Genomic DNA, 57,671 nt, shown 5'->3' with positions numbered 1-57,671 from the left:
AACCATGCTTGGTGATACAGCAGTAGCTGTTAACCCTGAAGATGAACGTTATACTGATTTAATTGGTAAGACAGTTATTCTACCACTTATTAATCGTGAGATTCCTGTTATAGCTGATAGCTATGTCGATAAAGAATTCGGTACAGGGGTTGTAAAGATTACACCTGCTCATGACCCTAACGATTTTGAAGTAGGGCAGCGTCATAACCTAGAAGAAATCTGTGTTATGAATGATGATGGTACAATGAATCATTTAGCAGGAAAATACAAAGATATGGTTCGTTACGAAGCCCGTAAGGCAATGGTAGCTGATATGGAGGAATTAGGTCTACTTGTTAAGATTGAAGACCATACACATAATGTAGGTACACATGATCGTTGTAAATGTGTGGTAGAACCAATGGTGAAGCAACAATGGTTCGTTAAGATGGAAGAGCTAGCGAAACCAGCTATCGACGCATATAAGAATGGAGACTTAAGCTTTGTTCCAGATCGTTTTGCTAAGACTTATTTACATTGGCTAGAAAATATCCGTGACTGGTGTATTTCACGTCAGCTCTGGTGGGGACACCGTATCCCAGCTTATTATTGTCAAGATTGTGGAGAGATGATTATTGCCAAATCTGCTCCAGAGGCATGTGCAAAGTGTAACAGCAATAATGTTGTTCAGGACCCAGACTGTTTAGATACTTGGTTTAGTTCAGCTTTATGGCCTTTCTCAACTTTAGGCTGGCCAAACCAAACAGAGGAGTTTAAATACTTCTATCCAACAAGCGTACTTGTTACAGGATACGATATTATTTTCTTCTGGGTAGTTAGAATGGTATTCTCAGGGTTAGAGCATACAGGTACACTCCCATTTAAAGATGTTTTCATGCATGGTATTGTTAGGGATTCACAAGGTCGTAAAATGAGTAAGAGCTTAGGTAATGGTATTGATCCATTAGAGGTTATTGACCAATACGGAGCCGATCCATTAAGATTAACCCTTGTTACAGGTAATGCTCCTGGTAACGATATGCGTTTCTATGATGAACGTGTAGAAGCTAGCCGTAACTTTGGAAATAAGATCTGGAATGCTTCAAGGTTTATATTAATGAACTTAGAGGAAGATATTCCAAAGGAGATGGACTTAAATAATTTAACAAAAGCTGATAAATGGATTCTATCAAAGCTTAATCTTTTAACAAAAGAAGTTACTGACAACATGGACAAATATGAACTAGGTATTGCAGTTCAAAAACTATATGACTTCTTCTGGGAAGAATTTTGTGACTGGTATATTGAAATGGTTAAACCTCGTCTTTATAATGAAGAAGATGAAACCAGAATGGCGGCATTATGGACACTTAAAACAGTATTAATCAATGCATTAAAATTATTGCATCCTTATATGCCATTTATTACAGAAGAGATCTTCTCATTTGTACAGGAGGAAGAGGAAACTATTATGTTGGCAAGTTGGCCAGTATACAAAGATGAGTGGAGCTTTACATCAGAAGAAGAAGAAATTGAACTTATGAAAGGTGCTATCAGATCTATTCGTAATATCAGAGCTGAAATGAATGTACCACCAAAGAAAAAGGCTAAGGTGTTTGTTGTATCTGATGAAGCTGCCATCCGTAATACCTTTGAAAAAGGTAAGGTATTCTTTGCTACATTAGCTTCAGCCAGTGAGGTTATTGTTCAACAAGGTAAAGAGGGTATTGATGATGATGCTGTATCTACTGTGATTCCAAAGGCTTCTATTTACATGCCATTTGCTGAATTAGTAGATATTGAAAAAGAAATTGATCGTTTAGCAAAAGAAAAAGATAAATTACAATCAGAAATTGATCGTGTAGAGAAGAAACTTGGCAATGAAGGATTCGTTGCTAAAGCTCCAGAGAAAGTTGTTCAAGCAGAAAAAGAGAAAAAGCTAAAATATGAAGCCATGTTAGCTCAAGTTGAAGAACGTTTAAGTAATTTGAAGAAGTAAGGCTATGTGGACTAGGAAAGTATAGAGAGTGTATTAGTACTCTTCTTTCCTAGTTCAATTTAGAGTTTAAGAAATTGGAGTTAAACATAATGGGTCAAGTGTATACTTTCTATATGGTAGTGACATTAGTTAATATCGAAAAAGTAAAATAAAAGTTGGTGATGTTATGAATTATCAAGAGCTGATTGATTATTTAAATCATATTCCAAGATTTACAGAGGTTAAAGAAGACTTATCTCTGATGGAGAATCTGATGAAAAGATTAGGCAATCCACAAGATCAATTAAGATGTATCCATGTGGCTGGTACAAATGGAAAAGGGTCTGTTTGCGCTATGACCACATCAATTCTATTAGAGGAAGGATATACCGTTGGCACATTCACATCGCCTCATCTCATTCATTTCAATGAGCGAATGAAGATTTGCAATGAAGCCATTACTGATGAAGAATTCTCCAGGATTGGAACAAAGGTTAAAGAAGCCATTGAAGAGATGATTGAAGCAGGTTTGCAACATCCCACTTTTTTTGAAGTAATAACAGCGTGTGCCTTCTATTATTTTGCATTAAAGAAAGTTGATTATGCAGTTATAGAAGTTGGGCTAGGGGGGCGTTTAGATGCCACTAATATTATAAAAGAACCAATAGTAACTGTTATTACACCTATTAGTTTAGATCATACAAGTATTTTAGGGGACAACCTTGAAGATATTACTGGTGAAAAAGCAGGTATTATCAAAAAAAATTGCCCAGTGGTCTTGTTTTCTGTAAAAGATTCGGTGTATAATAAAGTAAATGAAGTTTCTAAGGAAAAAAATGCTAGATTATTTGCCATAGATTCTTCTATTACCATGTCTATTCATGAAAAAAGTCTAAAAAGACAAATTTTTTCTATTCAAACACCGTATTATAGCTTTAGGAACATTCAAACAAGTCTTATAGGCGATTATCAAGTGATAAATTCCGCCACTGTACTTTTAATTATAGATGTCCTTAGACATAAAGAGATAAATATTAAGGACAGTTCAATTTATAGAGGATTTGAAAAAGTTGTATGGCCTGGTAGGATGGAAGTTGTTACCAGGGGTAATCGAATTTATATACTCGATGGAGCACATAATGTTGATGGCATGACGAATTTTATGGAATCCATATCCAATCAAACAAAACTCCCCCCAATATGTATAGTAGGCTTCAATAAAGACAAAGACTATCCATTATTATTAGATTTAATGATGAAGTCAAAGGTCTTTAAGAAAATAATATTTACACCTATTTGTTCACCGAGAACGTTATTACCTGAAGATTTATATGAACATTATAAAGAGAACATAGCCATTAAAAATAGTCTAAAAGAGGCTCATGAGGAAGCCTTAAATGATGGCAAAGAGGGGAACATCATTTGTTGTATCGGATCGTTATACTTAGTTGGAGAAATGAAAGATTATTTAGATAGGGAAGGAAGTGGCTAAGTGATTGATTTTCATAAAGAATTAAAGAAATTTAAACCGTGCCTTGAAGTTGAAAAAATCTCCGAAAAGGATATAAACTCTGATGAAATTCAGGATTTAGTTGACATTTTACGTATGATGAATAAAGAGCAGCAAGGTGGTCATTAATGATGAAGTGTCCGCTATGCGAAAAAGAATTAGTAAACGACTATTGTCCAGAGTGTCAGATCAATAGTGAGATTTTAAAGAAAATATATATTACTTCGAGGCGTTTATATAATAAAGCTTTAATGAAAGCGAATGAAAGAGATATAACAACAGCTATTCAGCTACTAAAAAGAAGTTTAGAATTTGATAAGAGATTTATTGATGCTAGAAATTTATTAGGCTTACTTTATTATAGAATAGGTGAAGTAGGAGAGGCTACTCGTCAATGGCAGATAAGTTTTCAATTCTTTCCTGATGAAAATGAAAATAGAGCTTATCAATACATGAAGAAGCTTTATGCCAGTAGTCATAAACGGAAGTATGAGCAGCTAAAGGCTACTTTAAGTATGTATAATAATGCTCTGAAGCATATTGAGCAAAAAAGCGAAGATTTAGCGATTATTAAACTTCGTAAGGCAGTTCATATCAATCCATCCTACATCGCTGCTAATAACTTACTTGCTTATTGCTATTTAAAGACCAAGCAACAGAATAAAGCATTGCAGTGTATCAACAATGTTTTAGCTCTTGACAGCCGTAACCCAATTGCTGTTTATTATAAAGAAGTCATTCAACCCGGTGATGAAGCTGAGGAAGAGATTACGACAGCTTATAATACTAAAAGTAATGTAGCTAATCAGTTTGAACAGTCTTCGGTCTTAAATCGAAGGAAAGAAAGAGGCATTGCTTCATTAAGCCAAATTGTAATCTTTATTCTTGGTATATTAATTGGTATATTGGCAATTATTTTCTTATTTACGCCAGAGCAAGTTAATAATTTAGAAGAAGAACTTTCTAGAGTTGAAGAGCAGTATCAGAGAAAGATTCAAGATAAAGATGAGACTATTGATAATTTAAATGAGCAAATCGACGCATTAGACCGTAATGTAGCAACTTTAAAAGAAGAATTAGGTACTTACGATCTTACAGAGGATCAGGTGAGTACGACAAATGCATTAATCGACGGTGCCATGTTATACATGGAAGAAAACATTGATGAAACTGCTGATTTATTATTAACAATTGATACAAGCTTATTAAGCGATGAGGGTAAATTACTGTATAATTATCTTAAAGATAAAACATTCACCGAAGCAGGTCAAAATGCATTTAATATTGGTGATGGACTATATCGTAATGGATCTTATGCAGATGCTATACCAGCCTATGAAAGATCTTTAATCTATTCTGATACAGCATGGTATGCTGAAGAAAGTTATTATCGAATTGCTAGGTGTTATAAAGAATTAGGGCAATTTGAAGAATCAAAAAAAGCCTTTGAGCTTTATTTTACTAAATATACTGCTAGTAATGGTGTATTTTATGAGTATGCTAAAAACCATTATGCGTCAATGGAATAATATGAAAAGTAACGTAGAAACCTCTTTTTTCCACTTTAATATAGGAGAAAAGAGGTTTTTTTAAAAAAAACTATTTACAAATACTGTATTTTATATAATAATATGTATATGGGTAAATATAAAGGTAAGTAAATTCTGGTATATTGCCAGTTTCCTAGACTATAAAAATAAAGGAGGAAGCAAATTGAGTATACAGTGCAAAATAGATCATAAAAATTTAGTAATTTATATTGACGGTGACATTGACCATCATGAAACTGAAATGATTCGAGATAGAATAGACGGGTATATTCGAAGTGGACAAGCCAAAAACCTGATTTTTGATTTTGCCAATGTGAGCTTCATGGATAGTTCAGGTATTGGATTACTGATGGGGCGTTATCGCAACATAAAAGATATAGGTGGGAAAGTCATGTTAAGTAATATTTCCCCACAATTAAACCGCGTATTAAAGATCTCAGGTGTATATAGCCTAATGGATCAATTTGAAAGCATTGAAGATGCAATTAAAGCCATATAAGGGGGAAGTATTATGACTGAAAAAAATAGTATGCAAATACAGTTTGATAGCAAATCACAAAATGTAAGCTTTGCTCGAGTAGCTGTAGCATCCTTTATATCACAACTGGATCCAACATTGCAGGAGTTATCAGATATTAAGACAGCTGTATCGGAAGCAGTGACCAATGCTATTATCCATGGGTACGATAATCAACCTGGTACCGTTCATATTGCATGTAGCATTGAAGATGATTTAATCAGTATCCTTATAGAAGACCAGGGTATTGGTATAGAGGATATTGATAAGGCCAAGGAACCACTATATACATCGAAGCCAGAGTTGGAAAGATCAGGTATGGGATTTACCTTCATGGATACCTTTATGGACAAGTTATTAGTTGATTCAGAGTTGGGTAAGGGCACCAAGATACATATGAAAAAAAGATTAAAACGTTAAAGTAGGTGGGGAAATGGATAGAACCATTGAATTAATCAGAGAAGCCCAACAAGGTAATATTGGTGCAAGAAATCAAATAGTAGAGGAGAATATTGGTTTAGTTTGGAGCATTGTGAAACGTTTTAGTGGACGAGGCTATGAATTAGATGATCTCTTTCAAATAGGAAGTATTGGCCTAATAAAGGCAGTAGATAAATTTGATTTTTCTTATAATGTAAAATTCTCAACTTATGCTGTTCCTATGATTATGGGTGAGATTAAAAGGTTCATTCGTGATGATGGGATGATCAAAGTAAGCCGGTCATTAAAAGAAATGGCCTCAAAGATTTTAAGAGAAAAAGAAAATCTTATAAAAGAGTTAGGAAGAGAGCCAACTTTAATGGAAATCTCCGATGCCGTTGGTTTTTCGAAAGAAGAGATCATTATGGCTTTGGAGTCAAATTCTGAAGTAGAATCTCTTTATACAACCATCCATCAAAGTGATGGTAATCCTATTTATTTAATTGATAAGCTTAATGTAGATAAAAATAATGAAGATCATATGATCGATGTGATATCCATTAAAAATTTTATAAATAAATTAGAACCAAAAGAGCAAAAGATAATTCAGCTACGGTATTACAACGATAAAACACAATCGGAAATTGCAGCAGAAATTGGAATTTCACAAGTTCAGGTTTCTCGGATTGAAAAAAAAATATTAACGAAAATGCGCGAGATGCTAGGATAATAGCATGTTTTAGCCATGAATAAATGCTTATTGTTGAGCATTTTTTCTTTTGTCCAAATACGTTAATTTACTCCAAGATTGCCTTGGAGTTTTTTTACTGGCATATAACTTAATGCCAAGGAAAAAATATTAATGAATAAAAAATAAGTGCATATAACAATAACTTATCAATTAAAACTCATAAAAAAATGTGCACTTACAAATATTATATATTGTTTTTCTACATCCAAATCCTAAGTCAGTATGTAATGTGTACCATGAATATTTAAAGGTAAAATGGTGACAGTATCTATTATCTTTAAGTTGGAGGAACTCACTACAAGTAGGATAAAGTTGAAACCATATTAAGAAAAGGTTTGATGATTATGAAAAAAAGAATTCTAGTTTTATTTATTATTTTAATAATTGGAGTAGGTAGTTTTAGTGTTTATTATTACCTATCAGAGAAAAATAATGAACCGACTCGAGGTACCTTTGTAATGGAAGAAAATTTAGATAATGGTGATGTGAATGAGCTCTATGATTTATATAAAAGCACAGAAGAAAGTTCATTTATATAATACGAACAAGGTGACGGTGGGGGATATTGGAGAATTATACGGTGATCCTGTTATTGTTAATAAATTAAAGACTCTAAAAGTTTGTTCAGTGAAACAGACCCAGAAGAAGCATAAATTCGTAATTAGTTTACTTGAGGTCATTAAAGTAATTGATACCAACACCAAAGGGATCACCGTTTCCAATATGGGTGAGAAGGATATCCTTATCGACTATGGACCGTCCAAACCCAAACCCAATAAACTATTCACCTTATTTAAGGTTAGTGTCATTTGTCTCACACTATTGTGTGGCTCAGCTATGGCGATTATGACTTTTCATACAGATGCTTCTGTGCCTAATGTGTTTTCTAATATTAATGAGATTTTTACTGGAGAATATGTAGAAAGACCCTTATGGATTATAATTCCTTATTCTATAGGTCTTTTAACAGGGGTTACCGTATTCTTTAATCACTTCTCGTCAAAAAAATTGACAGAAGACCCTACACCAATACAAGTCGAAATGGATAAATATGATTCTGAAATAAGTGATTGTCTGATCAAAATAATTAGTTCAGAACAGAGTAATGAGAGTGATGAAGAATGATATTAACAATATTAAAATATGCTGCGATGATTTTTATTGGGTTTAGTTCAGGAGTTGCAATTGCTGGTGGGGTTTTTGCATTTATCACTATCATTGGTATCATACCAAGACTAGTTCAAAAAACGGATACAAGAAAGTATATTGTACTCTATGAAAACTGTATTGTATTAGGCGGATTTTTAGCCACATTAACTTTTGTATTTGACGTTTATCTACCCCTTGGGATAGTAGCAGAACTTATATTTGGTGCATTTGCAGGAATATTTATTGGAGGATTAGCGGTTTGTTTAGCGGAGACCTTAGATGTCCTGCCTATCGTATCGAGAAGAGCAAAATTAAAGATAGGCTTGCAATACTTTATTTTAAGTATTTCATTAGGAAAAACTATTGGGTCTCTCATATATTTCTTATACCCAGGATTCATTCAATTTAAGTAGAGGAGGCATTTTAAAGTGGTTGGAAAAGATCAACAAAAAGCAAAAGATTATCAAACCCGAGTAGAACAAGTATCCCCTAAACATAATTCATGGGTCAATTGTTTCAGAGCTTTTTTAGTTGGAGGTACTATCTGCTGTATAGGGCAGTTTATAACAGATGGACTAATTAATTATGGTTTTGAGAAAGGTGAAGCGGCTACAATAACAAGTATAGTACTCGTATTTTTTGGGGCATTATTTACAGGGTTAGATATTTATGATAACATAGCTAAATTTGCTGGAGCTGGTACAGTTGTACCAATAACAGGATTTGCTAATTCTATTGTAGCTTCTGCTATTGAGTTTAAAAAGGAAGGCTACGTTTTTGGAGTAGGTTCAAAAATGTTTACTATCGCTGGACCTGTTATTGTATACGGTGTTATATCATCGGTAGCTGTAGGATTAATATACTTATTTATGATTTAACCCGAATTATTCATGATAAACCTTGAGGATATGTGTTGATCTTGGATTTATAAGTGTTCTTACAAGTTTAAGATTGCACCTGGAGGGTTCATCTTGAACTTGTAAGGATGCTTAGAGGGTCAAATGCTGTGCATAGCATTAATGAATTATTGTGAATAATTTGGGTTTAAGATAATTTAATTATCTACATCTAGAGTTAACTATATAAGGCGGTGTTAATATGGACCAATATATTGGGAAACAGAGTATCAAATTTACGAATCCTCCCTCTATTTTGGGAGCAGGTTCTATAGTAGGTCCTAAAGAAGGAAAAGGACCTTTAAGAGATTATTTTGATCAAGTACTTCAAGATGACCTTTGGGGTGAAGATACTTGGGAAAAAGCAGAAACGAAATTAGTTAAAGAGAGCATGAAACTGGCACTGAAACATGCTAATAAAACTATTGAAGATATACGTTATATATTTGCCGGTGATCTTCTTAATCAATTGGTGGCTACAACTTTTGCCATTAGGGAATTTAATACCCCTTTTTTTGGTTTATATGGGGCGTGTTCAACCATGGGCGAGTCGATTCAACTTGCCTCAATGGCTATCTCAGGTGGATTTGCTGATTATACATTGGCAGCAACCTCTAGTCATTTTTGTGGTGCAGAAAAGCAATTTCGTTTTCCTTTAGAGTATGGTAGTCAACGCCCGTTGACAGCGACATGGACAGTAACAGGGAGTGGGGCAGTAGTCTTAGGAAAACAGGGACAGGGACCTTTTGTAACAGCAATAACAACCGGCAAAATAGTGGATCTAGGAATAACAGATCCAATGAATATGGGAGCAGCAATGGCACCAGCTGCGGCAGATACTCTAGTCCAACATTTCAAGGACCTAGGAACTTCTCCAGACGACTATGATCTTATCATAACAGGGGATTTAGGTTCTATCGGGAATCAATTGATGAAAGAACTCGTAGAAAAAGAAGGGTACTATCTTCACCAAGGTTTCACAGACTGTGGCATAGAGATTTTTGATGCTAATACACAAGATACACATGCAGGTGGTAGTGGTTGTGGATGCTCTGCTGTTACATTGACTGGATATTTATTACAGGAGATGAAGAATGATAAGTATAAAAGTATACTGTTTATACCAACAGGAGCGCTATTAAGCACATTGAGTACACAGCAAGGTGAAAGTATACCTGGAATAGCTCATGCTGTTGTTATTCAAAAATATAAGGGGTGATGCTAATGATGTATATAAAGGCATTTGTTGTAGGTGGTATCATTTGTATTATTGGTCAACTTCTCATGGATAAAACAAAATTAATGCCAGGACGTATTATGGTCCTCTTTGTGAGTTCAGGTGCTATTCTGACACTCTTTGGGCTTTACGGTCCACTTGTTGATTTTGCTGGAGCTGGAGCTACAGTTCCTATTGTAGGTTTTGGTTATGCCTTAGGCAAGGGTGCTATGGAAGCTGTGCAATTAAGTGGTTTCATAGGTGCTTTTACTGGTGGTTTAAAAGCTACAGCAGGTGGTTTAACTGCAGCCATATTATTTGGATATTTAGCATCCATTATCTTTAATCCAAAAGCTAAAGAATAAAATATAAAGCCCCCTCAATCTTATCTGAAGGTTGAAGGGGCTTAATCTATTTAGTTGGATGGAAGATCAAAAAAATCATCTAATGAATCATTGTTGTTATTGTCATCAACTGGATTATCATTTGCATTGTTTTCATTAGTGTCATCATCATCATTACCAGGTGTAAAAATGGTATCATCGTCATCATCACCATTGAGTAGATCAAGTAGGTCAAACTCAGAATCTTCTTCTTCAGTTTCCATCCCCGGACCATGGACATTACAATATTCACCTTCCAGACTTGATGGGAATTCATACTGAACATCTACAATGCGGCTAAGTGTTTTTTCATCTAATTCATCATAGTTAAGACGCATATCTTCTGGTCTTTTAATATATATCCTGGTTTTAATGGATTCTTCAGGACAATAGCCTTCTCTTGCAAATAAATCCGAGTCTTCGCAGATTTGAGCATCAACGTGTACTTCGCAATACTCTGAAGGTGCTGCTCCGGCCACAAAATATTCCCAACGTGCTCGACTGCCTCTAGGATCTTGCTGGCAGAGTTCAGTAGCCAGTTTACCAGATTCAGTACATACAAAAGCTTGTGTGATACCAGGTGGTTGATCAAATTCCTTATAGGGCAATTCTTTATCGATATGGATGTCCTCCATAACGGATTGCCATAATTCAAGATGATAACTGTTGTCATCGATGGTCATTTCCCGATCAAAACCTGTCCAAACACCAGCTACGTAATAGGGAGTATAGGCTACAAGCCATAGATCTTTAGAATTTTGTGCAGTACCTGTCTTACCAGCAATGGGCATGGATCTTTCATCAAAGTCTGCTCTACTACCAGTACCATGATTGATCACATCTACCATCATATCCGTTAGTAAGAAAGCTGTGGTATCTTTGATGACAGTATGGGTCTCTGGTACATTTTGCAAAATTATGTTACCATTTTGATCAACTACCTTTGTATAGAGAATAGGTTCTGTATAAACACCACTATTGGCAATTGTACCATATGAAGCAGTAAGTTCTAAGTTTGTTACACCATTGGTTAAACCTCCAAGAGGTAATGAATACCCTTTATCTGCATCAACTAATGTTGTAAAGCCAAAGTTCTCTAAATAATCAAAGGCTGTAGGAATTCCAATATCATAAACAGTCTTAACTGCTAGGATATTCATGGATTGTGTAATACCCAAACGAACTGTTGATAAACCCCAATACCAGTCTGTGCGACCTGAATGAGCATACCAGTTATTCGGTGTATAGGGTTTTGGATAAGCTTCTTTAATTGTAAAAGGAACATCATCAATGACTGTAGCAGGTGTATACCCAGCAGTATCAAGAGCTGGTGCATAGGCTGCTAATGGCTTGAAAGTAGAGCCCGGTGAACGGGTTGTATCTGTAGCTCGGTTTAAGGTTCGATTACCTTTTTTCTCACCCCGTCCTCCAACTAAGGACTTAACTTCACCTGTTCTGTAATCCATTATCACCATTGAAGCTTGAGGTTGAGGCACTAAGGTTTTATTTTCAGCAATAATGTCATCACCATCTACCAGTTTCTCATCTTTAAAGGCTTCAATATAAGCATTAGCTTCGTCTTCAGTCTTAAATAGGCTAATACCCCAGTTTTCTTTAGGATTCGTATACACAGGGTTGTACATGTGTTCAACTTCACCATCAGCATGTGTAACAGATAAGCGATAATCAAGTAAAAGGGCAAATTCCTCTGATGGAAAGAGTTCTTCATTGAGCATAGCTTCTTCAGTTATTTTTTGCATATTTGAATCTTGAGTTGTATAGATGGTTAATCCACCTCTATAAATACTGTTATAAGCTTGATCTTCTGAATAACCAGCTTCCTGAAAATCAGCTAATACATCTTCAATGACAGCATCAACAAAGTAAGAATTAAAAGTTGCATTTTCTTGGTTTTCAAGATCTATTTGTTTAATATTTTCATAAACATTTTCCTTTTGGGCAGTTGCATACTCATCGGCTGTTATATAATTTTGCTCATACATTTTGTCTAATATACGACTGGCTCTTTCAGTATTGGCTTCCGGATTATCAAGTGGGTCAAATAATGTTGGACTATTTGCAGTTGCTGCTATAACAGCACTCTCAGCAACGGTCAAATCCCCTACATTCTTACCAAAATATATCTCAGCAGCTGATTGTACACCATACGCTCCATTAGCTAGGTTAATAGTATTCAAGTAACTTTCCAAGATTGTATTTTTAGCTTCTTCTTTACCATACTTATCGGATAAATCTTTTTCTAAAGTCAAAGCAAGATATTGCTCTTGAATTTTTCTTACCCAAGTTTGGTCAAAAGTAAGTACATTATACTTGATTAATTGCTGTGTGATGGTACTACCACCTTCGCTAATAGAACGAGTTTGAAGATTGACAACAGCAGCTCTCATGATGGCTCTTAGATCAATACCGCTATGGGTATAAAATCGTTCATCTTCAATAGCGATAAAAGCATACTCCAGTTTATCTGGGATATCTTCAATGTCAACCCATATTCTATTAGCTTCGGCACCACTGAGGCGTGTGATTTCATTACCACTATCATCATAAATAATTGTAGCAAACCCCTCTGGTGTAATCTTATTGGCGCTGATAGGTGGTGTTGATTTAACAATACCTGTCACCAAACCTAAGGCAGCTCCAGATCCTGCGAAAAAAATAACTAGTATCATAATGAATAGTATTCTAAAAAAACGACGCAATCCGCTTTTATGCTTAGTCTTTTTTTTCTTAGACTTATATTTTTTATCATTATTATTTGAGTCATTGGAATACTTCATATCATACCTCCTTTGTATTGACTAAACGACACTATATGTAAAATCAAGGCGTATAGACATAGGAATATATATTTAAAGTTTGGGTAATTTGTTAATAAATCATTCCTCAATTTTCTTAAAAAAACAAAACTTAAAGAAATTTTATGAACTTTCTCTTTGATGAGGATGAAATAAAAAGTGAATGGGGTGATTATATCATCACCCCATTAGATATTCAGTCTTATTTAAACCCAAATTATTCACAATAAATCGAGTTAATTATATATTAATCATCGTCTTCGTTATCTTTATCATTATCTTTGTCCTGCTTATCCTTTTCTGCTCTACGGAAGAGGTCAAGTAAGTCAAAGTCAAGAACTTCTTCAGTTTCCATGCCTGGACCATGAACATTACAATACTCACCTTCCATACTTGGTGGTATTTCATATTGAACATCTACAATGTGTGCTAATGTTTCTTCATCTAATTCCTCATAGTTCAAGCGCATATCTTCTGGTCGTTGAATAAAAATCTTATTTTCAATTGTATCATCTGGACAATAACCTTCTCTTACAAATAAGCCAGAGTCTTCACAAATTTGCGCTTCTACGTGAACGGTACAATATTCAGTGGGTTCTGTTCCTGCAACAAAGTATTCCCAACGTGCAGTACTTCCACGTGGATCTTTTTCACAAAGGCCCGTAGCTAGTTGGCCGGATTCTGTACAGATATAAGCAGTTGTAATACCTGAAGGTCGGCTAAATTGCTGAGTTTCCAGCTCTTTATCCATATGAACCTTTTCCATAACAGCTTGCCATAAGTCGAGATGGTAATAGTTGTTATTTAGGATAGGCATCTCACGATCGTAACCTGTCCATATACCTGCTACATAATAAGGTGTATAGCCAACAAACCATAAGTCTTTTGATTCTTGTGCTGTACCAGTTTTACCGGAAATAGGCATAGATATTTGTTCAAAAGCTGCTCTACCACCTGTTCCTACTTTAATAACGTCCTCCATCATATTTGTTAATAAGAAAGCAGTAGTATCTTTCATAACAGTATGAGTTTCAGGTTGGTTTTCTAATATAATATTGCCACTTTGATCAACGACTTTAGTATACAAAATAGGTTCTGTATAAACACCACCATTGGCAATGGCACCGTAGGCAGCAGTTATCTCAAAGTTGGTTACACCATTGGTTAAACCTCCAAGAGGTAAGGAATAACCCTTATCAGCTTCTACTAGAGTAGTAAAACCAAAATTTTGTAAATAGTCAAAGGCTGTTGGTAAACCAATATCATAAACCGTCTTGACAGCTAGAATATTCATGGATTGTGTAATACCTAAACGCACTGTTGATAAGCCCCAATACCAATCATCTCTTCTGGATGTAGCATACCAGTTATTAGGTGTATAAGGTTTTGGATAAGCTTCCTCTACTGTAAATGGAACATCATCGATAATGGTAGCTGGTGTATAGCCAGCAGTATCCAAAGCAGGAGCATAAGCCGCTAATGGCTTGAAAGTAGAACCTGGTGAACGTGTAGAATCTATAGCTCTGTTCCAAGTTCGATTACCGATTTTCTCACCTCTACCACCAACAAGTGCTTTTATTTCACCAGTCCGGTAATCCATAATTACCATAGAAGCTTGTGGCTGAGGTGTAAGGGTTATACTTTCTCCAATGATTTTACCTGTCTCAGTCATCTTTTCTGATTTAAATGTTTCGATATAAGCATAGGCTTCTTCTTCTGTCTTGAACAGAGTTACTCCTTTATTATCATCTGGATCTTTATAAACAGGAATAAAGGTATGTTCTACGTCACCATTTTCATGTTGAATAGATAAACGATAGTCCAGTTGTACCCAAAAATCCTCTTCAGGAAAAAGTTCTTCATTGAGCATAGCTGTTTCCATGGTATTTTGAATGTCTTGATCTTGGGTCGTATAAATTTCTAAACCGTGGCGATAAATCATATCTGTTGCTGTAGATTCAGAATACCCTAAATCAACTAAATCACCAATCACTTGTTCGATAACAGCATCTATATAGTAGGAATTAAAGGAATTTTTACCTTCACTTTCATCTGTAATAATTTGAATGCTCTTATAGACTTCTTCAGCTTTTGCAATTTGATAATCTGAATTCGTTATGTACCCTTGTTCAAACATTTTTTCTACAATAATTTCTTGTCTATCTTGATTGTTCTCTGGGTTTCTAGCTGGGTCATACTTAGTTGGATTAGGTGCAATGGCTGCAAGTACAGCGCACTCGGCTGCAGTTAGCTCGCTAACGTCTTTACCAAAGTAAGTTTTAGCAGCAGCCTGTACCCCAAAAGCTCCATGACCTAAATTTAATGTGTTTAGATAATTTTCAAGGATAATGTCCTTAGCTTCTTCTTTACCATATTTCTGTTCAAGTTCTTTTTCAAGCATGAGTGATAAATACTGCTCTTGTATTTTACGTACCAGAGTCTTTTCAGATGTAAGAATATTATTCTTAATCAGCTGCTGTGTCATGGTACTTCCACCCTCGCTAAAGGATTTACTTTGTAAATTGACAACAACAGCACGCATGATAGCTTGAATATCAATACCATTATGTTCATAGAAGCGTTCATCTTCCATAGCCACAAAAGCGTGCTCAAGATTATCAGGAATATCTTCAATATCGACCCACTCACGATTAGCTTCAGCACCGCTTAGGCGAGCGATTTCCGTTGTATTATCATCATAAATAATAGTTGCATAGCCTTCAGGTGTGATTTGATTAACGTCGATAGGTGGTGTTGACTTTATAATGCCAGAGAAAATTCCTACCCCTGCACCTACACCAGCAAACAATAGAATTAATAGCGCAATAAAGATAATTCTTAAGAAAACTAATCCTATTTTATTCTTAGTTCTCTTTTTATTTGATTTATATTCTTTTTCTTTCTTTTTATTGGAATCCTTGGAAAAATTCATATCCTGCCTCCTTCATATAAATTCTATTATATCACATATATGAAGTCAAGACGTTTAGATCATTAGAAAGTATTCAGTGTGATGGATGTCTACTTATTTAATATATTTTTTACTTCCTCAAAGGACTTAAAAATAAGGGGTAGTCAACCTTAACCAAATATTACTATCGCTTTTTTATACTGGAGTATTTTTAATAGTATTTAATAGTTCTGTAATCTCAATGTAAAAATCCAGCAAATTACTTTGGGCAACAGTAACATTTTCATCTTTCATACGCATAAAGTATATATAAGGGGGTATCAGTTTTGCTAAGATATAATAGACGCAACATTAAGGGAAGAAAACCTAAAAGTAAAAGAAAATTCAATGTCATGTCTATCCTTATTCTGTTCGCTGTTGTTCTGATTCTTTACTATTTCTATTATCAATTCGAAGCGAGTATTATGCCTTCTGTTTTATCAATGGCAGAATTTAAGGCTAAGAGTATTGCTACGGCTGCTATAAATGATGCAATAAGTGAAACTATAGAAGAATACGGAATTGAGTCCAGAGATTTAGTTACATACATAGGTGATGATCAAAATAATATTACATCGGCACAGATGAATACCATACTGATCAATGCGTTAACGGCAGATGTTATTGAGAAAATAGATGAAAATTTGGTAGAGGTTCAGGTCTATCATTTAAAGGTACCATTAGGTAATTTAACAGGCTCGGATCTTTTAGCTAACTATGGACCTATTATAGAAGTGATGATTATGCCAATAGGTACAGCTACAATTGATTATGATAGAGAATTTCGTGCTGCAGGTATCAATCAACTTAATCATAGAGTATGGCTAGATATTAATACAGAAATACAGATCGTCGTTCCAATGGCGACAGAGAATATATTTATCAATCAAAAATTTGTTCTTGTGGATGAAATATTCCAAGGCGAAGTACCACCCAATTATGTTAATGTACCAGAGTCTAATGTATTAGATGTAGCTCCAAATGGATTTACAGTTCCTTAATGATTACCCAAAAGAGTTCTTAGGTCATTGATCTAAGAACTTTTTAAACATAAATTGACCTTATTTAATGAATATGATAAATTATTTATGTTATAATATAACAAGTCGACAGGTAAACTATATAATGATTAACATGTTACTTAATCATTGAAGAGTACTTGCATAATACTCAGCCAGTTTATGCAGAGATAAATATTTTGAAGGAGGAATATATTATGGCAACGCCACATATTGAAGCTAAAAAAGGTGAAATCGCAAAAACAGTATTAATGCCAGGAGATCCATTACGTGCAAAATTTATTGCTGAAACATTCTTAGAGAATGTAAAACAATTCAATCAAGTAAGAGGTATGCTTGGTTTTACGGGTACTTATAAAGGCCGTGAAATTTCTGTAATGGGCCATGGTATGGGTCAACCATCTGTTGGTATCTATTCTTATGAGTTATTCAAATTCTATGATGTAGAGAACATTGTTCGTATCGGTTCATGCGGTGCGTATTCCGAAGACTTAGACTTATACGATGTTATCATTGTTGAAGATGCTTACAGTGAGTCATCTTTTGCCAAAGTGCAATGTAATGAAGAGAGAGATGTGTTAGAGCCTTCTCAAGAATTAACTAGCCGTTTAGAGGGTATAGCGAATGATTTAAATATTCCATATAAAAAAGGTCGCATCCATTCAAGTGATGTATTTTATAGTGAAGACTTTAAGAGATTTGAACGACTTCGTGATGAAAAAGATTGTATTGCAGTTGAAATGGAATCTTTCGCGTTATTTAACAATGCAAATGTATTAGGTAAAAATGCTGCATGTGTACTAACAGTATCTGATCACTTAGTAACACATGAAGAAACAAGCTCATCAGAAAGACAAACAGCTTTTACTAAGATGATGGAAATCGCTTTAGAGTTAGCTGAATAAATAGAGTAATAATGAAGAGATCCTCAAGTAGGGTCTTTTTCTTTTGTTTGTAGTCCACAACTCATCATAATAAAAGCATAATCTGCGCGTTTTATAGCCATATTCCTTAGAATGTGCACGGAAATACCCTTGTGCCTATTCTATAATGTACATATCTTGATATTATAAATAGGGAGGCAAAATGATGAAGACTTATGCTTTTGTTGGTTTAGGTGGTCGTTCTCGATTTTTTTACAATTCTTTAGTTAAAGATTATAGTGATACAAGCAAAGTAGTAGCTTTTTGTGATGTTAATCAAACACGTATGAATGTTGCAAATGAAGCCATGAAAGAACTTGGTGGTGAAGCAGTACCAACATATCGACAGTATGAATTTGATAAAATGATAGAAGAAGTAAAACCAGATATAGTTGTAGTAACAAGTGTTGACCGTACCCATCATAAATATATTATTCGCGCAATGGAATTAGGCTGTGATGTTATCACTGAAAAGCCTATGACAGTAGATGAAGAAAAATGCCAAGAAATCATCGATACTCAAAAACGTACTGGAAAAAATGTAAGGGTTTCATTTAACTACCGTTATGCACCTTATAACTCAAAAATTCGTGAATTGATCATGAATGGTGCAATTGGTAAAGTAAACTCTGTGCATTTTGAATGGCTGTTAAATACAAGCCATGGTGCCGATTATTTCCGTAGATGGCATAGAGATAAACGTAACAGTGGTGGATTATTAGTACATAAATCAACTCACCATTTTGACTTGGTTAATTTCTGGATTGGATCTCAACCAGATACAGTATTTGCCTTTGGTGATCTTATGTTCTATGGAAGAGAAAATGCAGAAAATAGAGGAGTGCAAGGTTTCTATTACCGTGCACAAGGATCTGAAGCAGCTAAGAACGATCCATTTGCACTTCATTTAGAAAAGAGTGAAAGTCATAAGAAGCTTTACCTAGAAGCTGAAAAAGAAGATGGTTATTTAAGAGACCAAAGTGTCTTTGGCGACGGTATTAACATCGAAGATACAATGGGTGTTATCGTACGTTATAAGAATAAGGCTATCTTAACATACTCACTCAATGCTTATATGCCTTGGGAAGGTTTCAGAGTTATGTTCAATGGTGATAAAGGTCGTATTGAAATGTGCGTTTACGAAAAGGTATATGTTAATGGTGAAGGGGATTCAGCTCAAGAAGGTGCGGTCAAAGGTAAAGAAATCATTGTTTACCCAATGTTTGGTGAACCTTACAAAGTAGATGTTGAAGAAGCTGAAGGTGGCCATGGCGGTGGTGATCCTATCTTACTTAAAGATATCTTCAGTGATGAACCTTCAAATGACCCATTAGAGCGTGCAGCAACTCATGTAGATGGTGCCATGTCTATTCTTACAGGAATAGCAGCTAATAAAGCCATTGCTACTGGTATGCCAGTTAAAGTGGATACATTAGTAAATTTCTAAGTGTATACAAAAATTTTGAGACCCCAATTTTGGGGTCTTTTTCTACATCGCTAATTATTTTTTTTATATTGGGTAGGGGTAAAGCCTGTAATCCTTCTAAAAACTTTTGAAAAGTACTGAGAGTCGGCATAGCCTATGGTATGAGCTAACTCATTTAACTTGATATCGGGCTGTTTGGATAGAACTCTTTTAGCTTGCTCAATTCTCATGTTATTAATGTATTGATTAAAAGTTTGACCGGTATGTTTTTTAATAAATTGTCCTAAATAATTGGTATTCATAAAAAAAGTATCTGCAATGGAATTAAGGGATATGGATTTATTGTAATTAGCCTTGATATAATCAATGATTTTATCATAATTCTCATGGCTACTGGATTGAATATTACTGCATAAATCTTTAGTTAATGTTGTGAAGTAGTGATTGAGGTCATCTAAACAACCAAATTTCAAGAAGAAATACCTCCCAAAAACTTCTTCAGGTAGTATGCTTCTATTGAGGTTATTTGAAAGTAGTGTGTTATGAATGATATTGACGATAGAAGTCATGGTCAATTTAAAAATAGATGAATTGACATGATGGGTATGTAAGTGCTGAAAAATGCTATTTAAAGACTCAAGAGCTTGCTCTTCTACGCCAAGTTCAAGTGCTAATTTATAATTATTCAATTCATCATCAGATAAACCTTTAGATTCCAACGGTGTGTAATAATAGATATTGTTTACAGGTTTTAGGTCGAGGAAACGGTAGTAAAGAGCCCTCATACACTCTTTAAAACAAGGTTTTAAATTGGCCACCTTATTTTCTCCAAAGGAACAGCTATAGTAGATCTTTGTATAGTTTAACTCTTTCATAATATTTGTTCCTTGAAGTGCTAGTTGATTAATCAGGGTTTTATCCCTATTTTCTGTGGTAATAATTACAATGAAAATGTTTTCATTCAACAGCACAGGTATCATGTTGAGTGGATGATGCCGAAGTAAATATTTATAAATCGTGTATAGTACATTCATATTTAGTTCAGGTTGAAGTGTATTAAATGCTAGCATAATCAGTTCTTTATCAGTATATCGATAATTAAATGTATCAAGAAAATTACTGTTATTCTTAAGGGTGTCATTATTATTAAGGAAGGAAATCATATGTGCGTTAAATTTTGCAAAATCATTTAATTCCTTCGAATTTTCTAAATGCATCTTTTGCTGTTCTTGCTCTTGTAAATGAATGATATTGTTTTTTGATGTCTGAAGAGCAGTTAAAAGCTCTTGATTATTTATGGGTTTTAAAATATAAGTGACAACTTTATATAAGATGGCTTTTTTAGTATATTTAAAATCATCGAAACTACTTATGATAATGTACTGTAAGCAAGGAAATTGCTTTCTTGTCTTCTCAATTAGAGCTAACCCATCGATTTTGGGCATCTTAATATCCGTGATAACAATATCACACTCTATGGAACAAATCATATCATAAGCTTCTTTGCCGTCACAAGCTTCTCCCACAACCTCCATATCTATCTGATCCCATTTAACACGAGTTCGTATACTTTTTCTAATGATGACATTATCATCTACAATGAGAACTTTGTACATTACAGTTACACCTCCTAGGTAGTTTCATAGGACTTATCAGCTATTGGAATAGTTAGAGTAATTTTTGTTCCTTCATTCATGCTACTTTGAATAGCTAAACAGCTGTCGATTTTATAATATAAGCAAAGTCTTGCATTGACATTACGTATACCAATATGTTCCTTACGGTTAATAAAGCATTGAAAATTGTTCATATCATTGATTAGAGCATCCTTCAATTCATTCAGTCTTACAGGCGGTATACCCATACCGTTATCGATTATTTCAATACATAGTTTAGTCTCATGCATCCTACCAATAATTTGAATAAAGTTATCATCAGCTGGTAAATCTCCAAACCCATGGTTAATTGAATTCTCAATCAGAGGCTGTAAAGTTAGCTTGGGTATTTTATAGTTTAGAATGTTTTCATCAATATGAAAGAAAATGTTTAATGTATGATTGTATCGTATTTGTTGTAAATAAAGGTAGTCTTTGAAGTAATTTATTTCTTGTTCAAGAGTTAAAACATCAGGTGCACGAAGATTATATCTAAATAGATTACCCAGTTTTTGCGCCATTTCACTAGTATCGTTAGCATTTTCTATGATGGCTTGCCCGCTGATTAGTTCAAGTGTATTAAACAAAAAATGAGGATTGATTTTTTGTTGTAAAGCAATTAATTGTGATTCAATTTTTAAAAGGTTATTTTTTTGATTCGTATCAATGAGATGATTTATTTCTTCCATCATACTTTTAAAAGTATAGGATAATTCATCGATCTCATAGATGTTGGTGTTAGCCAATTGTTTTTGATTGAAGTAACCATCTCTTGTACTTTTCATGGTTGTTATTAAGTCATTTATCGGTTGAATGATTTTTTTTGATGTATTATTAGAGATGAAGGTATGTAATAAAATGATAATTAAGATAATAGGAAGAAAAATAAAAGCCAATTCTGTGAAAGGTCCCAACTGCTCATCTAAGGAAATAATCGATAGGATCTTCCAATCAGTATAGCTGGAATGCCATTTACTGACCAAGAATTTTTCTTTACCAACAGTTATCTTTTCCTCTTTTACAAAGTATGGATTTTGATGGATGATCTTTTTGATCATGTTCTCATTCAGGCTTTCAGAATGAAATATAAGTTCATCATTTTCATCTAAGATGATTATGGGATAAGTAGGAGATATCTTATTTGTATATAAATCCTCAATCATTTCATAATCAATATCTAAAATCAGAAATCCAATGGTCTGATCTTCAGTATAGTTTTTGATGCTCAAAATATAGGAGATGATTGCATTATCAGCCGTATTTTCAACATAATAAGGCTTTTGGGTGTTAGAGATAACTTTTTGATCAATATTAAGAGTCATGAACTCCTTATACCAACTCTGAGATTTAATATCAATGCTATTAACGATAGGTTCATAGGAGTCAATACTTAAAATACCATTCAAATTGCAAAAGGATAAATCGTAATCATGTCCCATATCTGATATATAGTTTAAATAATTTTTGGTATGAGGACTGATCTTAAATTCTTCTACATTTTCAAATTGATTAGAGAAAACCAGAGAGCTTCTAATTTCTTGATTGGAAGTAACATAGTGGAGATTTTCTTTTAAGTTAATAAAAAAATCTTCTGTTTCATTATTGATATAGTAAAGATTATCGTAATTAAATTTAGAGGTCTGACTAATCAAAGTTTGCACGGCTAGGGTACCTAATATAAAGATAAAAACAAACATGGCTAAGATCAATAACAAAAAATGAGTAGTAAGAATTTGTGTATAAATATGAATAGGTTCCTTTTCAAAATCCCTTTTTATATGATTAAGTAACGGAAGTTGAGATTTTATGTTTAACATATTAAACTCCTTAACACAGAATAAGATATTAAATTTTTACACAAAAAAGCTGTGATTTTTATATGTTATTTATTGAAAATTTATACTAATATAATAGTTGAAAGGGCAGTTCATAAACAAATTATAACAACATTCCAAATTTTGTGCAATATAGTACTCGAAAAAATGATCTATTTATAGCAATTCATGCTATATTATAGATAGATTAATAATTATTCTAAATATTATTTAGAAGATTAAGAGGGGGTAACAATTATTATGAGAAGACCATTAGTTCTTTTGACAGCGATTATATTAGTGATTTCTTTAGTTGCTGGTTGTAGTCAAACGGATAAACCATCAGAAAGTTCTAGTACCGGAACTGGAACTAAAACTGAAACAAGTCAAGAAGCTCAGGTTGAATCTGAGATTGTAACAATTAAGGCTGAAACTAGAGGTGCTGAATTGACAAGGGTAGATAACCTTGCAAAAGCTGCTGAAAAACTCAATGAAGAATTAAAGGCAGAAGGAAAGAATATTGAAGTAGTTGTTGAAACTAGCTCTTTTGATGGTAGTTTAGATGATTATCGTAAACGATTTATTTTAGCATATCAGTCACAAAAAGAACCTGATATCTATACAACTGGACATGAAGAAATAGGTTGGTTAGCAGCTTCTGAATACATATTACCACTAGATGACCTGAAAGACTCTGAAGCTTATTCGGATGTTTATGAAGTTCTATGGGAAGCTACAAAGTGGAATGGTCATATATGGGGAGCATTACAAGACACAGAAGCAAGACCTATCTTCTTTAATGTAAAAGTTTTAAAAGAATTAGGTTGGAGTGAAGATGAAATTAAAGGATTACCTGATCAAGTTATCAAAGGTGAATTCACAGTTGATGATATGTCAGCAGTAGCAAAAGAAGCTCAGGATAAAGGATTAGTTGAGTGGGGTATTTTACATCGTCCAACTAATGGTCCAGAATTCCATATGATGGCTATGAATTTTGGTGCTCAATTATATGATGAAAAAGAAGATAAAATTGTTTTCGATAAACCGGCTATTTTAAAGACACTTCAATACTTAAAAGACTTAACTGTTGATTCAAAGCTTACACCTGATACAATTACTTCAATGGAGTGGGGTAATGTTCATCAGATTATGATCGATGGAAAAGCTTTATTCTGGTATGGTGGTATTTGGAACATATTTAATTATGTACAACAAGGCGCTGATTATGATGAGATGATGGAACAATTTGATTTTATGTTGGTACCTTCTACAGAAAAAGGTGGTAAACCAATGACTCTATCACATCCATTAATTTATACAGTATCATCACAAACAGAGCATCCAGATCTAGTTATGCGTTTATTGGAATTAGTAGCTGCCCCAGAATATCAGGTAAAACATTCTGTTGATACTTGTCATCTACCAATCAACAAGAGTGGTGCAGCAGATGCGGAATTTGCTAATGATGCCTACTTATCATCTGTAACTTATATGTTAGACTACACAACTTTCATTCCTAATAATGAAAACTTCAATAAGTATGCAGATGCTTATTATAAAGCTATTCAAGGTATTGAAATTGGTGAGTTAACACCAGAAGAAGGTATAGCATTTATGGAAACAGAATTATCAAGTACATTAAAAGACGATATTATCATTCGAGACTAAAGTCTCAATACATCAATCTATTTGGCAGCCTCCTGCCAGATAGATTGATGAAGTTAAAGGAGGGCATTATGAAAAAGAGACGAAATATTCTGCCTTATTTATTATTGACCCCATTTCTATTGCTGGTTATCTTATTTTTTTTAATGCCAGTTATTGTAACGGCCATCATGGCATTTACAGATATGAATTTTTCCATGAAATGGAATTTCGTTGGGTTTACTAACTTTAAAAGAATTGTTGAAGATCCTAACTTTAATCAGTTGATATGGAATACAGTCAAGTATGTTTTAGGTACTTTATGCATTAATGTATTGTTTGCATTATTTCTTGCTATTCTTACATCTTACTTTATTCAAAACGAAAGAACCAGTACGACATATCGAGCTATTTGGATGTTACCACGAATTTCACCACCTATTATTTATATTGTATTATGGATGTGGCTTTTAGACCCTAGTGAGATGGGGATTCTTAATTCGCTTAGAGCTATGTTTGGAGCTGAGCCTTATTTTTGGGTAGGAAATCACGCGATGACCATTGTTATTTTAGTTAATGGTTTGGTGGGAGCTTCTTATGGCATGACTATCTTCTCAGCTGCTATTAAATCTATACCAGTAAGTTTATTCAGAGCAGCAAAAGTGGATGGCGCATCAGATCATTCTGTTATTTTTGATATCATACTTCCTGCTATTAAATGGCCTATTATGTTCGTTAGTATATGGCAGCTTTTATCCTTATTAACATCCTATGAGTATATATTATTATTAACAGATGGGGGACCAATGATTGAAAGTGAAGTATGGGCTTTACATGCCTATCATAAAGCATTTGCCAACTTAGAATTTGGTTATGGTGCAGCGTTAGCCCTTATATTAGTAATGGTAGCACTTGTTTGTACTTTAATCATGCTTAGATTATTTGGATTTGATAAAATGCTTAAATCCTCACGAATAGATTAATGGGAAAGGGGTGACAAGTACATGAAACAGACGAATACCATCAATACAAGTAGAGGAAAATTAATAACTACTTATATCATTATGTCTCTTATGACATTACCCATTGTTTTTATGTATGTATGGCTAATTGCTAATTCAGTAATGGGTGTAGATGCTGATGGGAATGCAGCCTTTACATTGAGTAATTGGCAATTCTTATGGTCTGAAATTAATATTCAAGGAAGGGTTATTCCGCCAATTTGGTCGGCGTTTTTTAATTCTATTACCTTTGCTTTTGGAATCATGTTTTTAGAGATTATTATCAGTTCATTAGCTGGATATACCTTATCCAGAATGGTTTTTAAAGGGAGAAAATTAATACTCCGTTCCATTATCTTGCTGCATGCTTTTCCTAGTGTATCCTTATTAATTGCAGTGTTTTATGTATTATCCTATGTTGGACTAATTGATACGTTATTGGGAGTTATCTTAGTAAAAACAGCATTACAGATACCTATGTCAACTTATATTATAAAGGGCTTTTTTGATGAAGTTCCTTGGGATGTAGAGTGGTCAGCATTAGTAGACGGATGTAGTCGATGGAAGGCGTTATGGCAAGTGGTTATTCCACATGTCAAGCAAGGGATTGCTGCTATTAGTATTTTTTCACTATTAGCTGGTTGGTCAGAATTTATATTATTGTATACATTCCTCTTTAGTGATAATCGAATATTACTTTCGACCTATATCAAAAAGATTATGGGTGAAGACGGTATTATCAGCTATGGGTTAATATCAGCAGTAGGCGTATTTTATATGCTTCCAATTCTGATCTTCTTCTTTGTAACACAAAAGAACTTAATGAAAATTAACGTTGGGGGTGGAAAGGGCGTATGAGTATTCATTTAAGTAATATATCAAAGCGATTCGAAAATGGGGTTTTAGCATTAGATGGAATCAATTTAGAAATTGAGCAAGGTGAGTTTATTGCGCTCCTAGGTCCAAGTGGTTGTGGGAAATCTACTACATTAATGATGTTAGCAGGGTTATATATTCCAACAACAGGTGATATAAAGTTTAACGAAAAGGTTGTTAATACATTAGAACCTAAGGATAGAAATATCGGTATGGTTTTCCAAAGTTATGCCCTTTATCCACATATGTCTGTGAAAGATAATATAGCGTTTCCATTAAAGCAACAAAAAGTACCAAAGAAAGAAAGGTATAGACGAGCAGAGGAAATAGCTAAGATTGTAAAAATTGAATCCCTACTGAACAGAAAACCTAACCAATTATCTGGTGGGCAGCAGCAGAGGGTAGCTATGGCTAGGGCCATCGTTAAAAATCCAGATGTCTTGCTCCTTGACGAACCTATGTCTAACTTGGATACACGATTAAAGATAGAAGTCAGAGAAGAAATAAGGAGAATACAAAAAAAATTAAACTTAACAGCTATCATCGTTACCCATGATCAAGAGGAAGCCATGGCTACAGCTGATAGAATTGCTCTCCTTGACAATGGTAGAATACAGCAATTTGGTACGCCAGATGAACTCTTCAATAACCCTAAAAACATGTTTGTAGCTCATTTTATGGGTAATCCACCGATGAACTTCTTGGAAGGGAAATTAGTTAAAGAAGTAGATAAAAATTGGCTCATGTCTGATACCTTTAAGTTTGAACTTCCAAAAGAAATAGTCATTAATGAAGAGCATATTGGAAAAGATGTAACCTTAGGAGTTAGACCTTATCAACTCAATATTGTCAATGATGATGAGAATGGTGTTTTTGCAGATGTTGTTTTTGTTGAATACTTAGGGCGTGAAGTACTCATACAAACTAAAGTAGGTGATACAATCATCAGAGTATTAACAACACCAGGTGGAATCAATGAATCACAGAAGAGAATAAAAATTGCGCCTCAAGCTTCTGGTATCCAACTGTTCTTAGATAAATCTGGTGAAAATATTTTATACAAACAATAAGATAAGTCAATTTATTCAAGTTAAGAAATGCCGCCTCTTTGGGGCGGTTTTTTATAAATAGTTATTTTAGTTACTGGATTAAGGAGGAGGGTATTTAATGATAAGAGAAATCCTCAGAGAAGAGATGCCTAAGAAATTTAACGAACTGCTAAGGAATAAAAAAGTTATTGAAATGGAAGACCAGGAGTTTTGTCAACTTTCTTTAGCTTTTTATGAGTTACTATTAAAACTTGAGCCTAACAACACGCAATATATTTCTAGAATAGGTGAAACATATCATCTGATGACTCAACTAACCAAAGCTGCAGAGTATTACAAAAGAGTTATTGAATTAGAGCCGCCTCAGAAATTAAGTAAGAAAGAAACAAAATATGTTCTTAGATTTGCACCTGTATTTTATGCCATAAGGAATGAACCTTTCGAATTAATGGATGTGATCGCTATACATCATCCAACCAAGCCTCTAATAGCTTATCATGTATTTTGGGAAGATGACTATGATTTTCCAGATGACTTTGAACCTTCTGATCATGAAGAGGTATGGGTTGAATATGATCCTGAGTCGGAAAGAGTTACAGGGTTAGCCACGTGGTTTCATGGTTTTGTACATCGAACAAAGGACTCTGTAGAATTAGCAAATAAAAATGATGGAAAGCCAGAGATTTTAGTTGAATGGGGAAAGCACGGTTCCATGTTGAGAGGGTGGGAAGAAGCAATAGATCCTATAACCAATATATCTGTAAAGGATGTTTTGATTAAACACTATAATTCATTATGTCATGGTGGAAGACAATCTACCCATCCTCTTAAGCAATCTTGGCCTAAGAGGTTTGAGGGGACATTTGAGGACTATATCGACTTTTATAAGATGATTGATATTAGTGAGTTATTACATAAAAAACAAATGATGATCAAGTCAAACTATTCTAGTGCGGTCATACAACAATATTTTTTACCCTACAATTTTCATCCTAAGTATGATTGGCCATTTTGAGAATTTCAAATGAGTTGTTAATGGAAAGAGGGCAGCTTCGGCTGTCCTCTTGTGATGTTACTTGAAGAGCAATCTATCACTTTTTCTTGTATATGCTATAATAGGACTAAGTAGGTGATTATATGTCGGATTTGAAGTATATACTTTTTGATTGTATGGAAACTATAATAGATATGGACCCACTTCCAAAGCAAGAAGATTACGCTGGATGGGGATATGTTGATAGTGGTTATGAAAAAAGGTTTGGTAGTTTTAATTATTTTTACGGGGCTTATCGACAAAGTAAGGAGAAATTTGCAGAACAGTTGAAAGAATATGAAGAATATGATTCATTGAATAGCTATCTGTATGCTGTGGGTAAGTGTTTACCTTGTCTAGATGTATTGGAAACTGAAAAAATTGCCGGGGAAATGTATCGAAACTTTTGGAAGAAGTATAGCTCATTTTGTTATATTTCATCAAAGAAGAAAGAACTAATCAGACGGTTAAGTGACAGGTATACTTTAGGCATTATCTCCAATTTTAAAGTACCTGATGGTATTGAAGAATTATTAGAGCGTTGTGAGGTGAAGCAATATTTTACTCATGTAACAACATCCATCCTCTCAGGCTATCGAAAACCTCATCATAAAATATACGAAGATGCTTTAAAGGCTACAGGATTACCAATAGAGCAAATACTATATATTGGTGACGATGAAATTTGTGATTATCAAGGTGCAAGAGAATTTGGGTTTGATGCATATTTATATAATGAGGAGTCTATTAAAATGCTGGAAGACTTATTGAAATAAGTTATCAATGTGGCTTTAATTTCTGTTTGAATTATGTTATAATGAGGAAAATTTAATAGCATGCGGGTAATAAATCTTTTATAAAACAATGATGTATGAGGTGATAGAATGAAATTCACAAAAATGCAGGGTTGCGGTAATGACTACATATATGTTAACTGCTTCGATGAAAAAGTTGAAAGTCCAAATGAATTAGCTGCTAGAATTAGTGATCGTCATTTTGGCGTAGGTTCAGATGGATTAGTACTAATTTTACCATCTGATCAAGCTGATTTCAAAATGCGTATGTTTAATTCAGACGGTAGTGAATCCGAAATGTGTGGTAATGCTATTCGCTGTGTTGGTAAGTATGTATACGACAATAAGATGACTGAAAAAAAAGAAGTGAACATTGATACCCTAGCTGGGATAAAGATCTTAGAACTTACTGTTGAAGAAGATCAAGTAACCTTAGTTAAAGTAGATATGGGTGAACCTATACTTGAACCTCAAGAGGTTCCTGTTAATAGTGATAAAAATCCTGTAATTAGGGAAACAATAAAAGCAGATGAGTATGTCTATGATTTTACATGTGTTTCAATGGGCAATCCTCATGCTGTAACATATATTGATGATGTTGAACATTTTGATTTACACACTATTGGTCCCAAATTTGAAGTTCATGAGAAGTTTCCTAGAAAAACAAATGTTGAATTTGTTGAAGTCATCGACCGCCAAACCCTTAAAATGCGTGTTTGGGAAAGAGGCGCTGGTGAAACATTAGCATGTGGCACAGGTGCTTGTGGTGTTCTTGTAGCTTCAGTACTCAATGATATCAGTGACAGAAAAGCTACTATTAAGTTAATTGGTGGGGATTTGATTATCGAATGGGATGAAGCGACCAACCATGTGTTTATGACAGGACCAGCAGTAACAGTATTTGAAGGAACTTATCTGGGGTAATTTTGTAATCAACAGAAAATGATTAAGAATTTACCTTATCTACAATAAATAATAAAGACTTGTTATTAGAGTTTTAAAAATGAACAGGAGGACTTAATATGGGCGAAAGCTACATACAAAATCTTATTGCTGAAAGAATTGGTGGCAACCAATTTGGTAAAAGTACAGTTATTTATAAGTTTGAAAAGATTAAGCGTGCTAAAAGAGCAGCTATGGAAGCACATCCAGACATGGAGATAATCGACATGGGTGTAGGTGAACCAGATGCAATGGCTGATCCAGGTGTTATTGAAACACTTGCTAAAGAAGCGGCAGTTTGGGAGAACAGAAACTATGCTGATAATGGTATTGATACCTTCAAAGATGCTGCAGTTCGATATTTAGACCGGGTTTATGGTGTTAAGGGATTGAACATGAGTATGGTTAATCACTCCATCGGTTCAAAACCAGCGCTAGCAATGATGGCTCAAGCTTTTATCAATCCAGGGGATATTACGTTAATGACTGTTCCAGGTTATGGTGTCATGGGAACAATGACAAGATGGCTAGGTGGCGAAACATATAATATGCCATTAACAGCAGAAAATAATTTCTTACCTGATTTAGATGCAATTCCTGAGGATGTTGCAAAACGAGCAAAATTATTATATATCAACTATCCAAACAATCCAACTGGAGCAACTGCTACTGAAGAGTTTTTTAAAAAAGCAATTAAGTTTGCAAAAGAAAATGATATTGTTGTTGTTCAAGATGCAGCATATGCAGCATTAACATTTGATGGTTATAAGCCTCTAAGTTTCTTAAGCATAGAAGGTGCTATGGAAGTTGGGGTAGAGATCCACTCTATTTCTAAAGCTTTCAATATGACAGGATGGCGTATGGCTTTTGTTGCTGGTAATGAACTTGTAGTTCAAGCATTTGCCGCAGTTAAAGATAATAATGATTCAGGTCAGTTCAAAGCCATTCAAAAAGCTTGTGCTTATGCTTTAGAGCATCCAGAAATTACAGAAGAAACAGTTAAGAAGTATTCAAGAAGACATGATATGCTTGTTGATGTTCTTATAAGACTTGGATTTAAAGCTAAAAAGCCAAAAGGTTCATTCTACCTTTATGTGCCTATCCCCAAAGGTGTTAAAGGCGGACCTTCCTTTGAAACAGCTGAAGACTTTAGTCAATTTATGATTAGAGAGAAATTAATTTCAACTGTTCCATGGGATGATGCAGGACATTTTGTACGTTTCTCTGTAACATTTGTTGCTGATACTGAAGAAAAAGAAAAAGCAGTAATTGATGAAATTTACAATCGTTTATCAGCAATTGATTTTGAATTCTAGACTAACGCATAGATGATACTTAAGGCAATGGCGCCTCTACAATTTGAAGAGGATAGCCATGCCTTTTTCTATAATTAATTATAAAGCCAAAAGGAGGGAAATTGTGTATACGCATAAACTAACTGCTGAGGACGTTAAGCGCCTAGTTGAAGAGGAAGATGTTAAATTTATTCGCTTACAATTTGTAGACATTATTGGGACACCAAAGAATGTAGCTATCACAGTGGATCAACTTGATCAAGCATTAAATGGTCGGATTGTTTTTGATGGATCGTCAATAGAAGGATTTGTACGAATTGAAGAATCAGATATGTACCTAAAACCAGATCCATCCACTTTTTCTATTTTTCCATGGGTTCCGGCACAAGGACGTGAAGCAAGACTTATATGTGATATTTATAAATCAGATGGTACACCTTTCGAAGGAGACCCACGTTATCGACTGAAGAAAGCTATGCGCCGTGCAAAAGATATGGGGTATAAGTTCATTGTAGGTCCAGAATGTGAATTTTTCTTATTCCATAGGGATGATAATGGTGACCCAACTCTTATTACACATGATAAAGCCAGTTATTTTGATTTAGGACCTATAGATTTAGGTGAAAATGCAAGACGAGATATGGTCTTAGCATTAGAGGACATGGGCTTTGAAATTGAAGCATCACATCATGAAGTTGCGCCTGGGCAACACGAAATTGATTTTAAACACAGTAGTGCTTTAAAAGCAGCGGACAATATTGTAACATTCAAACTAGTGGTGAAAGTGGTAGCACAACGGCATGGTTTACATGCTACCTTTATGCCAAAACCTATTTATGGTATCGATGGTTCAGGTATGCATTGTAACTTGACCCTGTATAAAGATGGTATGAACGCATTTTATGATGAAACAGATGAACGCAAGCTTTCAAAAGAAGCCTATTGGTTTATCGGCGGACTTATTAAACACGCTAAAGGTTTAGCAGCATTAACGAATCCAACGGTTAACTCCTACAAGCGTTTAGTACCAGGTTATGAAGCCCCTGTTCATATTGCCTGGTCAGTAGCTAATCGTAGTCCATTAATTCGTATTCCATCCTTACAATCTTCAAGAAGAATAGAGCTTCGAAATCCTGACCCATCTTGTAATCCTTATTTAGCTATTGCAGCTATGCTAAATGCAGGATTAGACGGTATAGCCAATAAAATTGATCCTCCAGGTCCCATAAATTGTGATATCAATAATAGTGATATGATCTGTGAGCGCTTACCGGAAAATCTTAAAGAGGCATTAGAAGAATTTCAAAAAGATGAAGTACTGGTTAATACTTTAGGGAGTCAGTTATGTGAGCACTATCTAAAAGCTAAATATATTGAATGGGATGAGTATATCCAAATGGTTCACCCGTGGGAAGTTAATAAATATCTATCAAGATATTAAGGGGATTATGTGGGGATTAATATAATTATCGGTTCAGCAAATGAGACCGTTATAAAAAAGCTAAAAGCATTTTTTAAAGAGAATGGTTATAACGTTGTTGGATCAGCTATGGATGGATATGAATTGTTGAGGCAGGTGCATATGTATCATCCAGATGTTTGTGTATGTGATTTTTCTATGAAAGGTTTGAACGGTCATGAAGTATCTCAAGTGCTCATATCTGATCGAAAAACAGCAGTTATAGCCATAGGATCCCCGTCGGAGAACCAACACTATAGTGATATAAAATCCGATCCATACTTTAGCTTAGTAAGTAAACCCTTAAACCGGTATGTTCTCCTCACAAGTATTCAGATACTGTATAAATCAGTGAGGGTAATTAAGAAGATGGAAAAAGAAATAAAAGCTCTAAAGAAAGAGATGAAGGATAGGGATAAGATTGTTAATGCAAAATTTATATTGATGCAGCATAAAGGAATGTCTGAGGAAGAAGCTCATAAGCATCTTTTGAATCAAAGTATGAAAGAAGGAATCTCAAAATCCGATGCTGCTCAATTGATCATTAATTTTTACGGTGAAGATGACTTTTAGATATAGTCAACAACAATATATTTAATTTTTTGATTATTTTGTGTAAATTATTAGTTGCAAAAAGAATAAAATATATGGTATAATCATTTCAAGTTTAAAGGGCAATGGGGTCCTATGTGTATCATATATAAGATTTGGAACGATGGCGTTCTCAAGTAGTTAACTTGAGTGCGCCTTTTTTAGTTATTTTTTTAGTAGTATGAGGAGCTTTTAATGACTGCAACATTGATAATTGCTCATACTGATAAAAATAATTAACTTCCTTGTTTCAAATAGTTATAAAATTTAACCCGAATGATTCATGATAAACGTTAAAGATATGTGCTGACTTTGGATTAGAATAATTTGGGTTTAAACTAAAAAATCGGAGGGAAAGTTATGAGAGGAGATTGTACTAACGTGAAATTAACGAAGATATTTGGAGCTAACGTATTTAATGATGCAGTAATGAAGGAAAGATTACCAAAGGAAACATACAAAGCGTTGAAGAAAACTATTGACGATAGTGAGCCTTTGAACAAACACGTAGCAGAAGTAGTAGCAAGTGCTATGAAAGATTGGGCTATAGAGAAAGGTGCGACCCATTATACACATTGGTTCCAACCAATGACAGGCAAAACAGCAGAAAAACATGACTCCTTTATTTCATTAACTGAAGATGGTAAAGCTATCATGGAGTTTTCAGGTAAAGAGTTAGTGAAAGGGGAGCCTGATGCATCTTCATTCCCATCAGGAGGATTAAGAGCAACATTTGAAGCAAGAGGTTATACTGCTTGGGATTGTACCTCACCAGCATTCTTAAAAGAAGATGAAGCTGGGGTTACATTATGTATTCCAACAGCCTTCTGCTCATATAATGGTGAAGCACTTGATAAAAAGACACCTTTATTACGTTCCATGGCAACTATATCTGATCAAGCTATGAGAATCTTAAAATTATTCGGTAGTGATGCAAGTCGTGTTGTTACGACTGTAGGAGCAGAGCAAGAGTATTTCTTAGTAGATAAGCGTTTCTATCAAGAGAGAAAAGACTTAATTTTTACAGGCAGAACACTATTTGGAGCCATGCCACCTAAAGGTCAAGAGATGGAAGACCATTATTTTGGAAGTATTAAAGAAAGAATTGCCGCTTTTATGAAGGAATTAGATTGCGAACTTTGGAAATTAGGCGTTTCTTCTAAAACAAAACATAACGAAGTAGCACCTGCTCAGCATGAACTTGCACCAATCTTCGCAACAGCTAATATTGCAACAGATCATAACCAATTGACAATGGAGACTTTAACAAAAATTGCGAACCGTCATGGGTTAGTTTGTCTCTTACATGAGAAGCCTTTTGCTGGGGTAAATGGTTCTGGTAAACACAATAACTGGTCTATATCAACAGATACAGGACAAAACCTATTAAATCCTGGCAAGACACCACATGAAAATGCTCAGTTCTTAGTATTTTTAGCAGCTGTCATAGCAGCAGTAGATGAATATGCACCATTATTAAGACTATCAGCAGCTAATGCAGGTAATGATCACCGTTTAGGAGCTAATGAAGCACCACCAGCTATTATCTCTATTTTCTTAGGAGATCAATTAACAGATATTTTGGATCAGATCGAAGCTGGTGAGCTGACAGCTTCTAAGAAAGCATCAAGATTTGGTGTTGGAGTTTCTACATTACCTAACTTCAGAATGGATGTTACAGATCGAAATAGAACATCACCATTTGCTTTTACTGGTAATAAGTTTGAGTTTAGAATGCCTCCATCATCTGGATCCGTTGCAGGTCCTAATATTATGTTGAATACCATTGTAGCAGAAGCTCTAAGAAAAATAGCTGATGAATTAGAAGCTGCAGAAGACTTTGATGCAGCAGTTAATGATGTTGTAACACGCCTAATTAAAGAACATAGAAAAGTTATCTTTAACGGTAATGGTTATTCTGATGAATGGGTAGAAGAAGCTGAAAGAAGAGGTTTACCAAACATTCATACAACAGTAGATGCAATTGATTATTTAGTTAAACCTGAGTATATTGAGTTATTCGAAAATCATGGTGTATTCTCAAAAGTAGAGTGTGAGTCAAGAGTTGAAATTTTATTTGAAGAATATGCTAAGACGATTAATATAGAAGCCCTTACTATGTTACAAATGGCGAAAAGAGAAGTCTTACCAGCAAGTATTAATTATGCTACTAAGATGGCTACATCTATTAATACAATTAAATCTGCAGTTGGTGCAGCTAATGTATCTGTTCAAGCTAGTATTTTATCAAATGTATCCGATTTAATTGCTGAAGTTCAAGAGGCAGTTACTAAGCTAGAAGAGTGTGTGTCAAAAGCTCAAAACAGTGAAGAGGCTAAAGAACAAGCAAATCTTTTCAAGGATGAGGTTATACCAGCTATGGAAGCATTAAGGACTCCAGTTGACCAACTAGAAGGGGTAGTGGCGGAAGAAGATTGGCCAATGCCAGTGTATACAGATTTATTATTTAGAATTTAATATCAAATAAGTATAGAAAAGAGATGCACATGATTATCAAGAAGATGATGATCATGTGCTTTCTCTATGTCATTCATTATTTTCATAAAGGTGTCTATAATTGGAAGGGATTATCTCACCTTCTGGTTGAGTCGACTGTTCTTCAGTGGCTGTGGCACAGCTTGTTACAAAGAGTAGCATTGAAAATAAAGAACACAGCAAAAAACGCTTCATGTTAAGACCTCCTTTATAATGACTCTCTTAGTATGTGTATAAGGCACTGGATTATTTGTTGTGTACCGTTTATGTATTATAAGTAAATTTTAATGTTGAAGTTTGTTCAATAGTAACCTTGTACAATTACAAAAATTTGATATAATAAAAGATATATCTTTTAGGAAGGTGATGTAGAGTTGATATCTAATATAGTATTAAATCCGTCTATCGATAAGACATGTATCGTTGAAGATCTTGAAATTGATCAGTCGAACTTGATTATCGATCAACGTATGAGTATAGGCGGTGAAGGTGTTGATGTTTCACGAATTATTAAAATATTACAAGCTGAGCCGTTGGTTTTATCATTTTTAGGTGGATTAAATGGTAGATATATAAAAAGTAGTTTGGATAAAGCAAAAATTAAATCCAATTTCATTTGGGTGAATGGTGATACCAAATTGAATACGCTACTTATAGACTCTATAACAGGAACAAAAACACTTTTAAAAGATGAAGGTGTTAGTATTCAGGAAAAGGATTATATTCGTTTCAGGCAAGAGATGAAGAATTACGTTAAAGACAGTTCTGTTGTATTGATTGATGGGCGATTGCCTAAAGGACTGACCTATGAATTTTTTGATGAAGTAATCGATCATGCTAAACGATATAATACCAAAATAATAATGTCAACTGATGGAGAGGAACTTAGGAAGGCTTTTGCTTTTCAACCTTATGCCATCAAAATTAAAAAGCAAAATTTACGTGACCTGAATTTACATACAAACGATATGAAAGAGATACTGATGGGTTTGTATGATATAATGATTAAGCATAGTATACATTACATTGCTGTTGATATGGGGATGGAGGGGGCCTATTTAATATCTAAGAATAAGATTTGTCAGGGGCTGCCCCATATTAAAATAGAACCTGTTAACTTGAAGAGCAATTACAGTGCTTTTCTAGCAGCTTTAGCAGTTGGAATTGAACGTAAATATGAGTTAGAAAAGATCATTAAATTGATGGTAGCTTCAAGCTATGCAACGATGATTAATACAGAAAAAGATGAACTTTGTAATAAAAGAGATATTGACCATCTTTTGAAAAAAATCAAGGTAATTGAGTTGATGAATAATCGTAATGGATGGTTACGTTAGCTGGAACTCCCCTAAAATGGGGAGTTTTAGACACTTTATATTAAAAATATTAAATATTTTTTACAAAAAATTGAAGAATATTTCGACGGCAATCTGCATGAATAGTGTTCATTCACCGTAAGAAAAGGGTATTTGTATAGGCCTTGACGTAAAATAAATAGTAATTGATAATAATTTGAAATAATAAAACGAACAAATTTTCTGGCAATTTTAAAAATTATGTTATATAATAAAGTCGTTGAGATATTTGTTGTAAAAGGAAGTTTTTTACATGAGGAGGGGTTGGAATTGTTAACGAAGTCTCTAGAAGGCACTCGTTATGTGGCCGCAAGTGAGGTAGGAAGTTTTCAATTGGATTACTATGTTGTCGAGGAAGAAATGAACTGTAATAAGTTGTTTGGTGTCGAAGTAGTAAAACGGGATAAGGTTTCTGGACATGACTGGTTTGAAGAGCGAGAGTGTATTCATCCCCTTACAGAAAGTAAGGAATTTGTTCGGGAAATGGTTGAGAAGTTAATCTATTTTTCGGTTTCACCTGTAACGCTTACACAAGTTGTCGATGAATTATACTCACTCTTAGAATAAATTGACTGAAGTTAATAAAAAGCTTTAACTGTAACTCTAGGGTTACAGTTTTTTAGTGCAGGAAAGTGACACAAGTCACTTTTCTTGTGCTATTGGATACCCTTAATATATTGGTATTTATAAATGATTATGGTATAATGGCTAAAATACCTTAAGGACAAAAGGTGGTCAACATGCTAAAAAATTATAAGTCTGTTTTACAGCTTGCTGAAGCAGAAATTACAGAGAAAAAATCACGATTCATAGCAACAGTGAAACCTGTTCGTACAGAAGAAGAAGCAAAAGCATTCATTGAAGAGCTTCGTAAAAAGTATTGGGATGCATCCCATAATGTATTTGCCTATCAAATAGGCGAGCGTAATGAAATCCAACGATTTTCTGACGATGGAGAGCCAAGTGGAACAGCCGGTATGCCAGTCCTCAATGTTTTAAAGGGTGAAGAGATTAAGAATACGGTAGTTGTTGTAACACGTTATTTCGGTGGTACACTATTAGGCACAGGTGGTTTAGTTCGAGCTTATGGACATTCTGCAAAAGAAGGCATTATAGCTGCTAGAATAATTGAAAAAGTATTGTATCAGAAGTTAAGTATAATTGTATCCTATACTCAAGTCGGTAAAATTCAGTATGAAACCCATCAGGCAGGACATATCATACATGATACTTTGTATACAGATCAAGTCGAATTTGTTGTATTAGTTAAGGTAGATGAGGTAGAAAAATACATTAAGATAATCAAGGAAGCTACTAGTGGACAAGGTATTGTGAAAGAAGGTAAAGAGATTTATGGATCTTTTGTGGACCAAGATTTATTATTGACTGATTGCTAATAGACAACTTGATTTTTAAACTCTTGTATGACTGAATGAGTATACTTATCTTTGGTTGTTTAGAGGAACTTTGATATAATAGTTATAGATAGAATAAATGTAGGACAAGAATAGTGAGGGATGCTAGTGAGGTGGTTAGGACTTATCTTTTTAAGCATAATAAGTTTTATTTTTCTTGTATCTTGTCAATATGATCAAACTGAAGAAGTAATAGAATCAGTACCGGAAGAATTACAGTTATCTCTTATGATAAATGTATACGGAAAAGAGGCGGAGATTATTGAAAAAGTAGCCTCTGATTATAGTGTGATAAATCCCAATATACAAATCGACGTCATGGCACCTGGAGGGGCTTATGAAAATATTATGAAAATTAAACTATCATCAGGTGATGTTCCTGATCTCTTCTCTACCCATGGGTGGAGTGTAACAAGATATGCTGATTATCTAGTTAATCTGAATGAAAAAGATTGGATTACTAATATTAGGAACGAGTTTAGACCATTCATAGAGGATAAGGAAGGGCAAATCTATGTATTACCCTTTAATATGGATATGACAGGTATTGTGTACAACAAAGGGATTTTTGAGGCATATAACTTAAAAGAACCTCAGACATATGATGAGCTTTTAGAAACCTGTGAAATACTTACTAGAGAGAGTAATGGTACTATTCTCCCATTCATAAGTGCTAAAGATGTTTGGTGCGAAGCACAGTTTTTTGATTTCTTTGCGATACCTCTTCTTATAGATACACCCCATCATGATTATTCTGATGAATTCATGAAGGGCAATTTTGATTGGAGTAAGTGGAATTGGCTAGCTGAGGAATGGCAGCAGATTTATAATATGGGCTATGTAAACAAGAATATGCTAAGTTGCAATTATAATGATAATATAAAAAGTTTTGCAAATGGTGAAGCAGCAATGGCTTTCTACGGTCCATATTTTATGCAGGATGTTGAATCACTTAACTCAGAAATAGAGTTAGCAATGATGCCTATACCTACGATTTATGAAGGGGGACATCTTACTTTAGCCACTGGTGAGAGAAGCACCTTAGGTGTCTACAAAGAGAGTATTTATAAAGAAGAAGCATTAGAGCTGTTAGATTACTTCGCGGAGCCAGAGAACATAGCTCAGATTTGCGAGGCATCACGATTACCTTCAGCCTTTAAAGGGATAAACAGTTATGAAGATTTTTATATGAAAGAAAACATTAAATTGTATCCCTATTTTGATAGAGCCTATTTACCTGACGGTATGTGGTACATCATGTGTAGCAATTCAGCTGGTCTTGTATCAGGTGATTTATCAGTAGAGGATGTATCTAAAATAATGGAGCAAGAGTATAAACGATTAAGATCCACAAAAAAAGGGGCTGAATCAAAATAGAAAATTATTTCTACTTTTATGATAGTAACGCTATAGTAATGAATAGAGAAGACTTCCTTTAATGTGAAAGGAAGTCTTCTCTATAAGCAGTAGGTGTTTTCTTATAATACTTTTTGAATGTCTTTGAGAAATGCCTTGTGCTACAATAGCCAACTCTTGAGGTAATATCACTGATGGTTAGAGGTGAGGCTAAGAGCTCTTTGGCTTTAAGCATTCGGACCTCGGTAAGATAGCTTAAAAAGGTTTTATTTGTTTGGCGTTTGAAAAGTGTGCTTATGTAATTTGGTGTTAAGTCTAGTTGATCAGCTATTTCACTTATTCCAATATCCTTCATATAATTAGAGTGAATATACTGCTTCATTTGTTCAACAGGATCTTTTTGAGTACTAGCGCTTTTAACGAGAATAGATTCACCACAAGCTTTTAAGGCAGTTAATAAGTCGGTACCCTGAGTTAAATTCAGAGGAAGTCTTGTAGATAAATAAGTCATAATAGGTTTGGTTAAGGCTCTTGACGTAGTTGTAATTGAATTAAAAGGTTCAGAGTTAATAATCTTCATATATTCTAAATATTTTTGAGATAAGTAGTATTTACTTAAATGTTCAGATAAAACTAGTAGTTTAAGGCTTTTGTCATCTAATGCTCTATAATAACTTTGAAGATGGCATAAGCTATATGCTCGACCTATGCCAAGTCCGATGCGAAGAAGTGATAAATTATCTATTTGATGATAAGCTTTTTTAAGGTCTTTTACTTGGGGGCATTCTGAAGATGCAACTAAGGATATTGGAAATTTAAAAGTTTTTAGCGTAGCCAATAGATGATTATAAAATGAATCAAAACAGTTATCTTCATGATTATCTTTAGCTTTAAAATCCCAATAGCAGATACAATCGATATATTGTTCTTTATTTTCTTTTAATGCTATATAAAATTGATGATTTATGTATTTCTCAATGAGTTGTCTTAAGTGATCCACAAGTAAAAGGAAGTTAGCTTCATCACTGGATTCAGGAATAATCTTTAAAGTTTGAATCTTACCACTACACTTCCATTTATTAAAATGCCAAATATCTTTTTCAAATTCAGAATTACTATATAAGTCCATTTGCTTTTTAGCTACAGAAGCTACATTTAAAGCTTCTGTTAATTCTTCAAGTGTAATAGGTTTAAGGAGATAACTTTTTACACCTAATTCTAAGGCTTCTTTTGCATATTCAAATCTAGAATAACCGGTTAATATAATGAACTGTGTATGAGGGCAGTGTTCTTTCATGTGGCGAATAGCTTCTAAGCCATTCATTCCAGGCATACGAATATCAATGAATGCTATATCAGGATAAAAGTTTTGAACTTTCTCTAAGGTTTCAGTACCGTTGGTCGTTTGAATAATATCAGGCTTTAAGAGTGCTTCTTCTAATAAAGCTATTAAGCTTTCACGAACAAGGTATTCATCATCAGCTATTAAAATCTTCATACAAAGCATCCCCTTTTGGTATTATCATTTCAATAGTGGTTCCTTTTAAGTGTTCCGAGTAAATTTGTATTTGAGCATTCTTATAATAAAAGAGTAGTCTTTCTCTAACATTCTTGAGACCAATCCCATCAAAATGTGCCCAATCTCTAAAGTCCATACCTTCTCCATTATCGTGGATAACCAGATAAATACCTTCTTCTGTCACCTTACCTTCAATGTCAATAAAACCGTTAAGATGTAGAGGTTCAATACCATGAATAATGGCATTTTCAACAAGAGGTTGAAGTAGTAACTTAGGTATCAGTAAGTTGTTTAAATTCGGATCCGTAGTAATCTGGTAATCTAAACGGGTATCAAATCTTAATTTTTGAAGGTAGAGGTAATGCTTAAGAAGTTTCATTTCTTCTTTAATAGTTGTTTGCTCATCTTGGCTTAGGGTGTATCGCAACATTCGGGTAAGACTGATAATAGCTTCATCAAGTTCTTTATGTTTACCTAAACGATTTAGTCCTATGAAACCATTTAAAGTGTTATAGAGAAAATGAGGCTGAATCTGAGATTGTAAAGCCGCATATTTAGCTTGTTGTTGACTTATACGGGCTTTATATTCTCTATTGATTAAATCATTAAGTCGCTTAACCATGTGATTTAATGAATGCCCTAATAAGGCTAGTTCACCCTTACCCTTATCATAAAAAGTGACTTGAAGATTACCTTTTTCTACTTCTTTTATACCTTCACTAAGTCTATTAAAGGGGTCTGTTATGGTCTTAGATAAAAAGAAAAGAATAAAAATGGTGAGTAACACCTCTAATAGGATGAATGAAAAGCTGAATAGATAAATGGTGTTATTCTTTGCATCGAGTTCTTTTTGGGAAAGAAAAAGAATCATTTTCCATCCGCTTTCATCAATAACCTTTTCAATGGTTAAATACTCTTCAATAGCGTTAACTCCTTGCCGATTCATCTGAGTAACCAATGGATATGCCAAAGTACTATTATTACTATAAATTAAGTTCCCATCAGCATCGATGATACAACCTATGTATGAAACATCCAGAACGATGTCCTTAAAAAGGAGCTCAAATACATCTGTTGAAGCATCAGCCATAATAACACATAAAGGCTCTTTGGTGGTAGGGTCAATGATAAGTCGTGTGAAAGAAAAAACGTCTTTTTCAATAGCTTTATACAAATAATCTTGACTGTGATTACTAATAAATGCGATACCATCTTCAGCATCCATAGCTTTTTTATACCAATCTTTTTCTCTGTAGGGGTAGTCATAGGTTATTGTGCTTGATCCATATTTCTTTGAGCAACTTATCATTTGACCATTATTATGGACTAAGACAGTACTCAATACCTCGTCACGGGTATTTAATAAATAGCTTTGCAAAGTTGAGCTTAATGTGTCATAAAAAGGATAAAGATCATTTTCTTCAAACTCATAAAACGCTGCATATTCAATTTTATTTAACGCTAGCATAAACTCTTCATCATAATAAGGTATAACAGTTAATCGATTAAGTTCTGAGAAATAAGACTCTAAATTTTTCTCCATAGCTTTTAATGTACTTTCTTTTAAAGTAGTCGTTTGGTCATTCAAGAGGTCTTTATAATACATAGGTAGTGTGAACATAATGAAAGTAGCGAAGAGAAGTATGGTTATAATAAACACCAATATTAATCGAAATCTAAGGGAATGAGAAAAACGCATCGAAGGACCCCTTTCATAAAGTTATACCGTAAAAGTATTATAACATTTATAGAAAAATTATACCAAAACTTTATTGGTAACCATATATGTAGTGTAGAAATGAGTACATGAATTGTAGAAATGCATCCTTTCATATCTTACTCAAATTCTTATAATGAAACATATAAGGGTATTGGCTCTTAGAATAAAAAAGGAGTGATTGAAATGAAGGGGTTCATTAAAAAGATAGTTACGTGTTGTCTTATTAGTATTTTAGCAACAGGTATTATAGGATGTAGTAGTGATACAGCAGACACGACACAAAATCAAGGTGAGAAAGAAAGTCCACAAACTAAGGAGAAAGATAGCAGCAAAGATTCAAAAAAAGATAAAAAAGTTAGTATTGATGTGGCTGTGAATTTTGGTATTGATGATCAGATTACTATTGGATTAGAAGAGGTTGCTAAGGGATTTGAAGAAGAAACTGATATTGAAGCAAACATCATCTCACTACCTGACTATGAACCAGTTATGAAAGCGAAGATGGCAGCAAACGAATTACCTGATATGTGGTCAACTCATGGATGGTCCGTACTTCGCTATAGTGAATATTTAACACCATTAGAGGATCAAGAATGGGCTAAGGTATTACATCCAGCTATTGAGCCTGTTATAACTGATGAAGCAGGTCATATTTATGTTTTACCTATAGATGTCGACGTAGCAGGTATAGCATACAATAAAGATGTAGTAGAGCAAGCTGGTATTGATGTGGATAGTATCACAACATGGGATGATTTCCAAAAGGCATGTGCTTCCATTAAAGAAAACACTGATGCAGCACCAATTAGTCTTGGTGGAAAAGACAACTGGACAGTAGGTAATTTTCTTGACTGGGTTGGACCAGCAGTCATGTTAACAACAACTCAGGATTATGATCAGCAATTATTAGATGGAAATTTCAACAGCGAAGGCTGGAATGAGGTTAATGCCTTATTTGAAAATATGTATGATGCAGGTTACTTTAATGCAGATGCTTTAACTGGTACTTACTCAGATGTTGCAAGAATGTTAGGTACTGGAGAAACAGCATTTGGTCTTTATGGTAACTACATTATTAGTGAAGCATTATCTTATAACCCTGATGCAAACTTAGGATTTATGCCTGTTCCTGCTTATTATAGCGAAGATACACCGTTCTTAATATCTGGAGAAAGAACCACTTTAGGTATTTGGAAAGATACTGAAAACAAAGAAGCATGTCTTGAATTCCTTAGTTATATTGCTAGACCAGAAGTGATGAGCAAATTGGCTACAATCAGTGGTGTGCCAGCAGGATTAACGACGGCAGAGAGTGATACAGGAATTTTGAAAGAAGATTATGCAAAACATCAAGAGGTACCCTCTGTTCCTTATTTTGATCGAGTTTATTTACCTAGCGGTATGTGGGACACCATGTGTGCAACTGGATCTGCGTTAATTGCTGATGAAATGACAATAGAAGAAGCGACAGCTAAAATGAAAGAAGACTTCGATAAATTATATAACTGAAAGTTCAATAGAAAGGGTAGGCAGAAATACCTACCCTTTTATTTTGAAATAGGAATGTTCGAGTTTTGCTCGCAAGGTATCGTACTTTCCTATTTCAGTTTTAACGTGGCGTTAGCCACTTTAGTACATAGATCTGAAAAGGAGGGTACATATGAGTGAGAGTAGGAAGACCAATATAATCAATGAAAAAAATATGATCAATATTATGTATTTACCAGCACTTATATTATTTTGTATATTTGTTTTCTATCCTTTTGTTAGTGGTATTCGAATTTCCTTTACTAATTGGAACGGTTTCTCTCAAAACTTTGAATATATAGGTTGGTTAAATTATAAAAATCTTTTGCATGATGAGATTTTGCAGTTGGCACTCAAAAATACACTTATTTATGGTATTGGCAGCACGATTCTTCAACAAATGTTAGGATTATTTTATGCTGTTTTTCTGGACAAAAAATTTATTGGGAGTAAAACCACAAGAACCGTGGTTTATTTACCAGTCCTAATAGCAGCAGTTATTATGGGATACATGTGGTATTTTATATTTCAATATAACAGTGGTGCCTTGAATGATGTACTCCGTGTTTTGGGATTAGAATCTGTTGATTGGCTAGCTAAAGGGAATCAGGCGGTATGGATTATTACCTTAGTCAACACTATACAATACACAGGGGTTTCTATGGTTATCTATCTAGCTGGATTACAAAATATTCCTAAGATGTATTATGAAGCGGCCCAAATCGATGGCGCAGGTCCCATCAGCCAGTTCTTCAAAATTACACTACCTTTACTCTACCCAGCTATTGTTACATCTGTCACATTGAATCTAATCGGTGGTCTTAAGCTGTTTGATGTTATTAAAGCCTTAACAAATGGTGGTCCTGGTTATTCCAGCCATTCTATTTCAACTTTGGTTGACCATACTTATTTTAAGACCCAAGCGGCGGGTTATTCATCAGCTATGGGGGTCATACTATTCTTAATCATCATGGGTGTTGCTCTATTGACAATAAAAATATTTGATAAAAATGAGGTGGATATGTAATGAAAACATTCCTTAAAAATAATTGGTTGAAGACCATTATAGCAGGCGTTATCTGCCTTATACATATTGTACCTTTTTATATCAGCATCACGGTAGCACTAAAGGCTAAGACAGATCTATCTTCAAGATGGATATTACCTAAAGAGCTCTATCTAGAAAACTTCATCAAAGCAATAGAGCGTGCTGAAATTTTTTCGGCTATGAAAAATAGCTTAATTATCACAATAACTGCAGTATTGATAATAACTATCCTTGGAGCCATGGCAGCATATCCCCTTGCAAGGAATCGTAGTGGTTTAAATAAGACGATGTTAAATGTCATTTTAGCTGTTATGATGATACCACCTTTGAGTATCTTAGTTCCTTTATTGACCTTTGTAACTCGGATTGGTGGTGTAAGTACATTCTGGGGGATTATATTAGTTGTGGCAACCTATCAACTGCCCTTGAGTATTTTTTTATACACTAATTTTATTCGAACCATTCCTATGGACTTGGATAATGCTGCTTCCATAGATGGCTGTTCATCGTTTAGTATTTATTATAAGATTATATTACCTCTATTAAAACCAGTAACTGCTACAGTCATTATTTTGGTAGGGGTGAATATATGGAATGACTACCAGTTCTCTTTATATCTCTTACAAGATCCGGATATGAAAGTGGTTACATTAGCGGTTGCGAATTTTTTCGCACAGTCCTCCAGTAATTTTGGGGCTGCATCAGCTACAGCTTTGATGGCCATATGCCCTATTACAGTCATGTATTTATTCCTACAGCAGTATTTCGTTAAAGGTATGGTAGATAGCGCGATTAAATAATTGAAAATAGAGTATTTAAAAGGGGTAACTGTTTGTATTCAGTTACCCTTTAAAACATAAGATTAGAGATGTCTTTCATAACCAACGTTTTTAAATCTAATAAAAAAGCACTATATCTTTCATCAGTATAAGTAAAATAGAGTAGATGCACATTTCTTCCATTCCCAGTATCCAATATATCCATATACAGTGGACCAACAAGAGGTTGATGATCTACAGCTATAGGTTTTGAATCCGAAAGCCAAAAAATATCGTTAAGCTTATCTTTAGCATCATGTTGATAGATACTTATAGTACCATTATGATTTTCATTATATGTCGTATAGGCCAGAGCTAAATGATCGCTGCCGAATTCATTAGCGACTACTCCAGGTAGACCACCTAGGATATCAGTGTTAGCAGGAATTGTGGCAATTGAAAAAGGTACATCATCATGATGCTTTTGTGCAACTACATTGTATCCTTCAGATATATACTGCAACCCACAAAAACCTGTTAGATAATTAAGAGGGTTTACATACATAACATTCGTTAACAAAGGCTCCTTTTTAAACTCATTTTGCCCATAATCCATGTCTATGGTATAGAGGTTAATGCTACCTTTATAAAGAGAGGTATAATAAAGGCGATTATCTAAACGATCTAGGAAATTAATATCATGAGGGAAATTAAGGTATGTCTTTTCCATAGTCGTATCATTCATTATGGAGTAGAAAATATCACCTGTATATCCAAAAGAGTTGTTATAAATCCTTGGGTTATTATCATAAGTATAAAAGAGTCTAGAGCCATCAGTGGCTAAGGAAGTAATTGAACTAAAATTTTCTATAGGGTCCTGATAAAAGTTAGAATGATTCGGTTCTTCATCATTTATTTTAACATGTACTAATCCATCTTTATAAGTACTAATAATTTCATTGTCATTCATAGGACTACCAAATATTCTCTCAACTTTTTTATGAGCCTGTAGTGTATAGATAGGATAAAGCTCAGAGGTATGTATCTTAAGCTGATACATAGTTACTTCATTATCTTTTTGTCCTAAGATCAGCATGTTATTATTTCCTGTTATATAGATATCTTTTATAATTCCTAGCTTTTCAGAGTATATTTCTGACACCCGTAATTGTTCATATGCTTGGGGTGTTTCTAAATTTTTGTATTGAATAAAACCAAGTATAGAGGTAATGGTGAGAACAAGAATAAAAAGTATGAGCATCATGTGCTTCTTCATTTGACAACCTCCTAGCCTGTGCTATAATTATCTTATTATAACATGAAAAATATGTAATTCTATTCTTTAACCATAATTTAATCAATAAATTATTGCTGAAGAACACTTGAACTTATAATCTGAGATAATATTTAAGAAAGTTGGTTACTTATGATTTCTTTGACGGAAGTTTTTAATAAAAGCCTAAAGAAAAACATTTTAATATTGGCATTAATACCTTTCATTCAAAACACAACTCACTTACTATTATATCAGTGGATTTATGATATACCGTACATACCTACGAGTAATCTATTTACAATTAAACTTGGTTGGATTTCTGCTCCGCCAGAAGCGAGCTATCTATATGAGCAATTTCCGAGTATATTTTATAATAATCATAACGGTCATGTACAAACCATTTTTCAACTTGATATAGCTTTGACTATAGGTATTATTCTTTTAAGTATCTTAATAACAAGTTTCATTCGTAGTTTTTATTTATGTTATTTAAGAGCCGCCAACATAGACAATATTAACTTACCTAAGATCTTTGATGAAGCTTATAGCAGATGGTTCAAATTTTTCTTGTTAGAGTTAATCATTATGTCTGGATTCTACATAAGCGCGTTAACTGAAGCATTGGGTCTATACCTATTTGTTTATATACCTCTAGCTTTTGCTTTTTGCTATATTCATTATGGGTTAGTATTAGATAGACCAATGAGTTTAAAAGATCACTTAGGTAGTGCTTATACTGTTTTAAAGAATAATTTTATGTTAACTATAAAACTAGGCTTATTCATAGGTCTTCTATTTTCACTAACGACACCTATCATTTATATTTTGGGGCACATGGATACCATCGGTATTATTGGAGGAATTATCATTATCAGTATCTTAGGTGTCTATGCCAATATGACTGTTCTTAAAGTATATGATAAATTGCGAAAAGAATCTGACCAGGAATCGGTTCATATTGATATTCGAGTCTAATAGCAGAGTAGCATTATAGGAATTTCAGTAATAACCCAATAGTAATAGCTGATATTGTCAAAGGCTTAGAAACATGCTAAAATAAGTCTATAAAATATACCATTGAGCTAACTCAATGGTTCTTTTTAAGGAGGATTAAATATGGCTGGACATTCCAAGTTCGCGAATATTAAACATAGAAAAGAAAGACAAGATGCTAAAAAGGGAAAGATATTTACTAAATTAGGTAGAGAGATTGCCGTTGCTGTAAAAGCAGGCGGTCCAGATCCAGAGCTTAATACGAAGTTAAAGGATGTTGTTGCAAAGTGTAAAGCTAACAATATGCCTAATGATACAATTTCTCGTAGTATTAAAAAAGCAGCTGGTGAAGGTGATAACGTAAGCTATGAAAGCATTGTTTACGAAGGTTATGGTCCTAATGGTGTCGCTGTTATCGTAGAGTGCCTTACAGATAATAAAAACCGTACAGCAGCGAATGTACGTCACGCCTTTACAAAAGGCGGTGGCAACATGGGAACTTCCGGTTGCGTATCCTTTATGTTTGACAAAAAAGGTGAAATAATCATTGAAAAGTCTGACGGCATGGATGAAGATGAAATGATGATGCTAGCATTAGATGCAGGAGCTGAGGATTTCGAAGCTGAAGAAGAAGGGTATGTAGTGATAACGACACCAGAAGATTTTGGGGCAGTATCTGATGCTATCAATGCGGTAGATATTCAACCTATTTCAGCTGAGGTAAAAATGATTCCTCAAACAACGACTGAATTAACTTCTGATGAAGATCTTAAGAAGATGCAAAAAATGTTAGATTTATTAGAAGATGACGATGATGTCCAAGACGTATGGCATAACTGGGCAGAATAGGAACAAAGTGCTGAAAGTGACTTATATAAATGGTTATAGACTCGACAAAACAAACTCCTTCTATATTAATGTATATCATTAATGTAGGAGTTTTTTTTATGTCTTATAAAGATGTTATAAGAGCGTTTATATATGATTGCAAGATACGTAATTTAATTGAGCTCGTTACTCACCAACACATTAAAAATTATTTTTCATGCTTAAGCAATGGGGGGTAACAGATAGTTACATTAATTTCCATAAAGTTGAAATTATTAGCACAAAGGAGTATAATGTATTTTGATGTAAAAGTATAAGTTTTCTGTAAATGCATTATTTACAAAAGGAGATGGATTTAATGAATAGAAAGTTATTTCCTATAATGATAGGTTTTTTGTTTTTTTTATCTAGCACTATTAGTGTACTTGCGAATAACATAATTGATTATGAAATCTATGCTGACAAATTAAAAGAGATTAATATTTTCCAAGGTACAGGAGAGGGATTTGAATTAGAAAGGGAACCAAATCGTATTGAAGGATTAGTTATGTTTATCAGATTAATTGGTAAAGAAAAAGAAGCTAACAATGGAACTTACTCACATCCATTTACCGATGTCCCTGAGTGGGCAAATAATTATATAGGATGGGCTTATGAAAATGGCTATACAAAAGGTATATCAGATACACAGTTTGGTTCAGATGATTTAATGCTAGCAAAGTCTTATGTTACATTGATTTTAAGAGCATTGGGATATGAGGATACATTAGGTGATTTTTCTTGGAATACAGCAATAAGCTATGGAAATTCATACGGTTTATATGATGAATATGATGAACAATTATTATACTCAAAAGATTTTTTAAGAAGTGATATAGCATATTTATCATATCAAACTCTTAATACTAATATGAAAAATTCTAACCTAACACTCATTCAATATTTAGTAAATAATAATGTTATAAGTTATTCTATAGCAAAGGATATAGGCCTAGAAGTATACGATAATAAAATTGTTTTTACTGATGAAAATTTAGAGCAACATATTAGAACATTACTAAATAATCAAACGAAAACTATAGAATATAACGATGTTTTAAACATAACCTCTTTAGATTTAAGTGGTCTTAATATTAAAAATCTTGATGGGCTAGAATATTTTTCTAACCTTAACAAACTAGATGTAAGTAATAATCAAATTGATAAACTGGAGTCCTTACATAATCTAGACAAACTAGAGTATCTAAATATATATCAAAACTCAATAAAGAATCTTGATGAGATAAGGAACTTAGAGCTTTCTAAAATTGAGATTAATGGAGATAACGATTTTAATGACTTAAGTCTTATTGAAAATAATATAGAACTAATAGAAGAAGTTGAAGCAGGTGATCTAAAAATTGTAACTCAAAGCTTATCTGGAAGTGTCAAAATAATTAATAGAACTAATAATCCAATCAATATGAATGGTGCCATATTACGTTCGGTAGTTAATAACAAAGAATTTACAATAACTAATAATTTGGTTTTACCAGGTAATATAATTGAGATAATTATTTCTAAGGAAGATTTCTTTAACGAACAGCAAGATGCAGTTGAGTTACTAAGGTCAAGCGATTACATTATATCAAACTTTAACATTACACCTAACTTAATTGATTTGATACCTAGAAGCAGAGAGATAATAATAAATGACCCCGTACTAAGAAGTGTTATCAAAAATTCAAGTGGATTATTACCTGATGAACCTATTAGATTCATGGATATTGTAGATCTTCAACATTTTTCTAATAATAATGGTAAAATAAAAAATTTACAAGGTCTTGAGTACTTTTTGGGTCTTAATTCAATAGAGATAAACTATTCTGATATCGTTAGTTTAGAGCCTATAGAGAATTTAATTAACTTGGAAAAAGTATATATATACGGAAATCATAATTTAGAAGATATCACTCCGTTATCAAGTTTAACAAATTTAGCACATGCAAGTTTAGGTCATAATAATATTATTGATATTTCACCTTTATTAGAGCTAGAAAAGTTAAAGTACGTAGAATTACAAGGAAATCAATCATTAACTAATTTACATTTAATAATTGATAAGATAGAGAAAGTAGTTTATTAGATAGAATATGGTCATGTTTGGGTCTATAAAAGGGTAGATAAGAATAAATACTGTTGATAAGTATGTACTAAAGTACCCTGCTATAAAGATGAGTAGAATCATCCATATAGCAGGGCATTTTTTTATAGATGGGACAGAGCTAAAACAGCTTTAATTTTTTGCAATATATCATGCTCAATGCTAGTAATAGCAATAATAATTTCTTTCAAGTTAGCAGATATTTCTTTGATATCATTTACTGTAGAGACTGATTCATCTGTATCCTCCAGAGACTTAAGTAGCAACTCTATTTTCTTACTTTCATCCTCCGATATATTGGAAAAATCGGCTTCCATTTGTGCAGCAGAATAAAGTAATTGTATACTTTTAAGTATATCATCTAAATCACTTTCACAAGATACGTTATTAATAGCCATATCAGAGGAAGTAGATTCTGTAAAGTTTTTTATAAGCATTTCTAAGGTTTTACATTCTGCGTCTAAAAGCTTGGCCATAGCTAATTCCATTGATGCAGCAGATTCAAGTAATTGGTGTATAATAGGTTGCTGTTTTTTTGGCAGTGGATTAAAGGGTTGTTGATGGTATTCTTCAGTTGATGAACTTATAATATAATCATTTCTATGTATCTTCCTAAATACGTCGCACATATTCAAACCACCTCTCTTTTTATCTTACACTATCAATGTATTCCCTAATATGAAAATAGTGCTTATACAATATGTTAACATTATTAAACATATAGATAATTTTGGCGTTCACATAAAAAGGGAGCGTTGTTACATACTAATGCTATACACATTGGTAAATGAATCCAAGTATGGAGGGAGTAATGATTACTACTTTACAAGTCGTATTTAAAACATTTATAGGTTTTTAAATTATATTAGTCATGACACGAAATTTAAATCTCCCTATAACTCTACGTGAGTATTTGCCTTCTGAAATTATTGTAGATGGTAGAGTTGTAAGTAAAAATTTAAGGGAGTTTAATCTTAGTGAAGAATGGCTAGAATGTCAACTTAGGTTATATGGAATAGAATCAAAAGAAAAAGTAATATATGCAGAATTGCAAAGTGATGGATCTCTGTATGTTAATAAAAAATAAAGAGTAAAGAATGAGAATAAAGGAACCTAAATACAACAGGTTCCTAATATAATAATGAAGTTACATTGGTATCATTGAATAACTTTACTCTGAGCAATCCTTATTAACATTATGGCTACAATAAATGAAGCTAATACAGATATTAAAGCATATAAGTTCCCGATTATAAGTGCTTCAATTATCTTTTCAGTAGCTTCGGGTTGTCGTGCAATACCTTCAATTGCGGCTGCAGTAGCAATACCTATGCCTTTTGCAGCACCTATCCCACCTATAACCGAAATACCTGAACCTAAAGAAGCTAGTCCAATATTAATGCCACAATCTAAACCGGTATCACAATTAACATAACAGTTACTAGCCTTTGCTAAACGTATAAGACAAAGAGCTATTAAGAAAGCTGCAATTAATGGAATGAGAGTAATATTATTGCCTAGTACTAACCCATCCATGATTGTATCAAAAGCTTCGGGTTGTCTTGCAATACCTTCAACTGCAGCTGCAGTTGCTAATCCCATACCTTCTCCTACTCCAATGCCCACTACCATTGTTAAGCCAGCGCCTAGTGCAGATAAACCTTTTAAATAACCACAGTTCATATATGCTTCCTCCTTCATGGTATTTTTATGGTATGTTTGTAACATAACATCCTCATGTTTTAGTATATTCATAGATTTGTATTATTGTGATGAAAAAAGCTATATAAATCGTAATATTGTAGAGGTGTTGGATATTTAATGATATAATATTAAAAAGAAGTTAATATTGTAAGAAAAGAGGAAATCTTATGGCAGTTAATGAAACAAAAATAAAAGTGAGGTATGCTGAGACAGATCAGATGGGTGTTGTACATCATTCAAGATATTATCCATGGTTTGAAGTTGGAAGAACTGAATTACTTGCAGAAGGCGGATTACCTTATAGAGAGATCGAGGAACAGGGTATTATGTTCCCTTTAGTAGAAAGTTCTTGCAAGTATAAAGAAGGAGCTAGGTATGAAGATATCCTTATCATTAAGAGTTTTATTGATGAACTAAAAGCAGCTAAGTTCACGATGTCTTATGAAGTTATTCGTGAAGCCGATATGAAGATTTTAGCTACAGGGAAAACAGTACATGCCATTACAGATAAAAATCTTAAACTAGTCAACTTGAAAAAAGTAAATATTGAAGTATGGAATTTACTACATAGTTTGAGTGAATTACAATAAGTTATTAACTACCTCCAATTAGATATTTTGTGCTAATGGGAGGTTTTTTCATAATGATGTGAAGTATTCTTGACTTGATTTACAAATTATGGTAATATTACAATGAAATGTATTAGCGTAATTTCTACGGAGGAAGCAAATGAGCCATGTACTAAAGGATATAAAAGAATATACAAAAGCATCAGATAATTTAAAGATGATAATATTATATAGAAATTTTTCAACTCTAATAACATCAATATTTTATTTAATATCTAATAATAATCCAATTTTAGTCGAATTAATAGTCATATCAAGTGTAATTATATCTTCTAGAATAATCATGAAGCTATACAAGAGAAATATAAATGATCGAAATTTTGTGAAAGTTCTAACGATTATTGAAACTCTAGGAATTTCTTTAATTTTGATCCCTACGGGTGGGCTAGATAGTGCATATATTTGGTATGCGCTAAATACTATACTTGTTTCTATATTTTTTTTACCCAAGCGTTATAAGTGGATTAATTTATTCCTATACTTAATAATAACGTTAACGATTTCGTATAGGTTCATAAATTCAGATCAAATGTTTATATATTTTGTTATAAGCCATTCTAATTTAATTCTTAGCTTTATTCTTATGACGGTTGTTTTAACATTATTATTCAAACAGAATAAAATGTTAAATAATAAGGGAATAGAACTCATAGCATTAAACGCTGAATTGACTCAAATATATGAGAGATCTAACGAGTCTATTGACTACATTATGGGACTATATCAGGCAATAGAATCGCTATCTACTCAGCATAGTAAGGAAGAGACTATCAAATTACTTGTTAAGTATATAAAAAAAATTACTAAATCAACGACAGTAATATTTTATTATACGGAAGATGACGATTATAGGAATTATGGACTTGAGAATTTATCAGAAGAAAGGCGTTATGAATTAGAGCAGCGGCTAGAAAGGGATTTTTATCATATACAAGAGTCAGACGAACCTTCGAAAATAGAATTAAATTCACAAGAGTATATATTAATTAATATAAGTTCTTCATATAAGCATTATGGTATTTTAGGCATTGAAAACAATAAGTGTAGTTCTAGTCTCTTCTATCATCAAAACATTAAGCAGTTGAATTTTTTATCAGATCTAAGCTCAATTATACTTGAGAAACTTAATTTGGAAGAAATGAATGAACGAATGCTTATTAATGAAGAGCAAAATCGTATTGCTAATGAAATACATGATAGTGTATGTCAAAGGTTGTTTGCTATATCCTGTGCTACTCATGCATTACATTTGAATCATTCAAAAATGACATCTGAAGAATACGAAGATATTATTTGTGATATAAAAAATGCATCACAACTAGCAATGAAAGAACTAAGAACAGTTATATATAAGCTTAGTTGGAAGGAAAAAGGTGAAAATACTTTTGAATCAGAAGTAAAGGATTATATAAATGGGCTTTCAAAGTTACATAACGTTAACATTAACCTTACTCTGAATGGAAATCAAGAATTATTAAACTTTAATCTTAAGAAAGGGATTTACAGAATTATTTGCGAAAGTACAGGTAATGCAATTAGGCATGGAAAGGCAAAGAATATTGATATTTGTATTTCTATTAACCCACAATCTCTTGAATTAATGATATTGGATAATGGTGTAGGATTTGATGAAAAGTCGAAAAAAAGTAATAAAGGTTTGGGGTTAAAGAATATATATAATTTAGTATATGCTTTAAAAGGGCACATAAATATTGATAGTAATATAGGAAAAGGAACCAATATTAATATTGTTTTTGAAATAGAAAACATTTCATTAGTCATATAATTTTTCTATGGAGGAGATTTGGTGAAGATACTTGTAGTTGATGATCATCCTTTAGTTAGAAAAGGTCTTATTTCAGTGTTAGCAATGGACCGTTGTTGTAAAAATTTTTTTGAAGCATCCAATATAGAACAGACCTTACGTTTAATTAAAGAAGAAGAACCTGATTTAGCCATAATTGACTTAAGATTAGGGCATGAGGATGGATTGAGTTTAGTGAAACAAGCTAGAAAAATAAGAAAGCAAATGAAATATGTCATATTAACATCATCAATCCATAACGAAGACTTTACACGTGCTAAAAGAATGGAAGTAGATGGCTATATTCTAAAAGAAGCCATAACAGAAGACTTAATTTATGCGCTTCACGTTATCATGAGAGGAAAAAAATATTATGACCCTATGATTATGGAATATAACTTAACGCGAGGAAATAAATCATTTGATGTATTAACATCGAGAGAACAAGATGTTTTGAATGAAATAGCTGTAGGCTTAAGTAATAATGAAATTGCTAAAAAATTGTTTATTTCTGAATATACGGTTAAAAAACATGTTAGTAATATACTAGGTAAGCTAAACTTGAGTCACCGTACAGAAGCAGCTCTATATGCCAATAAAATTATACAATAAGGCAAAATAATGAGTATGAAAGATAATGTAGCGAAGGGTGAATGAAGGTGGGAAGAAATAAAAGAAAAATAAGCAAAATCTCAAATAAGTCTATAATGTGTTTGACATCAATAGTAGCACTTAATTTGATAGGAATAAGTTATGCTACATGGAATAATGATTTAGACATAAGAGCGTCAGTTTCAACTGGAACTATGGAGCCATTTTTTATTGAGGAGAATCTAAGTACTTTTAGAATTATGGATGATAATACCCAAGAATATCTTGATGTAGACATAAGAGATAATAAAGTAAAAATTAGCGGAAATATTAGATCAGCTTATGAGGACGAAATATACATTGAGATAGGTGATGATGGAACAATACCCTTTAAGTTTGAAGATTTAGATATGATTGATAATGATGAAATCGTTCAGTCCATTAGAATCTCAGACGATGATGTTCACTTGCATATTCAAGCTAAAAATATAGATGATGGTGTGACAACAGAAACTCAACATACTTTTGAATACAAATTAATATTTAATCAGTGGAAATAAAAGGATGGAGGTATAGGTGTGAGAAGAAAGATCATTATAATAGGTATAAGTAGTATATTTGCACTTGTATTGATGTCCGGCGGGTATGGCAGGTGGAAAAAAGAGTTAATCATTGAAGGAGATATAACTGTTTTACATCAGCAGCCCCAAATTATCGACCCTCTAGCATTATTAACTGAGGAGTTAGTTGATGATACAATCATACAAGTTGCTGGAGAGGGTATTTCAGAACCAGGAGACCCAGCAGTAGAAGAAGCAGCAACAGAAGACCCAGCAGTAGAAGAAGCAGTGACAGAAGACCCAGCAGTAGAAG

53 protein-coding genes (1 of these 53 running past the window's edge) are annotated in these 57,671 nt (G+C 33.6%); 43 read left to right on the top strand and 10 right to left on the bottom strand.

What is annotated here, in order from left to right; all coding sequences use genetic code 11:
• The 13 genes from C1Y58_RS23480 to spoVAE form a co-directional block, all read left to right on the top strand.
• On the top strand, nucleotides 1-1,978 hold the 3' portion of the coding sequence (locus tag C1Y58_RS23480; protein ID WP_105619410.1) for a valine--tRNA ligase. It extends 665 nt beyond the left edge of the window; only the last 1,978 of its 2,643 coding nucleotides appear in the window; its start codon lies beyond the left edge, outside the window; its stop codon occupies nucleotides 1,976-1,978.
• 166 nt (nucleotides 1,979-2,144) lie between these two features.
• Nucleotides 2,145-3,449 carry a bifunctional folylpolyglutamate synthase/dihydrofolate synthase gene (locus C1Y58_RS23475; protein ID WP_105619408.1) on the top strand — a complete coding sequence of 435 codons (1,305 nt, stop codon included), beginning with the start codon at nucleotides 2,145-2,147 and terminating at the stop codon, nucleotides 3,447-3,449.
• On the top strand, nucleotides 3,450-3,596 hold the full coding sequence (locus C1Y58_RS26750; RefSeq protein ID WP_170311679.1) for a hypothetical protein: 147 nt from the start codon (nucleotides 3,450-3,452) through the stop codon (nucleotides 3,594-3,596).
• Nucleotides 3,596-4,996 (top strand): tetratricopeptide repeat protein, encoded by a 1,401-nt coding sequence (locus tag C1Y58_RS23470; protein WP_105619406.1) that lies wholly within the window; start codon nucleotides 3,596-3,598, stop codon nucleotides 4,994-4,996. The genes C1Y58_RS26750 and C1Y58_RS23470 overlap by 1 nt, the downstream gene beginning before the upstream one ends.
• A 184-nt stretch (nucleotides 4,997-5,180) precedes the next feature.
• Nucleotides 5,181-5,516, top strand: coding sequence for an STAS domain-containing protein (locus C1Y58_RS23465; protein ID WP_157950262.1), 336 nt, complete (start codon nucleotides 5,181-5,183; stop codon nucleotides 5,514-5,516).
• A gap of 12 nt (nucleotides 5,517-5,528) precedes the next feature.
• Entirely contained in the window at nucleotides 5,529-5,954 is a 426-nt protein-coding gene (spoIIAB, locus tag C1Y58_RS23460; RefSeq protein ID WP_105619402.1) for an anti-sigma F factor, read from the top strand.
• Between the two features lie 13 nt (nucleotides 5,955-5,967).
• The gene (gene sigF, locus C1Y58_RS23455; protein ID WP_105619400.1) at nucleotides 5,968-6,684 is read left to right on the top strand and encodes an RNA polymerase sporulation sigma factor SigF; all 717 of its coding nucleotides are present in this window, start codon (nucleotides 5,968-5,970) and stop codon (nucleotides 6,682-6,684) included.
• Nucleotides 6,685-7,049: 365 nt separating this feature from the next.
• Complete coding sequence (locus C1Y58_RS23450; protein WP_157950261.1) at nucleotides 7,050-7,244, top strand: hypothetical protein; 195 nt, start codon at nucleotides 7,050-7,052, stop codon at nucleotides 7,242-7,244.
• Nucleotides 7,204-7,830: a stage V sporulation protein AA gene (locus C1Y58_RS23445; RefSeq protein ID WP_157950260.1), complete on the top strand. Its 627-nt coding sequence runs from the start codon at nucleotides 7,204-7,206 to the stop codon at nucleotides 7,828-7,830. Before C1Y58_RS23450 ends, C1Y58_RS23445 begins: the two co-directional genes overlap by 41 nt.
• Nucleotides 7,827-8,267, top strand: coding sequence for a stage V sporulation protein AB (locus C1Y58_RS23440; RefSeq protein ID WP_242985462.1), 441 nt, complete (start codon nucleotides 7,827-7,829; stop codon nucleotides 8,265-8,267). The genes C1Y58_RS23445 and C1Y58_RS23440 overlap by 4 nt, the downstream gene beginning before the upstream one ends.
• A 15-nt stretch (nucleotides 8,268-8,282) precedes the next feature.
• Nucleotides 8,283-8,732, top strand: coding sequence for a stage V sporulation protein AC (spoVAC, locus tag C1Y58_RS23435; RefSeq protein ID WP_105619394.1), 450 nt, complete (start codon nucleotides 8,283-8,285; stop codon nucleotides 8,730-8,732).
• A gap of 220 nt (nucleotides 8,733-8,952) precedes the next feature.
• Entirely contained in the window at nucleotides 8,953-9,969 is a 1,017-nt protein-coding gene (gene spoVAD / locus C1Y58_RS23430) for a stage V sporulation protein AD (RefSeq protein ID WP_105619392.1), read from the top strand.
• A gap of 5 nt (nucleotides 9,970-9,974) precedes the next feature.
• A complete protein-coding gene (gene spoVAE / locus C1Y58_RS23425; protein WP_105619390.1) occupies nucleotides 9,975-10,331 on the top strand; it encodes a stage V sporulation protein AE in 357 nt (118 codons plus the stop codon).
• A gap of 50 nt (nucleotides 10,332-10,381) precedes the next feature.
• Here spoVAE and C1Y58_RS23420 read toward each other — a convergent pair whose 3' ends face one another.
• Both C1Y58_RS23420 and C1Y58_RS23415 read right to left on the bottom strand, forming a co-directional pair.
• The gene (locus C1Y58_RS23420; RefSeq protein ID WP_105619388.1) at nucleotides 10,382-13,147 is read right to left on the bottom strand and encodes a transglycosylase domain-containing protein; all 2,766 of its coding nucleotides are present in this window, start codon (nucleotides 13,145-13,147) and stop codon (nucleotides 10,382-10,384) included.
• A 265-nt stretch (nucleotides 13,148-13,412) separates the two neighbouring features.
• On the bottom strand, nucleotides 13,413-16,097 hold the full coding sequence (locus C1Y58_RS23415) for a transglycosylase domain-containing protein (RefSeq protein ID WP_105619386.1): 2,685 nt from the start codon (nucleotides 16,095-16,097) through the stop codon (nucleotides 13,413-13,415).
• Between the two features lie 305 nt (nucleotides 16,098-16,402).
• On the opposite strand from C1Y58_RS23415, the gene yunB reads away from it, so the two are divergent.
• The 3 genes from yunB (at nucleotide 16,403) to C1Y58_RS23400 (ending at nucleotide 19,504) form a co-directional block, all read left to right on the top strand.
• Nucleotides 16,403-17,116, top strand: a complete 714-nt coding sequence (gene yunB / locus C1Y58_RS23410; protein ID WP_105619384.1) for a sporulation protein YunB — start codon at nucleotides 16,403-16,405, stop codon at nucleotides 17,114-17,116.
• Between the two features lie 215 nt (nucleotides 17,117-17,331).
• Nucleotides 17,332-18,039, top strand: coding sequence for a purine-nucleoside phosphorylase (gene deoD / locus C1Y58_RS23405; protein WP_105619382.1), 708 nt, complete (start codon nucleotides 17,332-17,334; stop codon nucleotides 18,037-18,039).
• 181 nt (nucleotides 18,040-18,220) lie between these two features.
• The gene (locus C1Y58_RS23400; protein ID WP_105619380.1) at nucleotides 18,221-19,504 is read left to right on the top strand and encodes a Gfo/Idh/MocA family protein; all 1,284 of its coding nucleotides are present in this window, start codon (nucleotides 18,221-18,223) and stop codon (nucleotides 19,502-19,504) included.
• 50 nt (nucleotides 19,505-19,554) lie between these two features.
• Here C1Y58_RS23400 and C1Y58_RS23395 read toward each other — a convergent pair whose 3' ends face one another.
• Nucleotides 19,555-21,099 carry a response regulator transcription factor gene (locus C1Y58_RS23395; protein ID WP_105619378.1) on the bottom strand — a complete coding sequence of 515 codons (1,545 nt, stop codon included), beginning with the start codon at nucleotides 21,097-21,099 and terminating at the stop codon, nucleotides 19,555-19,557.
• 14 nt (nucleotides 21,100-21,113) lie between these two features.
• Complete coding sequence (locus tag C1Y58_RS23390; protein ID WP_105619376.1) at nucleotides 21,114-22,955, bottom strand: sensor histidine kinase; 1,842 nt, start codon at nucleotides 22,953-22,955, stop codon at nucleotides 21,114-21,116.
• 258 nt (nucleotides 22,956-23,213) lie between these two features.
• Between C1Y58_RS23390 and C1Y58_RS23385 the strand changes: the two genes are divergently transcribed.
• The 11 genes from C1Y58_RS23385 to C1Y58_RS23335 all read left to right on the top strand — a co-directional run bounded on the left by C1Y58_RS23385 (nucleotide 23,214) and on the right by C1Y58_RS23335 (nucleotide 36,114).
• On the top strand, nucleotides 23,214-24,620 hold the full coding sequence (locus C1Y58_RS23385) for an ABC transporter substrate-binding protein (RefSeq protein ID WP_105619374.1): 1,407 nt from the start codon (nucleotides 23,214-23,216) through the stop codon (nucleotides 24,618-24,620).
• Between the two features lie 68 nt (nucleotides 24,621-24,688).
• On the top strand, nucleotides 24,689-25,579 hold the full coding sequence (locus C1Y58_RS23380) for a carbohydrate ABC transporter permease (RefSeq protein WP_207655813.1): 891 nt from the start codon (nucleotides 24,689-24,691) through the stop codon (nucleotides 25,577-25,579).
• Nucleotides 25,580-25,600: 21 nt separating this feature from the next.
• The gene (locus C1Y58_RS23375) at nucleotides 25,601-26,455 is read left to right on the top strand and encodes a carbohydrate ABC transporter permease (protein WP_105619370.1); all 855 of its coding nucleotides are present in this window, start codon (nucleotides 25,601-25,603) and stop codon (nucleotides 26,453-26,455) included.
• Nucleotides 26,452-27,543: an ABC transporter ATP-binding protein gene (locus tag C1Y58_RS23370; RefSeq protein WP_105619368.1), complete on the top strand. Its 1,092-nt coding sequence runs from the start codon at nucleotides 26,452-26,454 to the stop codon at nucleotides 27,541-27,543. Before C1Y58_RS23375 ends, C1Y58_RS23370 begins: the two co-directional genes overlap by 4 nt.
• 97 nt (nucleotides 27,544-27,640) lie before the next feature.
• The gene (locus tag C1Y58_RS23365; RefSeq protein WP_105619366.1) at nucleotides 27,641-28,537 is read left to right on the top strand and encodes a hypothetical protein; all 897 of its coding nucleotides are present in this window, start codon (nucleotides 27,641-27,643) and stop codon (nucleotides 28,535-28,537) included.
• 122 nt (nucleotides 28,538-28,659) lie between these two features.
• Nucleotides 28,660-29,331 carry an HAD family hydrolase gene (locus C1Y58_RS23360; protein ID WP_105619364.1) on the top strand — a complete coding sequence of 224 codons (672 nt, stop codon included), beginning with the start codon at nucleotides 28,660-28,662 and terminating at the stop codon, nucleotides 29,329-29,331.
• A gap of 108 nt (nucleotides 29,332-29,439) precedes the next feature.
• Entirely contained in the window at nucleotides 29,440-30,273 is an 834-nt protein-coding gene (gene dapF, locus C1Y58_RS23355) for a diaminopimelate epimerase (protein ID WP_105619363.1), read from the top strand.
• Nucleotides 30,274-30,371: 98 nt separating this feature from the next.
• On the top strand, nucleotides 30,372-31,607 hold the full coding sequence (locus C1Y58_RS23350) for an LL-diaminopimelate aminotransferase (RefSeq protein WP_105619361.1): 1,236 nt from the start codon (nucleotides 30,372-30,374) through the stop codon (nucleotides 31,605-31,607).
• Between the two features lie 103 nt (nucleotides 31,608-31,710).
• Nucleotides 31,711-33,027: a type I glutamate--ammonia ligase gene (gene glnA, locus C1Y58_RS23345; protein ID WP_242985461.1), complete on the top strand. Its 1,317-nt coding sequence runs from the start codon at nucleotides 31,711-31,713 to the stop codon at nucleotides 33,025-33,027.
• Between the two features lie 9 nt (nucleotides 33,028-33,036).
• Nucleotides 33,037-33,618 (top strand): ANTAR domain-containing response regulator, encoded by a 582-nt coding sequence (locus tag C1Y58_RS23340; protein WP_105619358.1) that lies wholly within the window; start codon nucleotides 33,037-33,039, stop codon nucleotides 33,616-33,618.
• A gap of 378 nt (nucleotides 33,619-33,996) precedes the next feature.
• On the top strand, nucleotides 33,997-36,114 hold the full coding sequence (locus C1Y58_RS23335) for a glutamine synthetase III family protein (RefSeq protein WP_105619356.1): 2,118 nt from the start codon (nucleotides 33,997-33,999) through the stop codon (nucleotides 36,112-36,114).
• Nucleotides 36,115-36,183: 69 nt separating this feature from the next.
• On the opposite strand, the gene C1Y58_RS26585 is transcribed toward C1Y58_RS23335, so the two are convergent.
• Nucleotides 36,184-36,327 (bottom strand): hypothetical protein, encoded by a 144-nt coding sequence (locus C1Y58_RS26585; RefSeq protein WP_157950259.1) that lies wholly within the window; start codon nucleotides 36,325-36,327, stop codon nucleotides 36,184-36,186.
• 179 nt (nucleotides 36,328-36,506) lie between these two features.
• Between C1Y58_RS26585 and C1Y58_RS23330 the strand changes: the two genes are divergently transcribed.
• The 4 genes from C1Y58_RS23330 (at nucleotide 36,507) to C1Y58_RS23315 (ending at nucleotide 40,279) form a co-directional block, all read left to right on the top strand.
• Nucleotides 36,507-37,469: a 1-phosphofructokinase family hexose kinase gene (locus C1Y58_RS23330; RefSeq protein ID WP_105619354.1), complete on the top strand. Its 963-nt coding sequence runs from the start codon at nucleotides 36,507-36,509 to the stop codon at nucleotides 37,467-37,469.
• A gap of 288 nt (nucleotides 37,470-37,757) precedes the next feature.
• The gene (locus C1Y58_RS23325) at nucleotides 37,758-38,054 is read left to right on the top strand and encodes a DUF6514 family protein (protein ID WP_105619351.1); all 297 of its coding nucleotides are present in this window, start codon (nucleotides 37,758-37,760) and stop codon (nucleotides 38,052-38,054) included.
• 173 nt (nucleotides 38,055-38,227) lie between these two features.
• A complete protein-coding gene (locus tag C1Y58_RS23320; protein WP_105619349.1) occupies nucleotides 38,228-38,884 on the top strand; it encodes a YigZ family protein in 657 nt (218 codons plus the stop codon).
• A 126-nt stretch (nucleotides 38,885-39,010) separates the two neighbouring features.
• Nucleotides 39,011-40,279: an ABC transporter substrate-binding protein gene (locus C1Y58_RS23315; RefSeq protein ID WP_157950258.1), complete on the top strand. Its 1,269-nt coding sequence runs from the start codon at nucleotides 39,011-39,013 to the stop codon at nucleotides 40,277-40,279.
• A 58-nt stretch (nucleotides 40,280-40,337) separates the two neighbouring features.
• Here the strand turns inward: C1Y58_RS23315 and C1Y58_RS23310 are convergent, their stop codons facing one another.
• Together C1Y58_RS23310 and C1Y58_RS23305 are read right to left on the bottom strand one after the other, a co-directional pair.
• A complete protein-coding gene (locus tag C1Y58_RS23310) occupies nucleotides 40,338-41,756 on the bottom strand; it encodes a response regulator transcription factor (protein WP_170311678.1) in 1,419 nt (472 codons plus the stop codon).
• Nucleotides 41,737-43,476 carry a sensor histidine kinase gene (locus C1Y58_RS23305; RefSeq protein WP_105619343.1) on the bottom strand — a complete coding sequence of 580 codons (1,740 nt, stop codon included), beginning with the start codon at nucleotides 43,474-43,476 and terminating at the stop codon, nucleotides 41,737-41,739. The genes C1Y58_RS23310 and C1Y58_RS23305 overlap by 20 nt, the downstream gene beginning before the upstream one ends.
• 204 nt (nucleotides 43,477-43,680) lie before the next feature.
• On the opposite strand from C1Y58_RS23305, the gene C1Y58_RS23300 reads away from it, so the two are divergent.
• The 3 genes from C1Y58_RS23300 to C1Y58_RS23290 all read left to right on the top strand — a co-directional run bounded on the left by C1Y58_RS23300 (nucleotide 43,681) and on the right by C1Y58_RS23290 (nucleotide 46,872).
• Complete coding sequence (locus C1Y58_RS23300; RefSeq protein WP_105619341.1) at nucleotides 43,681-45,006, top strand: ABC transporter substrate-binding protein; 1,326 nt, start codon at nucleotides 43,681-43,683, stop codon at nucleotides 45,004-45,006.
• A gap of 151 nt (nucleotides 45,007-45,157) precedes the next feature.
• Nucleotides 45,158-46,051 (top strand): carbohydrate ABC transporter permease, encoded by an 894-nt coding sequence (locus C1Y58_RS23295; protein ID WP_105619339.1) that lies wholly within the window; start codon nucleotides 45,158-45,160, stop codon nucleotides 46,049-46,051.
• Entirely contained in the window at nucleotides 46,051-46,872 is an 822-nt protein-coding gene (locus C1Y58_RS23290; RefSeq protein WP_105619337.1) for a carbohydrate ABC transporter permease, read from the top strand. The genes C1Y58_RS23295 and C1Y58_RS23290 overlap by 1 nt, the downstream gene beginning before the upstream one ends.
• A 49-nt stretch (nucleotides 46,873-46,921) precedes the next feature.
• On the opposite strand, the gene C1Y58_RS23285 is transcribed toward C1Y58_RS23290, so the two are convergent.
• Entirely contained in the window at nucleotides 46,922-48,106 is a 1,185-nt protein-coding gene (locus C1Y58_RS23285) for a hypothetical protein (RefSeq protein WP_105619335.1), read from the bottom strand.
• Between the two features lie 150 nt (nucleotides 48,107-48,256).
• On the opposite strand from C1Y58_RS23285, the gene C1Y58_RS23280 reads away from it, so the two are divergent.
• The 3 genes from C1Y58_RS23280 (at nucleotide 48,257) to C1Y58_RS23270 (ending at nucleotide 52,052) form a co-directional block, all read left to right on the top strand.
• On the top strand, nucleotides 48,257-49,081 hold the full coding sequence (locus tag C1Y58_RS23280) for a hypothetical protein (RefSeq protein WP_105619333.1): 825 nt from the start codon (nucleotides 48,257-48,259) through the stop codon (nucleotides 49,079-49,081).
• A gap of 141 nt (nucleotides 49,082-49,222) precedes the next feature.
• On the top strand, nucleotides 49,223-49,948 hold the full coding sequence (locus C1Y58_RS23275; RefSeq protein ID WP_105619331.1) for a YebC/PmpR family DNA-binding transcriptional regulator: 726 nt from the start codon (nucleotides 49,223-49,225) through the stop codon (nucleotides 49,946-49,948).
• A gap of 337 nt (nucleotides 49,949-50,285) precedes the next feature.
• Entirely contained in the window at nucleotides 50,286-52,052 is a 1,767-nt protein-coding gene (locus C1Y58_RS23270) for a leucine-rich repeat domain-containing protein (RefSeq protein WP_105619329.1), read from the top strand.
• Between the two features lie 122 nt (nucleotides 52,053-52,174).
• Here C1Y58_RS23270 and C1Y58_RS23265 read toward each other — a convergent pair whose 3' ends face one another.
• Nucleotides 52,175-52,699, bottom strand: coding sequence for an alpha-helical endospore appendage domain-containing protein (locus C1Y58_RS23265; protein WP_105619327.1), 525 nt, complete (start codon nucleotides 52,697-52,699; stop codon nucleotides 52,175-52,177).
• 242 nt (nucleotides 52,700-52,941) lie between these two features.
• Between C1Y58_RS23265 and C1Y58_RS27300 the strand changes: the two genes are divergently transcribed.
• Entirely contained in the window at nucleotides 52,942-53,157 is a 216-nt protein-coding gene (locus C1Y58_RS27300; protein ID WP_105619325.1) for a YetF domain-containing protein, read from the top strand.
• Nucleotides 53,158-53,228: 71 nt separating this feature from the next.
• Here the strand turns inward: C1Y58_RS27300 and C1Y58_RS23255 are convergent, their stop codons facing one another.
• Nucleotides 53,229-53,753, bottom strand: a complete 525-nt coding sequence (locus C1Y58_RS23255) for an ATP synthase subunit c family protein (protein ID WP_157950257.1) — start codon at nucleotides 53,751-53,753, stop codon at nucleotides 53,229-53,231.
• A 188-nt stretch (nucleotides 53,754-53,941) separates the two neighbouring features.
• Between C1Y58_RS23255 and C1Y58_RS23245 the strand changes: the two genes are divergently transcribed.
• The 5 genes from C1Y58_RS23245 to C1Y58_RS26580 all read left to right on the top strand — a co-directional run.
• The gene (locus C1Y58_RS23245; protein WP_105619323.1) at nucleotides 53,942-54,364 is read left to right on the top strand and encodes an acyl-CoA thioesterase; all 423 of its coding nucleotides are present in this window, start codon (nucleotides 53,942-53,944) and stop codon (nucleotides 54,362-54,364) included.
• Between the two features lie 139 nt (nucleotides 54,365-54,503).
• A complete protein-coding gene (locus C1Y58_RS23240) occupies nucleotides 54,504-56,189 on the top strand; it encodes a sensor histidine kinase (protein WP_105619321.1) in 1,686 nt (561 codons plus the stop codon).
• A 21-nt stretch (nucleotides 56,190-56,210) separates the two neighbouring features.
• On the top strand, nucleotides 56,211-56,819 hold the full coding sequence (locus C1Y58_RS23235; protein ID WP_105619319.1) for a response regulator: 609 nt from the start codon (nucleotides 56,211-56,213) through the stop codon (nucleotides 56,817-56,819).
• 47 nt (nucleotides 56,820-56,866) lie between these two features.
• The gene (locus C1Y58_RS23230; protein WP_105619317.1) at nucleotides 56,867-57,358 is read left to right on the top strand and encodes a hypothetical protein; all 492 of its coding nucleotides are present in this window, start codon (nucleotides 56,867-56,869) and stop codon (nucleotides 57,356-57,358) included.
• Between the two features lie 18 nt (nucleotides 57,359-57,376).
• Nucleotides 57,377-57,671, top strand: a 295-nt coding sequence (locus tag C1Y58_RS26580) for a hypothetical protein (RefSeq protein WP_207655811.1), incomplete at its 3' end; no start/stop codon positions are given.

Origin of the sequence: Vallitalea okinawensis, assembly GCF_002964605.1 — a bacterium.
In the GTDB taxonomy this organism is placed as follows: Bacteria; Bacillota; Clostridia; order Lachnospirales; family PQDH01; genus Vallitalea_A; species Vallitalea_A okinawensis.
This window is presented reverse-complemented; position numbering and strand designations above follow the sequence as displayed.

Coding starts and splice junctions, on each gene's coding strand:
- C1Y58_RS23475 (WP_105619408.1), top strand. CDS start 2,145: ATGAATTATCAAGAGCTGATTGATTATTTAAATCATATTCCAAGATTT.
- C1Y58_RS23470 (WP_105619406.1), top strand. CDS start 3,596: ATGATGAAGTGTCCGCTATGCGAAAAAGAATTAGTAAACGACTATTGT.
- spoIIAB (WP_105619402.1), top strand. CDS start 5,529: ATGACTGAAAAAAATAGTATGCAAATACAGTTTGATAGCAAATCACAA.
- sigF (WP_105619400.1), top strand. CDS start 5,968: ATGGATAGAACCATTGAATTAATCAGAGAAGCCCAACAAGGTAATATT.
- C1Y58_RS23450 (WP_157950261.1), top strand. CDS start 7,050: ATGAAAAAAAGAATTCTAGTTTTATTTATTATTTTAATAATTGGAGTA.
- C1Y58_RS23445 (WP_157950260.1), top strand. CDS start 7,204: ATGATTTATATAAAAGCACAGAAGAAAGTTCATTTATATAATACGAAC.
- C1Y58_RS23440 (WP_242985462.1), top strand. CDS start 7,827: ATGATATTAACAATATTAAAATATGCTGCGATGATTTTTATTGGGTTT.
- spoVAD (WP_105619392.1), top strand. CDS start 8,953: ATGGACCAATATATTGGGAAACAGAGTATCAAATTTACGAATCCTCCC.
- spoVAE (WP_105619390.1), top strand. CDS start 9,975: ATGATGTATATAAAGGCATTTGTTGTAGGTGGTATCATTTGTATTATT.
- C1Y58_RS23420 (WP_105619388.1), bottom strand. CDS start 13,147: ATGAAGTATTCCAATGACTCAAATAATAATGATAAAAAATATAAGTCT.
- C1Y58_RS23415 (WP_105619386.1), bottom strand. CDS start 16,097: ATGAATTTTTCCAAGGATTCCAATAAAAAGAAAGAAAAAGAATATAAA.
- deoD (WP_105619382.1), top strand. CDS start 17,332: ATGGCAACGCCACATATTGAAGCTAAAAAAGGTGAAATCGCAAAAACA.
- C1Y58_RS23400 (WP_105619380.1), top strand. CDS start 18,221: ATGATGAAGACTTATGCTTTTGTTGGTTTAGGTGGTCGTTCTCGATTT.
- C1Y58_RS23395 (WP_105619378.1), bottom strand. CDS start 21,099: ATGTACAAAGTTCTCATTGTAGATGATAATGTCATCATTAGAAAAAGT.
- C1Y58_RS23390 (WP_105619376.1), bottom strand. CDS start 22,955: ATGTTAAACATAAAATCTCAACTTCCGTTACTTAATCATATAAAAAGG.
- C1Y58_RS23385 (WP_105619374.1), top strand. CDS start 23,214: ATGAGAAGACCATTAGTTCTTTTGACAGCGATTATATTAGTGATTTCT.
- C1Y58_RS23380 (WP_207655813.1), top strand. CDS start 24,689: ATGAAAAAGAGACGAAATATTCTGCCTTATTTATTATTGACCCCATTT.
- C1Y58_RS23375 (WP_105619370.1), top strand. CDS start 25,601: ATGAAACAGACGAATACCATCAATACAAGTAGAGGAAAATTAATAACT.
- C1Y58_RS23370 (WP_105619368.1), top strand. CDS start 26,452: ATGAGTATTCATTTAAGTAATATATCAAAGCGATTCGAAAATGGGGTT.
- C1Y58_RS23365 (WP_105619366.1), top strand. CDS start 27,641: ATGATAAGAGAAATCCTCAGAGAAGAGATGCCTAAGAAATTTAACGAA.
- C1Y58_RS23360 (WP_105619364.1), top strand. CDS start 28,660: ATGTCGGATTTGAAGTATATACTTTTTGATTGTATGGAAACTATAATA.
- dapF (WP_105619363.1), top strand. CDS start 29,440: ATGAAATTCACAAAAATGCAGGGTTGCGGTAATGACTACATATATGTT.
- C1Y58_RS23350 (WP_105619361.1), top strand. CDS start 30,372: ATGGGCGAAAGCTACATACAAAATCTTATTGCTGAAAGAATTGGTGGC.
- C1Y58_RS23335 (WP_105619356.1), top strand. CDS start 33,997: ATGAGAGGAGATTGTACTAACGTGAAATTAACGAAGATATTTGGAGCT.
- C1Y58_RS26585 (WP_157950259.1), bottom strand. CDS start 36,327: ATGAAGCGTTTTTTGCTGTGTTCTTTATTTTCAATGCTACTCTTTGTA.
- C1Y58_RS23320 (WP_105619349.1), top strand. CDS start 38,228: ATGCTAAAAAATTATAAGTCTGTTTTACAGCTTGCTGAAGCAGAAATT.
- C1Y58_RS23310 (WP_170311678.1), bottom strand. CDS start 41,756: ATGAAGATTTTAATAGCTGATGATGAATACCTTGTTCGTGAAAGCTTA.
- C1Y58_RS23305 (WP_105619343.1), bottom strand. CDS start 43,476: ATGCGTTTTTCTCATTCCCTTAGATTTCGATTAATATTGGTGTTTATT.
- C1Y58_RS23300 (WP_105619341.1), top strand. CDS start 43,681: ATGAAGGGGTTCATTAAAAAGATAGTTACGTGTTGTCTTATTAGTATT.
- C1Y58_RS23295 (WP_105619339.1), top strand. CDS start 45,158: ATGAGTGAGAGTAGGAAGACCAATATAATCAATGAAAAAAATATGATC.
- C1Y58_RS23290 (WP_105619337.1), top strand. CDS start 46,051: ATGAAAACATTCCTTAAAAATAATTGGTTGAAGACCATTATAGCAGGC.
- C1Y58_RS23285 (WP_105619335.1), bottom strand. CDS start 48,106: ATGAAGAAGCACATGATGCTCATACTTTTTATTCTTGTTCTCACCATT.
- C1Y58_RS23280 (WP_105619333.1), top strand. CDS start 48,257: ATGATTTCTTTGACGGAAGTTTTTAATAAAAGCCTAAAGAAAAACATT.
- C1Y58_RS23275 (WP_105619331.1), top strand. CDS start 49,223: ATGGCTGGACATTCCAAGTTCGCGAATATTAAACATAGAAAAGAAAGA.
- C1Y58_RS23270 (WP_105619329.1), top strand. CDS start 50,286: ATGAATAGAAAGTTATTTCCTATAATGATAGGTTTTTTGTTTTTTTTA.
- C1Y58_RS23265 (WP_105619327.1), bottom strand. CDS start 52,699: ATGTGCGACGTATTTAGGAAGATACATAGAAATGATTATATTATAAGT.
- C1Y58_RS27300 (WP_105619325.1), top strand. CDS start 52,942: ATGACACGAAATTTAAATCTCCCTATAACTCTACGTGAGTATTTGCCT.
- C1Y58_RS23255 (WP_157950257.1), bottom strand. CDS start 53,753: ATGAACTGTGGTTATTTAAAAGGTTTATCTGCACTAGGCGCTGGCTTA.
- C1Y58_RS23245 (WP_105619323.1), top strand. CDS start 53,942: ATGGCAGTTAATGAAACAAAAATAAAAGTGAGGTATGCTGAGACAGAT.
- C1Y58_RS23240 (WP_105619321.1), top strand. CDS start 54,504: ATGAGCCATGTACTAAAGGATATAAAAGAATATACAAAAGCATCAGAT.